At 65.4% G+C, this 43195-nt stretch carries 41 protein-coding genes and 5 tRNA genes; 13 read left to right on the plus strand and 33 right to left on the minus strand.

Going from position 1 to position 43195, the window contains the following annotated elements; genetic code table 11:
- Positions 1-36 precede the first annotated feature (36 nt).
- Positions 37-333 (plus strand): ferredoxin family protein, encoded by a 297-nt coding sequence (locus HRL41_RS04860; RefSeq protein ID WP_172135803.1) that lies wholly within the window; start codon positions 37-39, stop codon positions 331-333.
- A 319-nt stretch (positions 334-652) separates the two neighbouring features.
- Here the strand turns inward: HRL41_RS04860 and HRL41_RS04865 are convergent, their stop codons facing one another.
- The 6 genes from HRL41_RS04865 to rnd form a co-directional block, all read right to left on the minus strand.
- Positions 653-1876: an acetate/propionate family kinase gene (locus HRL41_RS04865; RefSeq protein WP_172135804.1), complete on the minus strand. Its 1224-nt coding sequence runs from the start codon at positions 1874-1876 to the stop codon at positions 653-655.
- A 274-nt stretch (positions 1877-2150) separates the two neighbouring features.
- On the minus strand, positions 2151-2504 hold the full coding sequence (locus HRL41_RS04870) for a histidine triad nucleotide-binding protein (protein WP_172135805.1): 354 nt from the start codon (positions 2502-2504) through the stop codon (positions 2151-2153).
- Between the two features lie 135 nt (positions 2505-2639).
- A complete protein-coding gene (gene xseB / locus HRL41_RS04875) occupies positions 2640-2897 on the minus strand; it encodes an exodeoxyribonuclease VII small subunit (RefSeq protein WP_172135806.1) in 258 nt (85 codons plus the stop codon).
- Positions 2890-4263, minus strand: a complete 1374-nt coding sequence (xseA, locus tag HRL41_RS04880; protein ID WP_172135807.1) for an exodeoxyribonuclease VII large subunit — start codon at positions 4261-4263, stop codon at positions 2890-2892. Before xseA ends, xseB begins: the two co-directional genes overlap by 8 nt.
- Complete coding sequence (locus HRL41_RS04885; RefSeq protein WP_172135808.1) at positions 4253-4918, minus strand: zinc metallopeptidase; 666 nt, start codon at positions 4916-4918, stop codon at positions 4253-4255. Before HRL41_RS04885 ends, xseA begins: the two co-directional genes overlap by 11 nt.
- Before the next feature lie 205 nt (positions 4919-5123).
- A complete protein-coding gene (rnd, locus tag HRL41_RS04890) occupies positions 5124-6272 on the minus strand; it encodes a ribonuclease D (protein WP_172135809.1) in 1149 nt (382 codons plus the stop codon).
- 65 nt (positions 6273-6337) lie between these two features.
- Between rnd and HRL41_RS04895 the strand changes: the two genes are divergently transcribed.
- Positions 6338-7252 carry a diacylglycerol kinase family protein gene (locus HRL41_RS04895; RefSeq protein ID WP_172135810.1) on the plus strand — a complete coding sequence of 305 codons (915 nt, stop codon included), beginning with the start codon at positions 6338-6340 and terminating at the stop codon, positions 7250-7252.
- 232 nt (positions 7253-7484) lie between these two features.
- On the opposite strand, the gene HRL41_RS04900 is transcribed toward HRL41_RS04895, so the two are convergent.
- Positions 7485-8306, minus strand: a complete 822-nt coding sequence (locus HRL41_RS04900; RefSeq protein ID WP_172135811.1) for a TerC family protein — start codon at positions 8304-8306, stop codon at positions 7485-7487.
- Positions 8307-8574: 268 nt separating this feature from the next.
- On the opposite strand from HRL41_RS04900, the gene HRL41_RS04905 reads away from it, so the two are divergent.
- Positions 8575-9405, plus strand: coding sequence for a teichoic acid transporter (locus HRL41_RS04905; RefSeq protein WP_172135812.1), 831 nt, complete (start codon positions 8575-8577; stop codon positions 9403-9405).
- A gap of 794 nt (positions 9406-10199) precedes the next feature.
- On the opposite strand, the gene HRL41_RS04910 is transcribed toward HRL41_RS04905, so the two are convergent.
- The 4 genes from HRL41_RS04910 to HRL41_RS04925 form a co-directional block, all read right to left on the minus strand.
- Positions 10200-10275: transfer RNA gene (locus HRL41_RS04910), tRNA-Gly, on the minus strand.
- Positions 10276-10297: 22 nt separating this feature from the next.
- Positions 10298-10371: transfer RNA gene (locus HRL41_RS04915), tRNA-Cys, on the minus strand.
- A gap of 67 nt (positions 10372-10438) precedes the next feature.
- Positions 10439-10514: transfer RNA gene (locus HRL41_RS04920), tRNA-Gly, on the minus strand.
- 324 nt (positions 10515-10838) lie between these two features.
- Positions 10839-10913, minus strand: a tRNA-Val gene (locus HRL41_RS04925).
- 367 nt (positions 10914-11280) lie between these two features.
- Here HRL41_RS04925 and HRL41_RS04930 point away from each other — a divergent pair.
- From HRL41_RS04930 to HRL41_RS04965, 8 genes are all read left to right on the plus strand, one after another.
- Positions 11281-12447 (plus strand): sensor histidine kinase, encoded by a 1167-nt coding sequence (locus HRL41_RS04930; RefSeq protein WP_172135813.1) that lies wholly within the window; start codon positions 11281-11283, stop codon positions 12445-12447.
- Positions 12448-12493: 46 nt separating this feature from the next.
- A complete protein-coding gene (locus HRL41_RS04935) occupies positions 12494-13129 on the plus strand; it encodes a response regulator transcription factor (protein ID WP_172135814.1) in 636 nt (211 codons plus the stop codon).
- A gap of 166 nt (positions 13130-13295) precedes the next feature.
- On the plus strand, positions 13296-13511 hold the full coding sequence (locus tag HRL41_RS04940) for a hypothetical protein (protein WP_172135815.1): 216 nt from the start codon (positions 13296-13298) through the stop codon (positions 13509-13511).
- An 81-nt stretch (positions 13512-13592) separates the two neighbouring features.
- Complete coding sequence (locus tag HRL41_RS04945) at positions 13593-16199, plus strand: molybdopterin-dependent oxidoreductase (protein ID WP_172135816.1); 2607 nt, start codon at positions 13593-13595, stop codon at positions 16197-16199.
- 10 nt (positions 16200-16209) lie between these two features.
- The gene (locus HRL41_RS04950) at positions 16210-17010 is read left to right on the plus strand and encodes a 4Fe-4S dicluster domain-containing protein (protein WP_172135817.1); all 801 of its coding nucleotides are present in this window, start codon (positions 16210-16212) and stop codon (positions 17008-17010) included.
- 101 nt (positions 17011-17111) lie between these two features.
- The gene (locus HRL41_RS04955; RefSeq protein WP_172135818.1) at positions 17112-17624 is read left to right on the plus strand and encodes a VOC family protein; all 513 of its coding nucleotides are present in this window, start codon (positions 17112-17114) and stop codon (positions 17622-17624) included.
- 18 nt (positions 17625-17642) lie between these two features.
- Positions 17643-18254: a VOC family protein gene (locus HRL41_RS04960; RefSeq protein WP_172135819.1), complete on the plus strand. Its 612-nt coding sequence runs from the start codon at positions 17643-17645 to the stop codon at positions 18252-18254.
- A 92-nt stretch (positions 18255-18346) separates the two neighbouring features.
- Positions 18347-19129 (plus strand): SDR family NAD(P)-dependent oxidoreductase, encoded by a 783-nt coding sequence (locus HRL41_RS04965; protein ID WP_172135820.1) that lies wholly within the window; start codon positions 18347-18349, stop codon positions 19127-19129.
- A gap of 284 nt (positions 19130-19413) precedes the next feature.
- On the opposite strand, the gene HRL41_RS04970 is transcribed toward HRL41_RS04965, so the two are convergent.
- The 20 genes from HRL41_RS04970 to HRL41_RS05070 form a co-directional block, all read right to left on the minus strand.
- On the minus strand, positions 19414-20319 hold the full coding sequence (locus HRL41_RS04970; protein WP_165170288.1) for a cation diffusion facilitator family transporter: 906 nt from the start codon (positions 20317-20319) through the stop codon (positions 19414-19416).
- 83 nt (positions 20320-20402) lie between these two features.
- Positions 20403-20491: transfer RNA gene (locus HRL41_RS04975), tRNA-Leu, on the minus strand.
- 93 nt (positions 20492-20584) lie between these two features.
- Entirely contained in the window at positions 20585-20839 is a 255-nt protein-coding gene (gene secG, locus HRL41_RS04980) for a preprotein translocase subunit SecG (protein ID WP_165170290.1), read from the minus strand.
- Between the two features lie 66 nt (positions 20840-20905).
- Positions 20906-22507 (minus strand): 2,3-bisphosphoglycerate-independent phosphoglycerate mutase, encoded by a 1602-nt coding sequence (gene gpmI / locus HRL41_RS04985; protein ID WP_172135821.1) that lies wholly within the window; start codon positions 22505-22507, stop codon positions 20906-20908.
- Entirely contained in the window at positions 22508-23278 is a 771-nt protein-coding gene (gene tpiA, locus HRL41_RS04990) for a triose-phosphate isomerase (RefSeq protein ID WP_172135822.1), read from the minus strand.
- Positions 23279-23289: 11 nt separating this feature from the next.
- On the minus strand, positions 23290-24480 hold the full coding sequence (pgk, locus tag HRL41_RS04995) for a phosphoglycerate kinase (RefSeq protein ID WP_172135823.1): 1191 nt from the start codon (positions 24478-24480) through the stop codon (positions 23290-23292).
- Entirely contained in the window at positions 24467-24706 is a 240-nt protein-coding gene (locus HRL41_RS05000) for a hypothetical protein (RefSeq protein ID WP_172135824.1), read from the minus strand. Before HRL41_RS05000 ends, pgk begins: the two co-directional genes overlap by 14 nt.
- A gap of 293 nt (positions 24707-24999) precedes the next feature.
- Positions 25000-26001 (minus strand): type I glyceraldehyde-3-phosphate dehydrogenase, encoded by a 1002-nt coding sequence (gap, locus tag HRL41_RS05005; protein ID WP_172135825.1) that lies wholly within the window; start codon positions 25999-26001, stop codon positions 25000-25002.
- A gap of 108 nt (positions 26002-26109) precedes the next feature.
- The gene (whiA, locus tag HRL41_RS05010) at positions 26110-27057 is read right to left on the minus strand and encodes a DNA-binding protein WhiA (protein ID WP_165170303.1); all 948 of its coding nucleotides are present in this window, start codon (positions 27055-27057) and stop codon (positions 26110-26112) included.
- A 9-nt stretch (positions 27058-27066) separates the two neighbouring features.
- Entirely contained in the window at positions 27067-28215 is a 1149-nt protein-coding gene (gene yvcK, locus HRL41_RS05015) for a gluconeogenesis factor YvcK family protein (RefSeq protein WP_172135826.1), read from the minus strand.
- 11 nt (positions 28216-28226) lie between these two features.
- Positions 28227-29300, minus strand: a complete 1074-nt coding sequence (gene rapZ / locus HRL41_RS05020; protein ID WP_216662519.1) for an RNase adapter RapZ — start codon at positions 29298-29300, stop codon at positions 28227-28229.
- Positions 29293-31389: an excinuclease ABC subunit UvrC gene (uvrC, locus tag HRL41_RS05025; protein ID WP_172135827.1), complete on the minus strand. Its 2097-nt coding sequence runs from the start codon at positions 31387-31389 to the stop codon at positions 29293-29295. Before uvrC ends, rapZ begins: the two co-directional genes overlap by 8 nt.
- 119 nt (positions 31390-31508) lie before the next feature.
- Positions 31509-34031 (minus strand): response regulator, encoded by a 2523-nt coding sequence (locus HRL41_RS12095; protein ID WP_172135828.1) that lies wholly within the window; start codon positions 34029-34031, stop codon positions 31509-31511.
- A 28-nt stretch (positions 34032-34059) separates the two neighbouring features.
- A complete protein-coding gene (locus tag HRL41_RS05035; RefSeq protein ID WP_172135829.1) occupies positions 34060-34209 on the minus strand; it encodes a hypothetical protein in 150 nt (49 codons plus the stop codon).
- 76 nt (positions 34210-34285) lie between these two features.
- Positions 34286-36700 (minus strand): EAL domain-containing protein, encoded by a 2415-nt coding sequence (locus tag HRL41_RS05040; protein WP_172135830.1) that lies wholly within the window; start codon positions 36698-36700, stop codon positions 34286-34288.
- A gap of 45 nt (positions 36701-36745) precedes the next feature.
- Positions 36746-37084, minus strand: coding sequence for a hypothetical protein (locus HRL41_RS05045; RefSeq protein ID WP_172135831.1), 339 nt, complete (start codon positions 37082-37084; stop codon positions 36746-36748).
- A 347-nt stretch (positions 37085-37431) separates the two neighbouring features.
- Positions 37432-37788, minus strand: coding sequence for a type II toxin-antitoxin system RelE/ParE family toxin (locus HRL41_RS05050; RefSeq protein ID WP_172135832.1), 357 nt, complete (start codon positions 37786-37788; stop codon positions 37432-37434).
- Positions 37785-38063 carry a type II toxin-antitoxin system Phd/YefM family antitoxin gene (locus tag HRL41_RS05055; RefSeq protein ID WP_172135833.1) on the minus strand — a complete coding sequence of 93 codons (279 nt, stop codon included), beginning with the start codon at positions 38061-38063 and terminating at the stop codon, positions 37785-37787. The genes HRL41_RS05050 and HRL41_RS05055 overlap by 4 nt, the downstream gene beginning before the upstream one ends.
- A 221-nt stretch (positions 38064-38284) precedes the next feature.
- Complete coding sequence (locus HRL41_RS11935) at positions 38285-39361, minus strand: DUF5662 family protein (protein WP_216662520.1); 1077 nt, start codon at positions 39359-39361, stop codon at positions 38285-38287.
- 277 nt (positions 39362-39638) lie between these two features.
- The gene (locus HRL41_RS05070) at positions 39639-40130 is read right to left on the minus strand and encodes an HD domain-containing protein (protein ID WP_172135834.1); all 492 of its coding nucleotides are present in this window, start codon (positions 40128-40130) and stop codon (positions 39639-39641) included.
- A gap of 241 nt (positions 40131-40371) precedes the next feature.
- Between HRL41_RS05070 and HRL41_RS05075 the strand changes: the two genes are divergently transcribed.
- Positions 40372-40641 (plus strand): BrnT family toxin, encoded by a 270-nt coding sequence (locus HRL41_RS05075; RefSeq protein WP_172135835.1) that lies wholly within the window; start codon positions 40372-40374, stop codon positions 40639-40641.
- A complete protein-coding gene (gene brnA, locus HRL41_RS05080; RefSeq protein WP_165170325.1) occupies positions 40622-40870 on the plus strand; it encodes a type II toxin-antitoxin system BrnA family antitoxin in 249 nt (82 codons plus the stop codon). Before HRL41_RS05075 ends, brnA begins: the two co-directional genes overlap by 20 nt.
- A gap of 199 nt (positions 40871-41069) precedes the next feature.
- On the opposite strand, the gene HRL41_RS05085 is transcribed toward brnA, so the two are convergent.
- Entirely contained in the window at positions 41070-42605 is a 1536-nt protein-coding gene (locus HRL41_RS05085; protein WP_172135836.1) for a DUF2779 domain-containing protein, read from the minus strand.
- The coding region (locus HRL41_RS05090) for a PD-(D/E)XK nuclease family protein (RefSeq protein ID WP_172135837.1) at positions 42602-43195 on the minus strand (594 nt) is incomplete at its 5' end. The genes HRL41_RS05085 and HRL41_RS05090, both read right to left, overlap by 4 nt.

Consider the following 43195-nt stretch of genomic DNA (forward strand, 5'->3'; position numbering starts at 1 on the left):
CGTCCTCAAGGACGCGAGAGGGGCGATGAGGGCGCTATGAGCAGGTTGGATTTCACCGTGAACGTCGACGGGTACCTGGCAAGCAACAAGTACGAGGTCGACGAGGAGAACGCGCACATCGAGCTGGTGGAGGACCCCGACCCGGCGGAGTTCGACAAGCTGGTCATGGTGTGCCCGGCGGCGCTCTACCAGCGCGACGAGGACGGCGCCCCGACGTTCGACTACGCGGGCTGCCTCGAGTGCGGCACCTGCCGTATCCTGTGCGGGGACACCATCATCGCGAAGTGGGCGAACCCGGGCCCCACCATGGGCGTGTCGTACCGCTTCGGCTGAGGGTATGTACGAGAACAAGACAGGTCAAAAGCAAGAAAACCCCTCCGAAGAGGGGTTTTCTGCACGCTTGGAACGGCTTACCAGTTGCAGGGGGCTTCGCCTTTCTCTTGGCGCTCGGACATGAAGATGGTGTCGAGCACATCTTCGTCGTAACCGAGCATCTGGCCCCAGATAAGGCCCGGGAACTCCTCATGCAGCGTGTCGTAGTCGAACCCCAGCTTCTTTAGAGCGGCGATGTTCTGGACTTATCGCCAGCACGATCTTCGTAAAGGCCCCCTCCCCAGCTTTTCCCCAGCCTCAGCTTCGGGCTGGAACAGCCTTAGAACAGGTGGAGCTCGTCGGCGAGCATCTTCTCGTGCAGGATCTCGAAGGTGTCGCGCGCGATCATGTACTCCTCGTTCGTGGGGATGATGAGGATCTGGACCTCGGAGTCGTCGGTGGAGATCTCGCGCTCGCCGCCGCGCAGCTTGTTCTTCTGCAGGTCGAGCTTGATGCCGAGCGGCTGCAAGCCCGCAAAGATCAGGCGGCGCATCTTGTCGCAGTTCTCGCCGACGCCCGCGGTGAGCACGACGGCGTCGACGCCGCCCATGACGGCGATGTACTGCCCGATGTACTTCTTCACCGAGTTCGAGTACATCTCGTAGGCGAGCTGGGCGCGCTCGTTGCCGTTCTCGGACGCCTCGCGCACGCTGCGCAGGTCGTTCGACACGCCCGAGATGCCCAGGAGCCCCGACTGCTTGTTCATCAGGTTGTTGACCCCTTCGGCGTCCAGGTTCTCGTGCTCCATGAGGAACGGGACGACGGCCGGGTCGACCGCGCCGCAGCGCGTGCCCATCATGAGGCCGTCGAGCGGCGTCAGGCCCATCGAGGTGTCGACCGCCACGCCGTGGTCGACGGCCGACATCGAGCAGCCGTTGCCGAGGTGGCACGTGATGAGCTTGAGGTCGTTGAGCGGCTCGTCGAGGAAGGCCGCCGCGCGCTCGGCGATGTAGCGGTGCGACGTGCCGTGCGCGCCGTACTTGCGGATGGAGTACTTCTCGTACATCTCGTACGGCAGCGGGTACATGTACGCCTTCGGGGGCATGGTCTGGAAGTAGGAGGTGTCGAACACCGCCACCATGGGCTTGCCCGGCATCTGCCGCTGGCAGGCGTTGATGCCCATGAGGGCCGCCTTGTTGTGCAGGGGCGCGAGCTCGGCGAGCTCGTCGATCTTGGCGATCACGTCATCGTCGATGAGCACCGAGCGGTCGAAGTACTTGCCGCCCTGCACGATGCGGTGCCCGATGGCGTCGATCTCGTCAAGCGACTCGATGGCCTTGGTGGGGCCGGAGATGAGCGCCTCGAGCACGAGCGCCATGGCGTCGTTGTGGTCGCTCATCTTGGCGTCGATGACCACCTCGTTGTCATCGAGGCCGTGCTTGTGGAACGCCTCGGCCGAGCCGACGCGCTCGCAGATGCCCTTGGCGAGGACCGAGTGGGTCTCGACGTTGATGAGCTGGTATTTCAAGGAAGATGATCCTGCATTGATTACGAGTACGTTCAACGATCCGCCTCCCTTAGAACGAGTTGTATCCCGTTATTCTACGCTGTCGCCAGAGGCGGCCCCGACCGTGGGGAGACACTTTCGGCGAGTGGCGACCGCCGAGCGCGCAACCCCTCCGCGCCAGGCGGGCGTCAGCTTTCGCGCCAGGCGGGCGCCAGGCATCCGGGCCGAGCCTCCGCCGGGTTCCCGCGCAAGCTTCCGTCAAGCCCTGCGGGCATTCTCCAATCCGAGCCGTGCCTCCTGTCGAGCGCCTGCCGGCTTTCGCGCGGGGCCGTTACTCAGCCGCGGGGCTGCCGTCGTTCATCTGCGCGCCGCCGAGCACGTGGACGTGGATGTGGTGCACGCTCTGACAGGCGTGGTCGCCCGTGTTCACGAGCGTGCGGAAGCCGCCCTCAGTCACGCCCTTGATCTCGGCCACCTTCGCCACGGCGCCGAAGAGGCGCCCCATCTCCTCCGTGGGGATGTCGTCGGCGATGTTGTCGTAGTGGTTCTTCGGCACGATGAGGGTGTGCACCGGCATCATGGGGCTCACGTCGTCGAAGGCCAGCACGTCATCGTCCTCGTACACCTTCGTGCAGGGGATCTCCCCCGCCACGATCTTGCAGAACAGGCAATCGTCCTTGCGCATGGTTCTCTCTCCTTTTCGTTGGTTGCCTTTGGGTTGCTGCGGGCACGTTGCCGCAGGTTAGCTGTCGTAGGTCAGCTGCCGCAGGTCAGCTGCCGCGGGAAAGCCGTCGCAAGCGGGCTGCCCGCAGGTGGTCGCCTACGCCTTCTGGAGCGTGGTGTCCTGCGTCGCGTCGTCGGGCGCGGGCGCAAGCTCGCCCATGAGCACGTCGACCTGCTGCTCGGCGGCGTCGAGGCGCTTCTGCAGCGACGCGAGCAGGGAGACCCCGCGCGCGTAGCTTTCCAGCGACTCCTCAAGCTCGAGCGTGTTGGACTCGAGCACGTTCACGACGCCTTCGAGCTCGGCCATGGCCTGGCGAAACGTCAGCTCCTCGACCGGCTTCAATTCCTCATTCATCGCTATCCTCCCATGGTTCCAGCGCCGTTGTGATGCGCTGCGTGCCTACTACCTTGCAGTTGACGACGCCGTCGGAGACGGTGAGCTCCACGGCGTCGGACGGGCGTACGTCGTCGACGGACTTCACCACGCCCCCACGCTCGTCGCGCGCGATGGCGTAGCCGCGCGCGAGCACCGCGAGCGGCGACAGGTCGCCCAGGCGCGCCGCCATCATCGACACGTCGCCCGCGAAGCGCTGCGGCAGCGCCCGGCCCTGGTAGCGCAGGCGCTCCTCGAGCGCGCGCGTGCGCTGCCCCTCGCGCTCGCCGAGGCGCGCAAGCGAGCCGGCGAGCAGGGCGCGCATGCCCTCGAGCGTGCGGCGGTCGGACGCGATGGCCTGCGGGAGCGCCGCGTGGAGACGCCCGGACAGCTCGTCGAGCGCACGCGCGTCGCCCTCGAACAGGCGCATCGGCTCGCGGAAGAGCGGCAGCGCCGCCATGAGCTCCACCCGGCGGCTCGACGCGACCACGCGCGCCCGCTCGCGCGCGGCGAGCGCAGACGCGAGCGCGTCGAGGCGGGCGCGCACCTCGGCGCCCTCGGGCGCCACGCCGGCGGCGGCGTACGTCGGCGTGGAGGCGCGCACGTCAGCCACCATGTCGGCGATGGAGGTGTCGGGCTCGTGCCCGATGCCCGTGACCACCGGGACCGGCATGTCGGCGATGGCGCGCGCGAGGCGCTCGTCGTTGAACGGCATGAGGTCCTCGAACGACCCGCCGCCGCGCACCACGAGCACCACCTCGGCGCCCGCCATCACCACGCGCTGCATGCCCTCCACGATGGCCGCCGGCGCACCGGCGCCCTCGACCGGCACGCCGGCCAAGAGCACGCGCGCGAGCGGCCAGCGGCGGCGCAGCGTGCGCAGGACGTCGTGGACCGCCGCGCCGCGCGGCGACGTGACCAGGCCGACTGCCTGCGAGTACGCCGGCAGGGGCCGCTTGCGCTCAGGCGAGGTGAGCCCCTCGGCCGCGAGCTTGCGCGCGAGCTCGGCCACCTGCAGGCGCAGGTTGCCCTCGCCCGCGAGCGCCACCGAGAACACGTCGAAGTTCATGCGCCCCTTCGCCGCGTAGAGCGTGAAGCGGCCGGTGAGCTCCACGAGCGCGCCGACGCGCAGCTGCACGCCCGCGGCCTGGTAGCGGTTGTTCCACATCATGCACGGCAGGGAGGCGCTTCTGTCCTTCACCGTGAAGTAGACGGCCTTGTAGCCCGGCTTGTTGGAGACCTCGGACACCTCGCCGACGAGGCGCACCACCACGCCCTCGAGCGCGCCCTTGGCCAGCGCCACCGCGCCCGAGACCGAGAGAGCCTCCTGCCGCTCGCTACTCCTCACGCTGGCCGAGCAGCCACAGGAGCTGCAGGATCGAGGTGAGGGCCGCCGCCACGTACGTGAGCGCGCACGCCTGCAGGACGCTCGCGGTGCCGCCCTGCTCGGCCACGGGCGCGCCGACGTTGGCCAGGTACGCCTTCGCGCGCCTCGACGCGTCGAACTCGACCGGCAGCGTGACGATCTGGAAGAGCACCACGACGGCGTACATGATGATGGCCAGCGTGGTGAGCCCCGCGATGTTCATGATGATGCCGAGCATCAGCAGGAAGATCCACGCGTTCGACGCGAGGTTCACCGCCGGGACGAGCGAGCCGCGGATGCGCATGGGAGCGTACCCCTCGGCGAACTGGCAGGCATGCCCCACCTCGTGGCAGGCCGTGGCGATCGACGTGATAGACGTGCCGCGGTAGGCGTCGGGGTCGAGCGTGATGGAGTTGTCACGCGGGTCGAAGTGATTCTGGTCGGGGCCGCCCATGCGGATCTCCACGCCCGACACGCCGTGGTAGGACAGCATGTGCTGGGCCATCTGCGCGCCGGTGTACCCGCTCGCCGAGCCCACGCTGCGGTACTTCTTCAGCTGGTGGTTCACCCACCACGTTGCCCCCATGCCGATGACGAGCGTCACCACGATGAGGGAAAGGTAGCTCATGGACATCATGCGTCTCACTCCTTCTTCGTTCAGTCAAATTGCTCAGAGGGCATTATATCCGACAGACGTACGAAAGATGTACCACAGGTGGAACACCGTCAAACATTCGCAACCCGCGCTGCCGCAGCCGCGCCATGCCTGCGCCGTCGCAGCCGCGCGGGCCACCCGGGGCGCGTCGCCGCAACCCGCACGCCCACGCCGCGTCGCCTTCCCCCTACGACTCCCCCACGCGCGTCACCTTCACGCCGCCGCCCTCGAGGCTCAGGGAGACCTTGCCGGCCAGAAGGTCGAGCAGCTCCTCGCCCACGATGGCGCGGCGCCACCCGCGCAGCACGTCGACGTCGGTGTGCCCGCGCGCCACCTGGCAGAGGTCCGCATGGCTCGCGAGCGTCTGCATGGCCACGCCGTTCTCCCGCGCGCGCAGGCGCACGACGGCGTTCATGAGGTCGAGCTCCGCGTCGACGTTCGGCTCGTTGCGCGACGAGCGGTCGAGCTCGGGCCACTCGTCCTCGGGCAGGGCGTACGCCTTCTTCATGAGGCCCGCCACCGTGCGCGCGTCGCGCGTGACGAGGCGCTCGCGCACGCCGCGCACCATGAACAAGTCGTCGATCGTCGCCGCCTCGCGCTTGCACACCTCCACGATCTGCTCGTCGGTGAGCACCCACTTGCGCGGCACGTTGCGCCTTCGCGCCTCCACCTCGCGCCACGCGGCCACCTCGCGCGCCGCCGCGAGCTGCTTGCGCGAGAGCTGGTTGCCGCGCTTGAGCCTGCGGAAGCGCTCGCGCGGGTCGCTCTCGTAGCGCGCCGGGTCCACCAGGTCGTCGAAGTCGCGCTCGAGCCAGCCGAGGCGCCCCTTCTTCTCGAGCGCCTCGGTGAGGACGCGGTGGACCTGCGGCAGGTACACCACGTCATCGGCCGCGTACGCGAGCTGGGAGCCGGACAGGGGCCGGCGCGACCAGTCGGTGAACGAGTCGATCTTCTTGAGCGACACGCCGCAGGTGGCGCTCACGAGCGCGCCGTAGCCGATCTGCTGGGTGTGCCCGATGAGCGCCGCGGCGATCTGCGTGTCGAACACCGGGTGGGGCAGCATGCCGATCTCGCGGTAGAGGATCTCGAGGTCCTGCCCGCCCGCGTGGAAGAGCTTCAGGATGGACTCGTCGGCGAGCAGCTGGGCGATCACGCGCAGGTCGCGCACCGCGAACGGGTCGATGACGGCCACCTCGCTGTCGGTCGCCATCTGGAGCAGGCACAGCTTCGCGTAGTAGGTCTTCTCGCGAAGGAACTCCGTATCGATGGCAAGAAGGGAAGAAGACCTCGCGCGCTCGACGAACGCCTCGAGGCTTTCCTGGTTCGCTATGTACACCGAGTTGTTCCTAACATGATCACAGTTTGTAGTACCATGCCATTGTAGCTTGGGAAAGGAAATCTGTGAAACTGCTCGTGATAAATAACCTGGCTTCCGGCTTCGGCGAGGGCGCGGTCTACGACTTCGTGCGCTCGTTCTCGGCCGACGGCGACGAGGTGACGATGCGCTCCACGGACGGCAGCTCGGATCTGCGCACCTTCCTCTACGACGCCGAGGACTACGACGCCGTGGTGGCCGCCGGCGGAGACGGCACCATCGCCACGGTGACCTACCTTCTGGCCGACACCGGCATCCCGGTGCTCCCCTTCCCCGCAGGCACCGCCAACCTGCTCGCCATGAACCTCGCCTCGCCCACCGAGCCGCACGCGCTCGCCAAGATGACGCGCGAGATGCGCTGCATGGACTTCGACATCGGCGAGATCGAGCTCCCGAGCGGCGAACACTGCGGGTTCTCCATCATGGCGGGCGCCGGCTACGACGCCACCATCATGAAGGGCGCCGCCGCGGGCAAGAAGCTCCTCGGCCCCATGGCCTACTTCACCTCGGCCGTGGCCAACGCCACGCCCCAGCACGCCACGTTCACGCTGAGCATCGACGGGCACGAGGTGAAGAGCTCGGGCGTGGGCGTGATCATCGCGAACTTCTCGAAGATCCAGTTCGACCTCTCGCTCGTGCACGAGAACCTCCCGCGCGACGGCGCGTTCGACGTGGTGGTGCTCAACACCAAGGACGCCTTCGGGCTCATCCCCGCCCTGATCGCGTGCGTGCTCGACCGCTCGGGCGAGTTCCCCGGGCGCACGGACGCGCTCGAGATCTACCGCGGGCGCGAGATCACCGTCGAGGCCGACCCGCCTCTGGTGGTGCAGTACGACGGCGAGGTCACGAGCCGCACCACGCCGTTCGCCGTGCGCATGCTGCCCAAGGCGGCGCGCTTCATCGTGTCGGAGGAGTGCTGCCGCGTGTTCGCCGAGGCGTGAGGGACGCGGGGGGCGCGTGGGCGCCGAGCGCCCTTACGTCCGAACGCGGGTCCCAAGCGCGGGTTCCGAGCACCTGAGCGCCTAAGCGCCTAAACGCGGGCCCCAAGCGCGAAACCCGAACGCGAAACCCGAACGCGAAACGCCTGATCACCCGAATGCGTAACGCCCGTTCACCAGAGCGCGGGGGCGCCCGAACGCCGTGCGTTCAGACGCCCCCGCGTCGCGCAAGCCGCTAGGCCCGGTCGTCGAGCGTGCGCTCCTTGACGGCCTGGCTGGCCTTCCAGCGCGCCAGGTTCGCGTTGTAGCGCATCTGGATGAGCTCGAGGATCACCGCGAACACCATGGCGAAGTAGACCATGAGCTTCTCGAGGTGCATGTCGAGCACCTCGATGCCCGTGGTGATGCCGGCCGCGTCAAGCACGAGCAAGACGCCGATGGCGGTGATGAACACAAGCGCCAGAAGCTTCATCTCGACGTTGCGGTTGATGAAGTCGGCGATGAAGTCGATGAACACCATCATGACCACGATGGCCACGATGACGGCGATGATCATGATGATGAGGTGCTCGGCGAGGCCCACCGCCGTGATCACCGAGTCGATGGAGAACACGAGGTCCATCACCATGATGGTGCCGACGGCCTGGGGAAGCGTGAGCATGTGCAAAAGCGCGTGCACCTCGGAGCTCTTCGCCTTGATCTCGGTGAGGCGCAGCGCGTCGAGGAGCTCGACGATGCCCTTGTAGATGAGGTAGGCGCCGCCGGCGAGCATGACGAGGTCGCGGACGGAGAAGCCGTGTGAGAAGTCACCCAGATCGAGGGTGAACAGCGGCGTGGTCATGTGCACGAGCCAACTGGCGAAGCAGAGGAACAGACAGCGCATGACGAGCGCGCCGGCCAAGCCGAGCTTGCGGCCGATGTGCTGCTTGTCCTCGGGCAGGCGGTTCGTGGTGATCGAGATGAACACGATGTTGTCCACGCCGAGCACGATCTCGAGGAATATCAGGGTGATGAGGCTGATCCAGGCCTCGGGTGTCGCGAAGATCGAGAAGTCCACACGCGCTCCTTTCGGTTTGCTTCCACAAAAAAGACTCATGGCGCAAAGCCGATGATCCGTTGCGTCATCGATTCTGCGCCATGAGTCTCGTTGATTAAGATGCGCCAGACCGCTTGTTGCCCAGGTGCAACCGTGCTGCCATGATGTTGAACGCATCGCGCTGTTTCGCGCCAACTACTCCCCCATGGAGTGCGTTCATGCTAACAGAGGGCAGAGTCGGCCGCAATGCTATAATCGGCGGAGTCACAAAATATTACAAGGAGTTTGCATGGCATTCCAGCTTCCCTTTGACTTCATGCGCGAGCCTGCGCGCGCGCAGCGCCCACGGGCCGCCGCGGCGCCGCTGCCCGGCTTCGAGAACGAGAGCATCCGCTACTTTGACGCGCCGGCGCTCTCGCGCCCCCTTGAGATGCCGCAGTCGGTGCGCGCCGGGGCGCTCGCCGGCATGCTCGTGGCCGCGGTCATCGGCGGGATCATCCTGTTCCAGTACTTCGACGCCATCGTGAACGCGCCTGCGCGCGAGCAGGCGGCGCTTGAGGAGAACCTCGCGCGCGCGGTGCCCGTCGAGGTGCCGGCGATCATGTCGTTCATGACGATGAGCGACGAGGAGGTGATGGGCGCGCTCAACGCGTCGGGCGCCACCCTGTACGAGCGCGTGGCGCCGGGCACCTCCGAGGACGGCAGCTTCGAGGTCATCAAGCTGCCCGAGGGCGTGACGGTGGCCGACGCGGGCGCGATGTACGTCGCCGGCATCGACAACCTGGGCGCGGCCGACGCCGTGCGCCTGCTCAACGGCGCGTGGGACCTCACCGTGAACCACACGAACGGCTCGCTGGTGCGCGTGCGCTACGCCGACTTCACCTCGCTGTCCGTCCAGGAGGCCGTGCAGAGCGCCATCAACGCCGCCGGGCTCGGCGAGTGCGCCATCGACGACTCGGGCGTCGACGAGTCGGGCAACACCTACGCGGCCGGCGTGATCGAGAGCGAGGGCAACGTCTACAACTGGCGCGTGTCCGCCCTGCCGCTCTCCGAGATGTACGACATCAGCGGCGTCCCCGAGACCGCCAGCTACGTCGGGATCAAGCTGACGAGCGCATAAGGGAGAAGGGCGCGCTCGCTGCCAAAGCGGCTGGTGGGCGCTTCGGGCTGGCGCTCCCCCCGCCGACGTTCATCGTCGAAGCGGCGGCGAGCGCTTCTGGTTGGCGCTCCCCGCCAAAGTTCATCGCCGAAGTGGCGGCGAGCGCTTTTAGCCGGGGCTCACTGCCGAAGCGGACAGCGAGCCCCCTGCCCGCCACCCGCTCGAACCACCAACAAGAGGTATATACGATTCCCTAGCTGGGAAACGGGAGTTGAGACTACGTGCTCTTTCGCCTATATCCCACCGATAACGCCTTCTTTTCGGTCGCCTCTCGTTGGGCGCGAAAAGGAGTTTCGGCAGAAGCTTCTGCCGAAGCGGACGATGCGGGTGCGAAGCCCTGAGCACCGACAACGCCCTATTTCCATCCACGATTCTGGGAAGCTGGATGGAAAACGCCCGTTATCGGCGATCCGAGCCCCGAAAACCACCGACAACGGCGCTTTAGCATCCACTTTTCTCGAAAAAGCACCGATAACGGCCTTGTTTCATCCAGAATCACCTGAGAGGTGGATGGAAAAATGCCGTTGTCGGTAACGTTCTCGGTAGCGCCGTTATCGGTAACGTTGTCGGTAGCGCCATCGTCGGTAACTGGATTGAGGACGCGCCTTTCGGTTTCTGTGCCACCCGCACTCCCCGCTAATGCTTCTTTTCCCTCATGCGAAAACGAGGCTCCCGCTCATGAATCGGGAGTCCTTCGAGTTTCGACGCAAAGCAAAACAGCCCCGAGGAATCCCTCGGGGCTGTAAGATAGACAATGGAGCGGACAACGGGGTTCGAACCCGCGACCCCCACCTTGGCAAGGTGGTGCTCTACCAGCTGAGCCATGTCCGCATGTTAAGTTGTCAAAGCCGAATGGAGGCGACGCCCGGATTCGAACCGGGGGTGAAGGCTTTGCAGGCCTCTGCCTTACCACTTGGCCACGTCGCCATTTTCAAGCTTGCCGTCATATAAGAGGCTGGCCAAAACGTAAGCCTGACCAGCCTCAATGTGACAATGGAGCGGACAACGGGGTTCGAACCCGCGACCCCCACCTTGGCAAGGTGGTGCTCTACCAGCTGAGCCATGTCCGCGTCGCGAAGAGATATATTAGAGGAACTTAAACTCTCATGCAAGCATTTTTTTCAACTTTTTTACGAACGCCCGCCGAGGGTTGGTTGCCAAGGGTTGGCCAAGGGTTTGCCGAAGGCTGGTTGTCGAGGGCTGTTTGGGTTGGTTGCCAAGTACTATGCAACACCGTGCTGAGCAATTCAACCTGCGAGCGCCTGCCGAGGCGCACGCAGCACGCACCAGCTCGCACGCGGCACGCACCGGCTCACACCGCGCCCCAGCTCGCATTGGCCGACATGCGCGCCAAGGGCAGCAAAATAGCGGCCGCAAAGCCGCTTTGAGTTCAATGGTGGGCGGTACAAGATTTGAACTTGTGACCCCTACCGTGTCAAGGTAGTGCTCTCCCCCTGAGCTAACCGCCCACGTATGTGGTGTGTGTCGCGTTTCCGCGTCAGCGATAGATTATTTTAGCAGAACCAAAATCCATGGCAAGACCTCATTTTGAAAAACTTTCTCCCTACGCCGAGATGCGCCAAGTCCCCTGATGCGCCGTCCCAACCCTGCCTCACGCCCATGAACCAAAGTGACGGCACGAATATACTTTCGTCCGTTCTTCCAACGCCCCAAGACGCATAAAATAGAATGGGAAACGACGGAGCGCCCGAGCAACGGACCCAAGCAACCGAGCGCCCGAGTAACGGACCCGAACAACGGGCCCAAATGGCGGGACACCCGAGCAACGGAGCACCCCTCCGAGAACGAGCAGACAGAAAGCGAGAGCATCCTGTGATGAACAACGCAGATGCAGCAGAGAGCCTATGGAAGAGGCGATACGACGACCTCATCGGGTTCACGCAGTCGCTCTCCTGGTTGGACGATCGGGCCGACTTCTACAAGGACCTGGCCTGCAACCTCAAGAGAATATCCGGGGCAGACGGCGTGAACATACGACTGCTGTCCCCCGCGCAAGACACCTTCGTCCTCTACGCCTTCTGCGGGGACGTGGAGGCAGGCGCCATGCAGGAGTACGAGTTCCTCTCGGCAGGCGCCGGAAGGATGCCTCGCCTGATCGAGACAGGGCAGCCCATCGTCTTCGACTTCGCAAACCCCGCAAGCGACGACATCGACTGGGACCGCGGCGTTGACGACGGCTTCTCATGCGCGGTGATCGTCGCGCTGCCCGGGGCGCACGGGATGCTGGGGGCTGCGGACTTCCTCTTCCACAGCCCGCGAAGCTGGACGCCCGACGACGTCGACTGGCTGAGCAGCCTCGGCAAGTTCGTCGGCGCGATCGTCGGCAACGCGCTGCTGTCGGACAACATGTTCAGCCTGCGCGTAGCCGAGGAGCGCCGCAGCCTCTCGAACGAGATCCACGACAACATCGCGCAGTCGATCAGCGTGATCTCGCTCGAGGTCGACAGCGCGCTCGATTCCCTCAAGCACCACGACGACGACACGCTCACGCGCAACCTCGACCTGCTCAAGAGAGCCAGCGTCGAGGTGGAGGCCGTGGTTCGGGGCGAGCTGGACAACCTCAGGATGAACGCAGGCTTTGGCGGAACGTCGACCATGGCTCAGCTGACCCAGATGATCGAGGCCTTCTGCACGCGATGGGGGCTTGAGCTCGAGCTGACGACAAGCGATGGCATCGAGGGCCAGGTCATCCCGCAGCGCACCATGTCGCAGCTGACGCGCGTCGTGAACGAGGCGCTCGTCAACGTGATGAAGCACGCCCAAGCGCACCGCGTGCTGATCGCGCTCAAGGCGAAGGACGGCGGCCTCGAGATATGCGTCGAGGACGACGGGGTGGGATTCGACGTGGAAGGCATCAGCCCGTCCCATTTGGGGTTGAGGATCATGAGGGAGCGCCTGGAGAACATCAACGCCTCCCTTGAGATCACGTCCTCCCCCGGAGGGGGAACGCGCTTGACCATGTCCATCCCCTACCTTATGTGAGCAGGGTCGCTTGGCGAAACCGCTTGACAGAACCAACGTCCTCGTAGTGGACAACCATAGCCTTTATCGCGAGGGCCTGGTCGCGCTCTTCGAGAAGTGGGATGACTTCGACGTGATAGGCGAGGCGACCGACGGTGCCGAGGCCATCGAGTTCTGCCGCCATTGGCCGCCTGACGTGGTCCTGATGGACCTCAAGATGCCCTGCGTTGACGGCATCGAGGCGACGCGCGTCATCTGCGCCGAGAACCCCGGCATCGCGGTCATAATCCTCTCCGTCCACGCCGAAGAGCAGAGCGTCATAGCGTCGATCCGCAACGGCGCGCGCGGGTACCTGCTGAAGAACACCCATGCCAAGCGCCTGCACAGCCATCTGAGAAACGTCGTCAAAGGCGCGAGCGCCTTGTCAGACGAGGTGTCCGCCATCTGCCTCGAGTACATCAGGCACATCCCGCGGGAGCATGCGCACGCCTTCCCTCGCCCTGAGCCGGACAACCTCACCGACCACGAGAAGCAGCTCATCCGCCTGCTCGCCATGGGGTATTCGAACCGCGACATCGGAGAGCGCCTGTTCATCGGCGAGGGAACCGTGAAGAAGCAGGTGAGCTCCATGCTCGCCAAGCTCGGCCTGGAGAACCGCGTGCAGGCGGCGGTGTATGCGCTGAGAAGCGGGATCGCCGAATAGGCCCTCAGGGGGAACTTTCGTTCCCGAATCATACCTGACAGTTCTCCTTGTCCGTGCCGAAAGACGGTTTCGGGCGGGCACTGCTTTTCCCTAACCTTTACCTCGTAACCGGCTGGACGCATTCGGCGCCCAGCCCCAAAGCACGAACAAGGAAGAGGTGAGGAGCGTGCCGCGTTTCACGAAGGACACCAAGCTGAAGGTAATCGTCGACGATCCCGAGGCAAGCGCCATCCTGCAGGAGTGGTTCCCGATGGACCTGCATGGCTCGATGGTGAAGATGGCCTACGGCATGTCGCTGGAGAAGTGCTTCAGCTTCCCCCAGGTGAAGATCACCGACGAGGAGAAAGAGCAGATCTACCAGCAGCTGGCCGATCTTGGCTAAGCGGTTTCGCTGATCGGGAAGATGCGAGCGGACGTCGGCAAGCGTCGACGGTCCGCTCGCATTACATGAGAGGAAATGAGCATGGGTAACAAGATCGACAAGCGGGTCATCAGGCCGGTCGCATGCAGCTCCACAGGCGGGGACCCTGTTGTCGTCGAGTCCTCGGACGGCAAGATCGTGCGCATCCGACCGTGCAATTGGACGGAGAGCTACACGGAGGAGGAGCTGAAGGGCACGCTCTGGGAGCTGAACGCAAGGGGGAAGAAGCTCAAGTGCCCCACCAAGGCGATGCCCCCCTACTATGCGCTGGCCTACAAGAAGAAGACCTACTCGAAAGACCGCGTCAAGTATCCGCTGAAGCGCGTTGACTGGGAGCCCGGCGGCGACCCCGACAAGATCAACGCCCAGAACCGAGGCAAGAGCGGATACGAGCGCATCTCCTGGGACGAGGCCATCGACATCCTCGAGTCCGAGATCCGCCGCATGTACGACACCTACGGCCCCTACGGGATCCTGGCCATCGGCTACGACGGGCACAAGGAGTCCAAGTGCGTGCACTACGGGTCGGGCTGCCAGATGCAGGTGCTCCGCATGATCGGCGGCTACATCCGCGAGGTCAGGACGCCTGACTCCGTCGAGGGCTTCTACTGGGGCGGCAAGCACGTGTGGGGCACGGGCGCCTGGGACGGCCTGGGCATCCCCGAAGAGTACTACAACACCATGAAGGACGTCTCCGAGAACACCGAGTTTCTGGTCATGCAGGCAGGCGACCTGGAGACCACGGCGAACTACTCCTCCCAGTTCCAGAGCTACATGATGAAGTACTGGCTGGACCTCGGCATTGAGATGGTCGCGGTCGACCCGTTCGGAACCTACACGGCGATGGCCCATGACGAGATCACGTGGATCCCCATCTTGCCCAACACCGACGCGGCCCTGGACTTCGCCTTGATCCACGTCTGGCTCAAGGAGGGCCTCTTCGACAAGGAGTACGTTGACACCCACACCATTCACTTCGACAAGATGGTCGACTACGTGATGGGCAAGGACGACGGGATCGAGAAGACCCCTGCGTGGGCGTCCGAGATCTGCGGGATCCCCGAGTGGACCATCAAGGCCCTCGCGCGCAAGTGGGGAACCTCGGTGACTACGATCGCCCACTTCTGCGGCGCGCACATCCGCGGGCCCTACAGCTTCGAGCCGGGGCGCACCGAGTACTACAAGCTGGCGATGCAGGGCATCGGCAAGCCCGGCGTCCAGATGGTTCACCTGTTCTCGTGGAATGTCGCGGAGCAGGTGGTTCCCAGCGTCGGCGGCATGCTCTCGTTCATGTACATGGGCCATGCGGACATGCAGGACATCCCGGGCCCGACCTCCCTTCCGCGAACCGCCGTCCACCACGCCATCATGGACGGCAAGTACGAGTGGTACGGAAGCCCCTCGATCATCATGTCCACGCCTGAGGACCAGTTCATCAAGCGCACCTATCCGTGCGAGGAGGCCGACGGCACCGAGTTCCACATGATCTGGTCCGAGAAGGCGTCGAACCAAGGCTCGTGGAACGGCGGCTTCTACCTCCAGGACGCCTATCGCAACCCGAAGATCGAGTGCTTCGTGTCCAACCACCAGTGGATGCAGCAGGACACCATCTTCGCCGACCTCATCCTCCCCGTCACCACGTGCCTGGAGGAGGTTGACTCGATCGGGTCGAGCCAGGGCGGCTCGCTGTGCTTCTACGGCGTCCAAGACCGGGCATGCGACGTCGTGGGCGAGTCGAAGTCCGACTACGAGATCGCCGCCGAGCTCGCCAAGCGCTTCGGCATCTACGAGGAGTACACCCGGGGCCTGAGCGTCGAGGAGGAGATCGCAGCCGCCTACGAGGAGTCGTTCATCAAGGACTTCATCAGCTTCGAGGACCTGAAGAAGAAGCAGTACTTCATCCCCCCGATGAACCCCGAATGGGAGGACATCCCCGCCGGGATGCGCGAGTTCTACGAGGACCCGGAAAAGCACCCGCTCCACACGCCCTCTGGCAAGATCGAGTTCTACTCGGAAGCGCTTGAGCAGCACTTCCCCGACGACAAAGAGCGCCAGCCGCTCGCGAGGTGGACGATCGGCGGCTCGAGGGAAGACGGGTACGCCCACGACGAGTCCCAGTGGGGCGAGAAGGCGAAGACCTATCCGCTGCTGCTGAACACGAGCCCCGGGCGCTGGCGCATCCACGTCCAGAACGACGACATCTGCTGGCTTCGCGAGATTCAGACGTGCAAGATCAAGGGCAAGGACGGGTACATGTACGAGCCTGTCTGGATGTGCCCCGAGCTTGCCCGGGAGCGCGGCATCGAAAGCGGAGACATCGTCAAGGTGTTCAACGACCAGGGCATCGTCTTGGGGGCTGCGAGGATCTCGGAGCGCGTTCTCCCTCGTTCGATCAAGATGGACAAGGGCGCGCACCCCGACCCGATCGCCCCGCACATCGACCGCGGTGGCTGCACCAATCTCATCAGCCCGCCCGATCCCATCTCGAAGCACTGCGAGGGCTTCGTCGTGACCGGGTACCTGGTCGACGTCGCGAAGCTGGAGGACGCCGAGATGGAGCAGTGGAAGAAGGACTATCCGGAGAGCTTTGCCCGCGCCTACGACCCCGCTTCGGGTTCGAGCCGCGCCGGCTGGGTAGTGAAGGAGTAGGTGCAGACAGATGAAGACGTTGCTTATCGACTTGAACAAATGCACGGGATGCTACGCCTGCCAGGTAGGATGCAAGGACGAGCATTGCGAGCAGTCGTGGATGCCCTACGCGGAGGCGCAGCCCGAGACCGGACAGTTCTGGATGAGGGTGGACGAGCAGGAGCGCGGCAAGCGCCCCCACGTCAAGGTGACCTACGTCCCCACGCCGTGCCAGCATTGCGCTGACGCGCCGTGCATGAAGGCAGCCAAGGACGGCGCCGTGTACCGGCGCGAGGACGGCCTGGTGATCGTGGACCCGAAGAAGGCGAAGGGGCAGAAGGCCATCAAGGAGGCGTGCCCGTACGGGGCCGTCTACTGGAACGACCTTCTGGACATCCCGCAGAAGTGCACCGGCTGCGCTCACCTCATCGACGAGGGCGACACCATCACGGTCCCTCGCTGCTATGACAACTGCGTTCACGGCGCGATCTCATGGGGAGAGGAGTCTGACCTCGACCTCGAGGGGGCCGAGAGGCTGCACCCCGAGTACGGGACGACTCCGAGGATCTGGTACAAGGGGCTGCCCAAGAGGTTCATCGCAGGCCGCGTGTACGATCCGATCGAGAAGGAGGTCGTCGTAGGCGCCACGGTGACCGCCACGGGAGAGGCCGGGACGTTCACGGCGCAGACGAACTGGATCGGGGACTTCTGGCTGCGTGACATGCCGGAAGGCGACTGGGAGGTGACCATAGAGTCGGCTGGCAAGAAGAAGTCGATCAAGGTCTCCACCACCGAAGAGGACGTCGGGCTCGGCGACGTTCCCTTGAGCTAGCTTCCTTCTTTCAGGGGGAAGGGGAGCGCCCGGACCGAGACCCGGCGCTCCCCTTCCCCCCACCGCTTGACCGCAAACCATCGCGTCGAAAGAGACATGCAATGTACGAGACTCTTCTCAACAAATACGGGGTACGTCAGCTCGGGTACTACGTCGAGGACATCGACGCAACCGCCCGCGAGATGGCACGGCTCTTAGGCGCCGGCCCCTTCATCGATGCAGGGGAAAGCACCCCCGAAGCCTGCACCTACCGGGGGAAGGACTCGACGCTCACGACACGCGTGGCGTTGGGCCAGTTCGCCAACATCCAGGTCGAGCTCATCCAGGTCACGAGCGAAGGCGAGAACGTCTACTCGGAGATGGGCCGCTACGGGCTCCACCATGTCTGCATCTGGACCGACGACCTCGAGCAGACCGTCAAGGAGTTCGAGGAGGCCGGCTTTGAGCTCGCCATGCGCTTGACGAGCTCCGGCTTCGAGGTCGCCTACTTCGACTGCCGCGACGCCTTCGGGCATTACATCGAGGTATCCGCCCCCCAGGAGGACTTCTACGAGGGGCTGGCGGCCCTGGCCGAAGAATGGGACGGCGAGAACGCCCTGATGGGCATCTGCTAGGCTAAAGGAGCTTTACGCATGAAGAACTACAAGGACTACTTCAAAGGGCGCGACTTCGTCCATCAGATCGGCTTCTACTCGCCGGATGGCGAGGCGTTCGTCCGCACGCACAACGAGCTGTTCGGGTCGGGCCCGTTCTACACCACCACCAACAAGTTCAGCAAGGTGATCTACCGGGGAAAGGAGCTTGAGAAGCCCTTCGAGCTCCAAGCCTACTACGGAGCCTGGGGTTCCCACTCCGTCGAGGTCGTCCAGCAGCTCACCCCCGGCGACTCCATGTACACCGACTACAACGACATGGACAAGCCCGGCATCAACCATATCCACATGTTCGTCGAGAGCCTCGAGGAGGCCGAGGAGGCATGCGAGGCGCTGGGCATTCCCATCGTGGTGATCGGGTACAACGACCTTTCCGGCGCTCTCGAGAAATGCGCGCAGATGGGCATCGACCCCGCGACCTTGGGCCTCGACGAGAGCAAGATAGGGTTCATGGTCGTCGACCTGACGGAGGACCTCGGCATGATGGTCCAGCTCGTAGACGACAACGCCCGGCTGATCCACGACATGGTGAAGGCCGGAGGCGAGGCATGGGACGGCGAGACCGACCTCATCCGCCCGATGGGCGCGTAAGCAGCCCCCACCGCCAAGATGCGCCATGGGGCCGCGCGTGCCTTGCCCATGGCGCATCAGTTCATTCGACACGCAAGACCGAGGAGTTCAAAATGGCAGCAGACAGGTACACGGTTCAAGATCGAGTAGCGATCATCACGGGGGCGAGCTCAAGGGGCATCGGCAACGCGGCCGCGAAGGAGCTTGCAGCCCACGGCGCGAAGGTCTGCCTCGTCGCCCGCCGCGAGGACAAGCTCAAGGACGCGGTGGGCGAGATAGCCGAGGCGGGAGGCACGGCGATGTACGTCGTCGCCGACGTATCCCGGGAGGATGACTGCAAGCGCGCCGTCGAGGAATGCGTCGCTCGCTTCGGAAAGCTCGACATCATGGTGCTTGCCTCCGGCATTGCGGGAACGCCTCCCCAGTCCCTCGACGACATGTTCGACACGGAGGAGTACCGGCGCGTGCTCTCCGTCAACCTCGACGGGGTTTTCTTCATGGTGAAGCACGGGTACGCCGAATGCGCCAAGGGCGGCCATGGCTCGATCGTCTTCATCAACTCCCTGGCGGGCTTCAAGGCAGCGGGGTTCTTGCCCTACTCGGCCTCGAAGGGCGCGATTCGCTCCTGGACGAAGCTGCTCGCCAAGAAGCTCGCCCCCCTGGGAGTCCGCGTCAACGCCATCATTCCGGGCATGATCGACACGGACATGACCCATCCCGCAGGCTACGACGAGCTGTTCGAGGGGATAGCGGCCAACGCAGTCAAGGGAATTCCCCTGGGCCGCCTGGGAACCCCCGCAGACTGCGCGAAGGGGATCCTCTTCCTGGCGTCAGACGCCTCTGAGTGGACCACTGGATACAGCCTCGCCATAGACGGCGGCGAGCTCTGCTCGTAGGCGAGCCTTCCGCTACGGCGGCGAGGGCGGCCCTTCCCCAGCGGGAGGAGTCGTCCTCGCCGCTTTTTTGCGCCCTCTGCGCCGCGCGTCTCCCTTGCCGCGGCGCGCGGCCTGCGTCGCTCCCCCTTTCGGCGTCTCTAGGGCGCCCTGAGTCATCTCCCTGCTTGCTGCTTGCTGCTTGCTGCTTGCTGCTTGCTCCCCTCCTCGGCGCCTCTGGGGCCTCCCCTGAACCATCCCCCAGCGTGTTTCCCCTCCTCGGCGCCTCTGGGGCGCCCTGGCGGGCGCTAGCGGGATGACTCGTCCTCGCCGTAGGGCTCGATGTGGACGAGGACCTCCTTCACGTTGGGGTGGCGCTTGATGACCTCGCGCTCGAAGGCGTCGCCGAGCTCGTGGGCCGCGCGCACCGTCATCTCGGGGTCGACGAGCGCATGCAGGTCGCAGTACACCTCCGCCTCGGTGCCGCGCGTGCGCACGCAGTGCACCTCGACGAGGCCCGGCATCTCCCGCGCGATGGACTCGATGTCCTCGGGCGGGATGCACGCGTGGTCGGACAGCGTGCGCAGCGCCGTGCGGAACACGCCCACCGCCGACAGGAGGATGAACACCGTCACGATGAGCGCCATGATGGGGTCAGCCGCCGGGAAGCCCGCCGCCACGAAGCCGAGGCCCGCGATGACGCCGATGGACACGAACGCGTCGGAGAGCGTGTGGGCCGCGTCGGCCGCGAGGATCTCGCTGCGCAGCTCCTTGCCGCGCCGCCGCTCGTAGAGCGTGACGCCCAGGTTCACCGCGAGCGTGGCCACCATGACCACGAACGACATGGGCGTGACCTCGGCGGTGTAGCTCTGGCTCATGAGCTTGCCCACCGCTCCCGAGCCCACCTCGAAGGCCGCGAGCACGAGCAGCACGCCGATGGCCATGGAGCCGTACGTCTCGAACTTCGCATGCCCGTAGGGATGCCCCGCGTCAGCCGGGCGGCCCGCCACGGCGATGCCCACGAGCCCGATGATGTTGCCGAGCGAGTCGAACACCGAGTGGATGCCGTCAGCCTGCATCGAGGCGGAGCTCGAGGCCAAGCCGTAGAAGAACTTCGCCGCCGCCACCGCCAGGTTGAGCACGAACACGATCCAGAGCACCCGCTCCACGCTGCGCGCGTGGTCGGTCTTAACCGAGGAGCTGAAACGAGCCATGCGCCCTCCTCTCCGCAAGACGGGATCAAAAAGACGGGATCTGATGCAAAAAAGCCCCGCTCAGCGGGGCTTTCGATTGCAAATGGTGTCGGAGGCGGGATTTGAACCCGCACACCCGGTATGTGGGCACTAGCACCTCAAGCTAGCGTGTCTGCCGTTCCACCACTCCGACATGCTTTTTTGCAGCGACAAATAGTTTAGCATAATGTCGCTGCGATGCAAGAAATATTCTCAACTTTTCTTGCCGCGTCGCGCTGCGCTGGCGCTAGGCGCCGATCGTCCCATGCGGGTAGATGACCATGAGCACCAGAAGCGACAGCATGAACACGATCGCGCACGCGATGGTGATGCGGTCGAGGTTCTTCTCGATGACGCTCGTGCCCGTCTGGGTGGAGTACATGGAGCTCGCGATCATGTCGGAGATGCCCGTGCCCTTGCCCGAGTGCATGAGGATGAACACGATCATGCCCACGCCCGACAGCACGAGCAGGATGAGAAACACAATAACCAGAGGATTCAAAGCTTCACTCTTCTCTCGGAGGAATAACTACCTTTACACAAATTCGTTATTATAGCGCAACCTCCGCTACGAGGCAAGCAGGCATGAGCCCGTCATCTCGCCGGGCGCCGCGAGCCCCACGGCGGCGAGCAGCGTGGGCGCGATGTCGGCCAGGCACCCGTCCTCCCCGCTCAGGCCAAGGCCCGCCTCCGTCTCGTCCACCAGGACGAACGGCACGGGCGCCGTGGTGTGGGCCGTATGCGGCGTGCCGTCCGGCGCGATCATCTTGTCGGCGTTGCCGTGGTCGGCCGTGACGAACGCCACGCCGCCCTTGCGCGCCACCGCGTCGAGCACGCGCCCCACGCCCGCGTCGACCGCCTCGACGGCAGCCACCGCGGCGGGGATCACGCCGGTGTGCCCCACCATGTCGCAGTTCGCGAAGTTCACGATGTACACGTCGGCCTCGTCGGCGTCGATGGCCGCAGCGAGCGCCTCGGCCACCTCGGGCTCGCTCATCTCCGGCTTGAGGTCGTAGGTCGCCACCTTCGGGCTCGCGATGAGCTTGCGCTCCTCGCCCGCCTTCTCCTCCTCGCGCCCGCCGTTCAGGAAGAACGTCACGTGGGCGTACTTCTCGGTCTCCGCGATGTGGTACTGGCCAAGCCCCGCGTCAGCCAGCACGTCGGCCAGCACGTTGTCGGGGAACTCCTTCGGGAAGGCCACCGCCGCCGCGATCTCGGGGTCGTACTCGGTGAGGCACACGAACTTGACCTGCGGCCAGAAGGCGCGCTCGAAGCCCGCGAAGCCCTCGTCCGTGAGGGCGCGCGTGATCTCGCGCGCGCGGTCGGGGCGGAAGTTGAAGAAGATCACCGCGTCGCCGTCGCGCATGCCGCGGTCGGCGAGGGCCACGGGCACCACGAACTCGTCGGTCACGCCGTCGGCGTACGACGCCTCCATGGCCTCGACGGGGCCGAGCTGCGTGAGGTTCGCGGCGCTTACGAGCGTGTCGTAGGCGCGCTCGACGCGATCCCAGCGGTTGTCGCGGTCCATGGCGTAGTAGCGCCCCTCGATGGAGGCGACCTCCATCACGCAGCCGCTCTCGGGCGCCTCTGCCCCAAGCCGCCCGATGACCTCGGCGAGCTCGCGTACGTACCCCGCGCCGCTCGAGGGCGGCACGTCGCGGCCGTCCATGAAGCAGTGCACCATGACGTGCGGCACGCCCGCGTCGCGCGCCGCCTCGAGCAGCGCGTAGAGGTGGGCGTTGGAGGAGTGCACGCCGCCGTCGCTCAGGAGCCCCATGAGGTGCAGCGCCGCGCCCGGCGCCTTCGCCGCCTCGAACGCCGCCGTGATCTCGGGGTTCGTGACGATGGAGCCGTCTGCGCACGCGCGGTTGATGCGCGTGAGCTCCTGGAACACCACGCGCCCCGCGCCGATGTTGAGGTGCCCCACCTCGGAGTTGCCCATCTGGCCCGCCGGGAGGCCCACGGCCTCGCCCGACGCCTCGAGGCGCACCCAGGGGCGCGTGGCGAACAGCTCGTCGAGCACGGGGGTCTTCGCGAGCGAGATGGCGTTCCCCTCCCCCGGCTCCTCGAGGCCGAAGCCGTCCATGATGATGAGGCACGCCGGGAGGCGCAGGGACGCGCGGTCCGCGCCCTGCGCCCCCCTTCCTTCGTTAAGCTGCTCAGACGCCATCTACATCGCTGCCTTCACGATCTCGATGAACGACTTCGCCTTGAGCGACGCGCCGCCGATGAGGCCGCCGTCGATGTCGGGCTCGGCGAGCAGGAGCGCGGCGTTGCCCTCGTTCATGGAGCCGCCGTAGAGCACGCGCATGGCGTCGGCCGTCTTGTCGGTGTAGATCTCGGCGAGCGTGGCGCGCACCGCCGCGCACACCTCCTCGGCCTGCTCGGGGGTGGCGGTGCGGCCGGTGCCGATGGCCCAGATGGGCTCGTAGGCCACGACCGCGCTCTTCGCCGCCGCCTCGTCCACGCCGGCGAACGCCGCGCGCACCTGGGCGCACACGTACTCGAGGTACGAGCCCTCGTCGCGCACGGCGAGCGACTCGCCCACGCACACGATGGGCTTGATGCCGCCGTCGACGAGCGCCTTGACCTTCTTGTTCACGTCCTCGTTCGTCTCGCCGAACAGCCCGCGGCGCTCCGAGTGGCCCACGATGCACCACTCGCAGCCGATCTCGCGCAGCATCTCGATCGAGATCTCGCCCGTGTAGGCGCCCTTCGGCTCCCAGTAGACGTTCTGCGCGCCCACGCCCACCTTCAGATGGTCGAACTCGAACACGTTCACCACCGGCTTGAGGTCGACGTACGGCGGGCACACCGCCACGTCGACGAGCTCGAGCCAGTCGCGGTAGAAGTCGTACGAGATCTCCTGCGCGAGCACCACGGCCTCGCCGATGGTGTTGTTCATCTTCCAGTTGCCCGCGATGAGGTTCTTTCTGGTCATGTGAGGTCCTTTCACTCTGCTCGCAGCGCCTCGACGCCGGGCAGCTTCTCGCCCTGCACGAGCTCCATGGAGGCTCCGCCGCCGGTGGAGATGAACGTCATCTTCTCGGCGAGGTCGAACTTGTTGACCGCCGCCACCGAGTCGCCGCCGCCGATGATGGTGTCGGCCGCCTCGTTGGCCGCCACGGCCTCGGCCACGGCCTTCGTGCCCGCCTCGAACGCCTTCATCTCGAACACGCCCATGGGGCCGTTCCAGAACACGCTCGCGGCGCCCGCGATGGCCTCCGCGTAGAGCGCGGCCGTCTTCGGCCCGATGTCAAGGCCCATCATATCCGCGGGGATCTCGTCCGCCGAAACCGTTTTCGTGTTGGCATCTTCGGCGAAGGCGTCGGCGCACACCACGTCCACGGGCAGCAGCAGCTTCACGCCGCGCTCCTCGGCCTTCGCGATCATGGCGCCGGCGCGCTCGACCCAGTCGTCTTCCTTGAGCGAGGTGCCCACGGCGAGCCCCTGCGCGAGCAGGAAGGTGAAGCACATGCCGCCGCCGATGATGAGGGTGTCGGCCTTGTCCATGAGCGCGTCGATGACCTTGATCTTGTCGGACACCTTGCTGCCGCCGAGGATGGCCACGAACGGGCGCTTGGGCTCGTCGAGCATGCCGGTGAGCGTCGCCACCTCGCGCTGCATGAGGTAGCCCGCGTACGCCGGGAGCAGCGCCGCGACGCCGGCCGTGGAGGCGTGCGCGCGGTGCGCGGTGCCGAAGGCGTCGTTCACGTAGGCGTCGGCCAGCGCGGCGAGCTCGGCGCAGAGGGCCGGGTCGTTCTTCTTCTCGCGCTTGTCGAAGCGCAGGTTCTCGAGCACCACCACGTCGCCGTCGGCGAGGGCGGCGACCTTGGCCTGCGCGTCGGCGCCCACGGTGTCGGACGCGAAGGCGACGGGGCGGCCCAGGAGCTCGCCCAGGCGCGCGGCCGCGGGGGCCAGCGTGTAGGCCTCCTCGAAGCCCTCGCCCTTCGGGCGGCCCAGGTGGCTCATGAGGATGACGCGCGCGCCCTCGCCCACGAGGCGCTCGATGGTAGGCAGCGCCGCGCGGATGCGCGTGTCATCGGTCACCACGCCGTCTTTCACCGGCACGTTGAAGTCGACGCGCACGAGCACGCGCCTTCCGCGCGCCTCGAGCTCGTCAACCGAGTTAATCTTGCTCATGTTCACTTCCTAGCAAATCGGGATCGTTCATGCCGCCGAGCGCGTGCATCAGCTCGCGCAGCATCTCAGTTTGCTCGCGCTGCGCGGCGGCGACCTGCCTTTGGGCCTCGGCGGCCTCCTTCAAAGCCTGCACCATCTCGAAGAACTTCCTCAAGACGAGCAGCACGACGGCGAAGGGGACCAGGTAGACCAGGGCGACCATGATGCTCGGGATCATGTTCTCCATAGGACGAGCACCTCCTTTGCAGAAAAGCCCCGGGGGCCGATCAGGAACCCGGGGCTTAGCAGATCGTGAATCGCACGTTGAAGGATCGCAGGTCGTTCGCAACGTCGCAGGTCAGTGTGACGTTACAGGTCGTTCGTAACGTCAGCGAGCGACGCTGAAGTGCCCGAGATAGCCCCGCCGCAGCACCAAGCGTACTTCGTACGCGCCGAGTGCTGCACAAGGGGCAAGGACGGGTGCTTCGGCGCCGCGCAGCGTCGAGCATTCCGCCGTTGCGCCAGCAACGGCGGAACAACCTACAGCATGATCTTGACGAGGTCCTTCACGCGGTTGGAGTAGCCCCACTCGTTGTCGTACCAGCTGATGCACTTCACCATGTCGGACTTCTCGCCCATCACCATGGTGAGAAGGCTGTCGAAGATGGAGGAGTGGTTGTCGCCCACGATGTCGATGGACACGATGGGGTCGTCCTGGTACTCGAGGATGCCCTTCAGCGGGCCCTCGGCGGCGGCCTTCATGGCCTCGTTGATCTCCTCGCGGGTCACCTCGCGCTCAAGCTCCACCGTGAGGTCGACCATGGAGCCGTCCGGCGTGGGAACGCGGGTGGCGAAGCCGTCGAGCTTGCCCTTGAGCTCGGGCAGGACGAGCGCCACGGCGCGGGCGGCGCCGGTGGTGGTGGGGATCATCGACATGGCGGCCGCGCGGGCGCGACGCAGGTCCTTGTGCGGGAGGTCGAGGATCTTCTGGTCGTTGGTGTACGCGTGGATGGTGTTCATGTAGCCGCGCTTGATGCCGAAGCTCTCCATGAGGACCTTCGCCATGGGGGCCAGGCAGTTGGTGGTGCAGGAGGCGTTCGACACGATGTTGTGCTTCGCCGGGTCGTACTGGTCGTCGTTCACGCCCATGACGATGGTGATGTCCTCGCCCTTCGCGGGGCAGGTGATGACGACCTTCTTGGCGCCGGCCTTGATGTGCTTGCCGGCCAGCTCGCCGGTCTTGAAGATGCCCGTGGACTCGACCACGATGTCGACGCCGAGCTCGCCCCAGGGCAGGTTCTCCGGGTCGCGCTCGGAGAGCACCTTGACGGCGTGGCCGTCGGCCACGAAGCCGTCCTCGGTGACCTCGACGGTGTCGAACGCGCGGCCGTGGACGGAGTCGTACTTCAGGAGATGCGCCATCGTGGGGATGTCACCCAGGTCGTTCACGGCCACGACCTCAATCGCGGGGTCGTTCACCATCGCGCGGTAGACGAGGCGGCCGATGCGGCCGAATCCGTTGATGCCTACTTTGGTTGCCATACGTATCTCCTTTCACAAGATACTCCTTGAAAACCCTTGCTCAGGGCTGATTACCTGACCCATACAGCATAGCACGCCGCGCGCCGAATCGGCGGGCGCGTGTTAGCTTCAGTATACGCGCTCCTCCCCCGCTATCTCGCGGGCCATCTGCTCGAGGCGGCGGACGCGGTGGTAGACGGCCGACTTCGACAGCGGCGGCGACGAGTGGCTCCCGAGCTCCTTGAGCGACGCGTCGGGGAAGGTGACGCGCAGGCGGATGAACTCCTGGAGCGCGGGCGGGAGGTTCTCCATGCCGTAGCGCTCGAGCACGGTGCGGATGGTGAAGAGCTGCTCCACCGCGGCGTTCGACGCCTTCTGCTGGTTGGCGAGCTCGGCGTTGATGGCGCGGTTCACGTCGTTGCGCACCGACTTCACCACGCGCTGCTCCTCCATGAACAGGGCCGACGCGTGCGCGCCCACGAACGCCAGGAACTCCAGGATGGCGTTTCCGCTCTTCAGGTAGACCATGTACGAGCTGCGGCGCTGCATGACGCGCGCGGTGATGTCCTTCTCGGCCATGAGGGCCACGAGCCCCTCCGCGAGCTCCTCGCTCTCCACGGTGATCTCGAAGTGGAAGTCGCTCTTAGGGTTCGAGATGAAGCCCGACCCCAAAAACGCCCCGCGCAGGTACGCCGCCGCGCAGCACTGCTTCGCCACGAGCTCGGGCTTGACGCCGAGCTCGAGGCCGTCCTCGGGCGAGAGCACGCCCATGTCGCGCAGCGCGGGGGCCAGCGCGGGCTGCGCGGGGACCTCGATGAGGTAGTTCGGCGTCTTGTGCAGCACGCTGCGGCGCACGGTGAGGTCGGTCTTGAGCTGGTAGAGCGTGTGCAGGAGGCGGATGATGAGGCGCGCCACGGAGGGCACGTCGGTGGCCACCTCCATGCGGTAGCGCCCCGGGCCGCTCACGAACAGCGTGCCCTCGATGCGCACGAGCGCGGCGAGCGTGGCCTTCTCGCAGTGCGAGCACTCGGGCGCGACGTGGGCGATCTCGTCCTTCACATCTGAGGTAAACGACATGCCGAAGCCCTACCCCCGCCTCGCCTGCATGAGCTTGACGACCTGCAGAAGCGCGTTGCGCAGCGCCTCGGGGGAATGCCAGGTGGGGCGCTCGGCGTCGGCGAGGTCGCGCGCGAGGACCACCGGGCCCATCGACTGGATGGCCTGGAGGTCGTGGTAGTTGATGGACACGGGCCGCACCTTGCCCGCAAGGCGCGCGTCGTCGAGGCCGGCGGTGGAGGCGTGGTCGGAGTCGCGCCCCGTCATGGCGTTGAAGCGGTCGTTCGCCGGGCTGTCGGCGCGCAGCGGCACGCGCGTGTGCACGAGCACGTAGTCCACGAGCCCCGCCATGCCGTGGTCCATGAGCGCCTCCACGTGCTCGCGCGCGGTGAGGCCCCACGTCTCGCCCTGCACGTCGGCGAGCGAGCACACGAAGAGGACGCGCCCGCGCGAGGCGCGGATGGCGTCGACGATGCCGGGCACGAGCAGGTTGGGGATGATGGAGGTGAACAGCGACCCGGGGCCGAGCACGATGAGGTCGGCCTCGCGCAGCGCGACGAGCGCCGGCTCGTAGGCGGTGATGCCGCCGCCCACCGCGGGCGCGCACAGGCGCACGCGCTCGAGCGCCGTGTGCGAGTGGCACGCCACCGCCTGCCCGTCGAGCTCGCGCCCGTCGCGCGTGGTGGCCGCGAGCGTCACGTGGTCGAGCGTGGAGGGGTACACGTGCCCCTGCGCGTCGACGAGGCGCTCGCAGATGCGGATGGCCTCGGGGAACGAGCCGCACGCGTCCTCGAGCGCAGCGAGCATGAGGTTGCCGAGCGCGTGGTCGCGCGCCACGGCGAAGCGGTACTTGAACGCGCGCACGAGGGGATCCTGCGGGTCGCGCGCGAACGCGGCGATGCACTTGCGGATGTCGCCGGGGGGCGTGACGTCGGCCTCCTCGCGCAGGATGCCCGTCGAGCCGCCGTCGTCGGCCATGGCCACCACCGCGCTCGTCTCGACGCCGAGCGAGAGCAGCGTGCGGATGGACATGGGCGCGCCCGTGCCGCCGCCGACCACCACGGCGCGCAGGCGCTGCCCGCCGTGCGCGAGCGCGTCGAGGCGCGGCAGCTTGCCGCGGAGCGCCGAGAACGACCCGGTGGCTGACGGGTCGACGCGGAACGGATGCTTGGCAGCCATGGCGCTTCCGCCTAGCGCGCGCCCGCGGGGGCGGGGGTGGCGGCGGGGGCGGCCTCGGAGGCCGTCGCGGAGCCGGTAGCGGCCTCGGCGGCCGCGGGGGCGGGAGCGGGGACTCCGCCAACGGCCGCGTCCGCCTCCGCGCGCACGTCGGGCGACTCGGCGAGCACCGCCGCGCCCACGTGGCGGTCGGCCAGCTTGAGGTCGCGGTGCGCCACCGACACGCGGTAGCCCTTGGTCTTGAGGTAGTCGCCCGTCGACTCGGCGAGCGCCACGCTGCGGTGCTGCCCGCCCGTGCACCCCACGGCGATGGCGAGCTGCTGCTTGCCCTCGGCCACGTAGCCCGGCATCACCACGTCGAGCAGGTCGTGCCAGCGGTGCCGGAACTCGATCGTCTCCTCGCGCAGCATCACGAAGTCGCGCACCGGCGCGTCGAGGCCCGTCAGGGGGCGCAGCTCGGGGTCGTAGTAGGGGTTCGGCAGGAAGCGCACGTCCATCACGAGGTCGGCGTCGAGCGGCGCGCCGTGCTTGAACCCGAACGAGTACACCGTGACGGCGAGGCCGCGGCGCTCGCTGCCGGTGCCGAAGAGCGAGCGGATGGTGGTGCGCAGCTTCTGCGGCAGCATCTCGGTGGTGTTGATCACGTGGTCGGAGGCGTCATGCAGGTCCATGAGCAGCTGCCGCTCGCGCTGGATGCCCTGGGCGATGGTGGTGCCGTCGGTGCACAGCGGGTGCCGGCGGCGGCTCGACTTGTAGCGCGCGACGAGCTTCTCGTCGTCGGCGTCGAGGAAGAGCATGCGGTAGTCGACGCCCTCCTCGCGCAGGCGCCCCAGCTGCGCGTCGAGCGAGCCGAAGTAGCCGCCGTTGCGCGCGTCGCACACCACGGCGAGGCGCTTGCGCTCGCCTTCCCCGCCCGGGCGCTCGTTCAGCTCGATCAGGTTGCCGATGAGGCTCGCCGGCAGGTTGTCCACGCAGAAGTACCCCAGGTCCTCGAACACGTGCATGGCCTCGGTTCGCCCCGCGCCGCTCATGCCGGTGACGATCACCAGGTCGGGCATGTTCTCCAGGTCCACGTGCTCCTCAGTCATGGGCGCCTCCTTCGGTCGCGGCGCGCGCAAGCGCGTCCTCAGCGGTTCTCTTGTCCTCATTATACTGCTCGATCACGCGCACGAGCTCCTCGGCCACCTCGTCGGGCACCACGTGCGCCGCCTTGACCTCCTCGAGCGTGGCGGCCTTGAGGCTCTTGAACGACTTGAAGTGCTTCATCAGGGCCTTCTTGCGCACGGGGCCGAGGCCCGCCACGTCGTCGAGGATGGAGGCCGTCATGCCCTTGCCGCGCAGCTCGCGGTGGAACGTGATGGCGAAGCGGTGGGCCTCGTCGCGCACCTGCTTCACCAGGTACAGGCTCGCGCTGCCGCCGGGCAGGACCACGGGCCCGGTGTCCTGCCAGGGCACGAAGAGCTCCTCGTCGCGCTTGGCCAGGCCGCACAGCGCAATCCCTGTGACCCCCATCTCCTCGAACATCTTGAGCGCGGCGGTGAGCTGGGGCTTTCCGCCGTCGAGGATGATGAGGTCGGGCTTCTTGCCGAAGCGCTCGTCGGCCATGCGCGCGGGCGCGTAGCGGCGGCTCATGACCTCCTGCATGGAGAGGAAGTCGTTCGCCTCGTCGAGCGGCGTCTTGATCTTGAAGCGCCGGTACTGGTTCTTGTCGGGCTTGCCGCCCGTGAACACCACCATGGAGGCCACCGTGTAGGAGCCGTGGATGGTGGAGATGTCGAAGCACTCGATGCGCATCGGCGGGCCGTCGAGCGCGAGCGCGCTCTCGAGCTGCAGGAGCGCGTCGTTGATGCGCTTGTCGTCGTAGTTCGTGCGCACCTTGTAGCGCATGAGCGTGTGCTTGGCGTTCGTCTCCGCCATGCCCACGAGCTCGGACTTCTCCCCCTTCTTCGGGGCGGTGAAGCGCACCTTCGCCCCGTGCGCCGAGCCGAGCTTGCCCGTGAGCCACTCCTCCATGGCGCCGGCGTCCTCGGGCAGCTCCCGCACGATCACCTCGTGCGGGATCGAGGTGGTGGCGTCGTAGTAGCGCAGCAGGAAGTTGTGCTGCAGGTCCTGGTCGGGCACGTCGCGCCCGCGGTTCAAGGTGAACTCGTTCGAGTTGATGATGCGCCCCTCGCGCACCATGAGCACGTGCGCGCCGGCCACCGTCTCCTCGCGGAAGAAGCCGATGACGTCGGCGTTGAGGTTGCGCGCGGACACGGCATGCTGCTTGTCGGTGAGCGAGCCGATGGTGTCGATGCGGCTCTTGATGCGCGCCGCGCGCTCGAAGTCCAGATCGGCGGCGGCGGCGCGCATGTCGGCGGAGAGCTCGTCGACGAACTCGCGGTGGTGCCCCGCGAGGAACCGCTCGACGCGGCGCACGTTCTCCGCGTACTCCTCGGGCGTGATCTGCCCGCAGCACGCGCCCGGCCCGAGCCCCACGTGGCAGTCGAAGCACGGGCGGATGGAGCCGTCGGGCGTGAGGAAGGTGCCGGGCGTGGCGGCCTCGCCCCTGCTTGCCAGCTTCTCCAGCTTGCGCGTGAGGTTGCGCCAGTCCGCGCAGCTCGCGGCGCAGATCGGCACCACGCGTCGCGCGATGTCGACCATCTCGCGCGCGGCGCGCGAGTCGGTGTAGGGCCCGAAGTAGCGCGTGGCGCTCTTGTGCCGCTCGCGCGTGTACTTGATGGCGGGGAACGCATCCCCCTTGGTGAGCGCGATGAAGGGATAGGACTTGTCGTCCTTGAAGTCCGCGTTGAAGAACGGGCTGTGCTGGTTGATGAGGTTCTTCTCGAGCACGAGCGACTCGTGCTCGTTATGCACCACGATGTACTCGAACGAGTCGATCTGGTCGACGAGCAGCGGGATCTTGGCGCGGTCGTCCTGGAAGTTCACGTACTGGCGCATGCGCGCGCGCAGCTGCTTGGCCTTGCCCACGTAGATGACCTGGCCCGACGCGTCCTTCCAGAGGTACACGCCCGGGAGCGTCGGCACCGCGTCGAGCTCCCGCTTGACGCGCGCGATCTTGGCGGCCTGGGTCTCGGGCGCGGCGGGCGCGGGCGCGGGAGCTGCGCCGGCGGGCGCGGGCGCGGGAGCGCCAGAGCCGACAGGCGCGGAGGCGGCGTTGTTCTCGAATTCTTCCATGCGGAAGAGTATAGCGGTTCTCCCGCCGCCGCCGTCCGCCTGCGCGGCATTCTACAGATCGAGCGCCTTGCGCGCAGCGGTGGCGAGCTTGGCGACGACGATAGGCTATGAGAGACGATTTACCCAAGCCACTTGTTCAAAACCTTGAACAGCTGGTCAAAGTCAAGCGGCTTTGCGATGTGCTCGTCCATTCCGGCATCCCTGCAGGCCTGCACATCCCCGACAAAGGCATTCGCGGTCAAGGCGATGATCGGCACCTGCCGGGGATAGTCGCCGGGCAGGCTGCGGATGGCCCGAGTCGCCTCGCAGCCGTCCATGATCGGCATCTGGACATCCATGAACACGATGTCGTAATAGCCTGCCTCAGCCACGGTCATCCTGTCGAGAGCCTCTTTTCCGTCCTTTGCGTATTCGACCTCGAGACCTGCCGTGCCAAGGACTTCGCGCGCTATTTCCGCGCTCAGCTCATTGTCCTCCACTAGCAGCGCCCGCTTGCCGCTGAAGTCCTCTTTTTGGATCGCATTGAGCGCAGGCAGGCCTTGCAGCTGCTTCCCGTTTCCAAGAAGCTCTTTGAACAGGTAAACCATCTTCGACTTGAACAAAGGCTTGCTGAGGAACGCGTTGGCTCCGGCCGCCCTTGCCGAGACTTCGATTTCGGACCAGTCGTAAGCCGAGATGATGATAATCGGCACGTCCTCCCCGACCTGCCTGCGAATCTCCCTGGTTACCTCCACGCCGTCCATTCCCGGCATCTTCCAGTCGAGGATGACCGCGAAGTAATCATCCTCTGCCTCGTGGCGGGTCACAACGCACTTCACCGCGTCCTCGCCGCAGAGCACGTATTCGCCCAGCATGCCGAGGTCGCTCAGCATATCGCAGGTGGACTCGCAGGTCGCCAAGTCGTCGTCCACTACCAGAATCGGCAGGTCGATCAGCTCGTCAGAGGAAGCAGCCTCCCCGCCTTCCTGGAGCTTCAGGAAAATCGTTATGGTGAATCTCGTCCCCTTGTCCGGCTCGCTCTTTACGTCGATCCTCCCGTTCATGAGCTGGACGATGTTCTGGGTAATCGCCATTCCCAGTCCCGTCCCCTGAACGCCCGCCATGCGGCTGTCTTCCGCCCTGGTGAAAGGCTCGAACAAGTGCTTCAGGAACTCCTCGCTCATGCCGATGCCGTTGTCCTCGATGACGATCTCGTAGCAGCCCAGAGCCTTCCTGCGGATCGGCTTCTCAGACAGGAGCAGCTGCACCTTTCCACCCTCGGGCGTGTACTTGATGGCGTTGCTCAGCAGGTTCAGGAATACCTGCCGGATCCGCTGGCTGTCGCCAACGACCTTCTCATGCGCAACGCCTCTGACCGAGACGCAGAACTCATGGCGCTTTGCCTCGATCTGAGGCTTCACCATCGGGATCAGATCGTCCAGCAAGTCAGGCAGGCTGAACTCTTCATCCTGCAACTCGATCTTGCCGGATTCGATCTTGCTCATGTCCAGCACTTCGTTGAGCAGTCCCAGCAGGTGCTTGCTGGCGACCATGATCTTGGAAAGGCAGTCTGAGACCCGCTCCTTGTCGTCCAAATAGGTCCCGGCAATAGCGGTCATGCCGATGATGCCGTTCATGGGGGTTCGGATGTCATGGCTCATGTTGGCCAGGAAAGTGGACTTTGCGGCGCTGGCGTGATTGGCTGCCTCATAGGCGGCCAGAAGCGCCTGCTGCTGATTCTGCTGCTTCAGCTTCGCCTCGGTAATGTCTGTCGCTATGAACAGCCCGTGAATATGGTCAGTCTCCTTGTCCTGGTGCATGAAGACAGAGACCCGCATGTAGGTGTCCTCGACGGGGTTGTAGTATTCCGCCTCCGGATTTGAGACTCCCTTCTCAAACAGCTCCGCAAGCCCGGCGCAGGAGAAGCAGCCGGCCTCGTCTTCCTCTAGCAGGCGGATCTTGTTCTTCTCCAAGAACATGCCCTGAAACGTGTCGTAATCCACCGGAAGGGAAAGCCCCAGCGACGCGAGCAGGTTCTTGTTATGGGCCGTCACGATCTTCTCCCGGATCAGCCCCCCGGAAACCTCGAAGGAAAAGCTGTACTCCGAGCCCTGCACCAGCGCATCCCGGTACTGCCTCCGCTCCTGTTCCAGCGTCGCGTAGAGATGCTCGTTCACCCCCTCCGCAAGAGGCACGCTGAAGATCATCTTGAACAGCTTTCCCAGCTTCAGCAGCGCCGCCTTCTCCTCTTCCGTCCAGTCATGGGGCGTAAAGCACTGGAAGCCGACGGAGCCGTCATAGCTGCGGGTTTTCTTTCGGACGAACCCGTAGTGCATGATGCAGTCTGATATCTCATAGTCTGACAGCGAGCCCACGTTATAGGCGCAGAGAGGAGAGTCGTCGTACATATGGAGGGCCCTCTCGTAGTCCTCATCTGTCAGCTCCAGGTACACGCCCCGGTTGTCATACTTGGGATGGCTCACGCTGGCGTATTTGTAGGTGAACGCGTAGTTCCAGTTGACCCTCTCCAAAACATAGACCACGTCAAACCCGTACTGCTCCCGCACACGGTCCAGCAGCTCCTGCACATGCTCGCTGATGTCGTCCGTCTCTAACGCAACTGCCGCAAACCGGGCGATCGCATCGTCTACTCTCGTCCTCACAGGGTCTCTCCTAAACCTATGCCAACAATCAGATTTTATTCATGTTTTTTACATAATACATGCTTTCATCGGCCAGCGTGATCAGTTTTTCCAGATCAGCCCGCTCCTCGCAAAAGGCGATGCCAGAAGCCGCGGCACGGTGAGGCGCATTTCGCGGCACGGTGAGGCGCATTCTCATGATGGGAATTCACGGTGCTTCTGACTTGCCCGGCGATCGCCTCCGTCACGGAAGCCGCGCAAGCGCTATTGCCGCGCTATTGCCGCGCCCTCCCTTTTTCTTTATCCGCCAGCAGGTAGGCCTTCAGGTCCCTGGGTGGCAGAGACTTCGAGAAATAGTATCCCTGGCAGCAGGTTGCGCCGAGAGAGCGGAGATACTCGTAGGTCTTCTGGTCTTCGACCCCCTCCAGGCAGCTGTGGAGGCCCAGCCTCCGGGCGGCATCCACGATCGCGCCCACGTACACCTGATTAGCCTCCCGGCTGCGTATATCCGTGATGAAGGATTTGTCCAGCTTGACCTCGTCTATCGGGAGGTTGAGCAAGACGCCCAGGGAGGAGAAGCCGGTGCCTACATCGTCCAGGGCGACCTGAATGCCAAACCGGTGGAAGAACTCGATCTGCGACTTCAGGTACTCCTCGTCAAGTTCGCGGCAGCGCTCCGTCAGCTCCAGGCAAAGCTGCTGGGGCGGGAAGCCGGTCTCCCGCAGCGCCTCGAGCACCATGGCGTTGAACCGCTCGTCCTCCAGCTGCAGGACGGTGATGTTGACCTTGATCACGAAACCGGGCACCACCGGCAGCATTTCCCGGGCGTCTGAGAGGGCTTTCCGAAGGATCCACCAGCCCACCTGGAAGAAGCAGGGGTCGTTTTCCAGCCAAGGCACGAACTGCCCCGGGTGCACCTTGCCGAACTCATCGCCCCGCCACCGCAGCAGAGCCTCCGCCCCCATGGCCTCTCCGGTATCCATTTGGTGAATGGGCTGATACTCCAGGCGAAAGCCCCTCCGCTCCGTCACCGCGTCCTGGTAGACGGCGGCCAGCAGCTTGAAGTCTACCTGGCTCTCGCCTCGAGCCGGATCGCCGTAGAACGTGAGACGGCCATGGCCTTCCTGCTCGGAACGCTCCAACGCGCTGGTCAGGTTGTTCCGGACGGCGACGACGCTGCCGGCATAGTGCTCGTCCACGACAAAGGCCCCGCCCGCCAGCCTCAGGGGAATGGTGATGGAGTCCATGGTGATCTCGAAGCGGGCGACGTTCGTCAGGTCTGCGTAGAGCTTGGAAACATCCTCCGCTTCCATTCCCGGCAGGCAGAGCGTGAACCTGGTGTCCCCGATCCGGAAAACCCGTCCCTTCTGGCCAACGACCCTCCTCAGAACTCCGGAAAACTGCGACAGTATCTGATTGCCGGTCAGGTGGCCATACAGCAGGTTGATCCTGCTGAAGGAGCAGATCTTCACCGTCAGGAACGATGCCCTCGTCTTCTCCCGCAGCAGCTTCTCCATGTGGGGAACCAGGATGCGCTCGTTGTGAAGCCCGGTGATGGGGTCGATGGTCTCTCCGATGCCGTGATTGACCAGGGTGGCGACGAACAGGTCCGGCTCACCGCTCTTGCCTTTCAGGATTCTGCCCCGGCAGGTGCATACCACGTATTCGCCCCGCTTGTTGCGAACGCGGTACTCTATGTCGTGCTCCTTTTTTGCTCCGCTGAAGACCGCGCTGATGTCCGTCCAATAGGTGGCGCGGTCGTCCGGGTGGATATACTCCATCCAAACGGTGGCGCTGTCATAGATGAACTCGCCGGGCAGGCCGAAGTAATCCACCGCCGCCTGAGACCAGCGGGAGACGTTGGTGGACAGGTTGCCCATGGTAAGGTAGTTCCTTCCGCCCGTTGCGGCGAAGGCATCGAAGATGCGGTCGGTCAAGCCGGTGACGTTCAGCTGCTGCCCGTCCTGCGACAGGCGGGCTTTCTCCCGCCTCATGTCCGTCTTGTTCTGGTACATGAGGTAGTCGGCCATCTGCAGCACGTTGCGCAACGAGGCGTATTCCTCGCCGGATACGGCGTAGCCGATGGCAACGCTCATCCGGTAGGGCACCTTTTCGGACATGGCCTTGCAGTCCGCGTTGACCTGATCGATCTCCTGCTGGATCTTCGCCTCATCCGCATTGCGGTATACGGCCAGAAACTCGTCGCCGCCCATGCGGTAGATGCTCTTCGCCCCCCGCAGGTCCCGCGTCAGGATCTGGGCGACGTCACCGATGTAATCGTCCCCCTTCAGGTGACCGAACTCATCGTTGACCTCCTTCAGGTCGTTGATGTCGCAGAACACCATCCCGAATCGGATGTCCCGGCTCTGGACGAACGTCTCCTCCATCTGCTGGATCTCGAGCTCATAGCTGCTGCGGCTCTTCACGCCGGTGAGGGCGTCAATCAGCAGCTTCTGCCTGAACACATCCGCCGGGTTCTCCAGGGAGAAGAAGAACGCCACCGTGACAACGGTCACCGCGCCGCCCGTGATCAGCAGCTCGGGCACCGCGATCTGGATGCACTCCGCCGCCACCATCAGAGTAAGCATGGGGATCAGGGCCATCCGAACATGGGGCGCCAGCTTCTTGAAGTTCACGGTCAGGATCACGGCGCTGCCCGCTAAGAAGACCATGCCGAGGCCATAGCCCACGACGGCTGCCGGCCCCAGGCTGTAATTGGTCCCGTTGCCATGAAGCTACTCGATGGGCATCACCGGCAGGAGGAGCAGATAGAGCCCCACCAGGGAAAAGCCGATGATCCTCACGGCCTTCTGAATCCGCTTCTCACGGTAGGACAGGGCGATCACATAGCAGAAGAACTCATGGGCAAACAAGATGGCGAACAGGTAGAACACCACATGGGCTATGTAGTTTACCCAGATGGGAACCTGGTCCAGATTGTTCACCGTCAGCACGGTGATGATGTCGAACACAACATGGCCAATGGCGAAGAACAGCATTCTTATGAAGCTGCCATTGTCCTTTCCCATTTTGTAATAGCGGGCGTTGATGCCGAGGAATACCAGGAGTATCAAGCAGACGATCTCCACTCGGACGATCAGCAACGGATACAAGTGCTCACCACCAGACGTACAACCACCAGACGTACATATAGCTTTGCCTCAAACTCTCTTCCCGGATCAGAAGCGTTTCAAGGATACAAGAAGAACTCCTCCGTGGCAGCATTTCTCCCTGTTTTCTTGCTGCAATTCTCTTCAACGGCGCGGAGTCGCAAGCGGACGTGGACGGCATCGCGGAGGTACGTCGGCTCACGCGCACATCGCGGAGGTGTAAGCGGACGTGGACGGCATCGCGGAGGTGCGGCGGCTCACGCGCGCTTCGCGGAGGTGTGAGCGGGCGTGGACGGCATCGCGGAGGTGCGTCACCCGTAGAACCCCTCGACATCGCCAAAGCGATGGCTCGGGTCACGACGCTGATCCTCGATGAAGTCGATGCTCACGGTTCTCGTGGCATCGGATATCTCGTAGTAGATGCCGTAGCGCCCCACGTACGTCACGTAGACGTCGAAGGGCAGGCGCGCCGCCTCGTAAAGGGGATCGTAGAGGCGCCCGAGATGGGGAAACGCGCCGAGCAGCTCGAGGGTCTTGTCAACGGCGTGCAGCTCTGTCGACGAGGAGATGCTCAAGTAGACGAACAGGGCGTTGCTCGACAAGACGACCTCATAGCCGCGCCCGAGAGCGTCGTCTTGCGCATGCTCGCCGTCAACGCGAGACGTCATGAGGATGCCCTCATGCGGCGCGCCTCGGCGAGGGGCGTGAACTCACCGCGCTCGACCTGCTCATGCGCCTCCATCACGCGCTTCGCGATGCGCATCTCGCGCTCGTACGAGAGCTCGCGCAGGCTCTTCTCCTCTTCGTAAGCCTGCGCATCCATGACGACCAGCGCCGGGTAGCCGTTTCGCGTCAGGTACACCGGCTCGCGCGTCTGCGCGCATGCCTGCGCAACCGCCTTGAAGTTTCGCTGCATGTCGCTTATGGGCATAACGGTTGGCATGTGGGGCGCCTTTCCCTTGATGCTGCTTCGCTTCGCCAAGCATAACATAAAGTTTTATGTATTGAAGAGATGGGCGCCGGGCCTTTTCGCCGTCGCGCCACCGGGCACGCTGGGCCTCTTCGTCATCATGCCGCCCGGACGCGCTGGGACGCGCTACTCCTCACGCGCGCCTCGCGGCCTTCGTCGTCGGACATGCCGGGCCTCTTCGCCGATTTCGCCGTCTAGAAGCGGCCTTGGGCGCCGCTCGTGTAGCGGGCGCGCACGATGTTGTCGCGGATGATGCGAAACGCCTCGTCCTCGCCGCGGTCGGCGAGCAGGTGCAGCATGTACTCGAGCAGCTGCGCCGTCTCGGGGTGCATGATGTAGCGCGCGCTGCCGGCCTCGTAGTACTCGAGCGCGCTCGCGTCGGTGTAGGCGTCGCCCTGGTACACCTTGCAGGCGGCCACGCGGTCGCAGAACATCTCCACCACGTAGCGCGTGGGCATGGGCGCGCCCACGATGCGCCCGTCGCCCTTGCCGCGCACGTCGGTCCAGTACTCGTAGTGGTGGCGGTTGCGCCCCTTGTGGTGCAGCCACGCCTCGCAGAAGCCGCGCTCCTCGCGCTCGGCGGTGTTGGGGCTGCGCGTGCCCTGGTAGTAGCGCATGCCCGTGCAGAACTCGGTGGGCGTGTACTTCGAGAGGTCGTGCAGAAGGCCCTGCTTGTAGAGCCCCACGCGGAAGCAGTGGCGCATGACCTGGATCTTGTGCGCGTTGATGGTGCGCAGGTGCTGGCGCGCCATGGAGAGGGTGCCGCGCGGCGGCTCATAGCGCCTCCCCAGGTGAAGGGGAAGCTCCGTCTCGTCGATGACGAAGATGTTGCAGTCGCGCAGAAGCTTCGCGGTGACGCCGTAGCCGGGGCGCAGCGTGCCGGTGAACGTGCCGTCGTACACCTGGCGGCTGCCGCACGAGGGGCTCTTCGCCTTGAGGACGGCCATGCGGCACCCTTCGCGCCGCATGAGCGCAAGCGTGGCCTCGGCGCCGCGCACGAACGCGTCGGTGACGTCGGCGCCGTCGCGCGCCGTCACCTGCCAGCGCGCGCCCGCGTGCGTGATCTCGCTCGGCTCGCGCGGCGTGGGCAGGCCGCCCGCCACCTCGGGGCAGACGGGGACCACCTCGACGTCATCGCGGTCGAGGAGGGCCAGGGCGGCCTCGCAGGGCTTGGAGGCGCCGTCGTAGCGACAGGCCTGCCCCAGCAGGCACGCGCTCACCGCCACCTTCATGCGCGGCTTCCCGCGTGATGCCGCCTTTCGCGATGCCATGTGATGCAAGCCTCCGCTCTCCGCTCGTCCGAAGCCCCTGCCGTACCGTGCCGATGGTAGCACAAAGCAGGGGCGTGCGCGCCAAGCACACGCCCCCGCCCTCGTCGGCGAAGTCACCGGAGGATGCTTGCGAGCTGGAGGTTGAGCGCGAGCGTGGGGACGGCGCGCGAGCGGGAAGCGTGCGAACGAGTGCAGCCGCAGGCGCAAGCGGGAAGCGCGCGAGCGAACGCGGCCGCAGGCGCAAGCGGGAAGCGCGCGAGCGGACAGACCGGAAGCGCTAGCGAGTCGGCGGCTTGGGCGCGGGGACCGCAGGTGCTGCGGGGGCTGCGGAGGCGTCCTTGCCGTCGAGGACGGCGAGCGCCTCGAGGTAGCGCGCGCGGCGCTTCATGTCTACTGCGGTGAGGCGGCGCTTGAGGCGCTTGGGGTCGAGGTTGTGCTCGAGGTCGGCGCGCTTCACCTTGGCGGCCAAGGGGTTTTTCCGCACGCCGCGCACGTAGTCCAGGTAGTCCACGCGCTCGTCGTGCGTGAGCAGCTCGACCGCCGCGACCACGCTCTCGGGCATGCCCGCCTCGCGCAGGCCGTCGGCCGTGAAGTCGGAATCCTCGAGCACGTCGTGCAGAAGCGCCACGCACGTCTCCTCTTCGGTGTCCATGGCTTCCGCCACGTGCAGCGGATGGTTGATGTAGGGCTCCCCCGCCTTGTCGAGCTGCCCCTCGTGCGCGCGACGGGCAATCCCCGCCGCAGCCGCCGTCAATGCCGTGCTTATCATAGACTGAGCTCCTTCCCTCTTTTTCCCCTCGATGGTAGCATGACAAAGTTTTCTTGGTCCATCCTCTTGTAATAAGAACATATGTTTTATATAATTGCCACAACGTCAGTTCTGGTTGGAATAATCCTAACCTCACGGGACAGCCACCTCTTCGAAAAGCGGTGATGTCCTATGTTGCTCCTTCGTTAATAGCATTTTCATACCTCAATTATATTGAATCAGTATATTGGAGGGGCATATAATGCTATTCGTGTTCGATCCGAAAAAGAACGCCGTCAACATCGAGAAACACGGCATGAGCTTTCCTGAGGCGCAAGCGCTGTGGGAAGACGAGAACGCGATCCGCTTGCCGGCCAAGGATCGAGGCGAGCCGCGCTATCTGGTCGTCGGCATGGTCAACGGCAAGCATTGGACCGCCATCGCGACCGATCGGGGAGACGCCGTGAGGATCATATCCGTTCGTCGGTCGCACGACAAGGAGGTCAAGCTTTATGAGTACCGCAAGCGTTAACGCCGCAAACCTCGAAGGGCTCTTCGACGAGGGCGCCGACGTGCTCGACTACTTCGACACCGCAGCAATCGAGCACTTGAACTGCGAGGTGAAGCGCGTCAACGTTGACTTTCCCCAATGGGTCGTCAATGAGCTCGACAAGGAGGCCGCGCGCATCGGCGTAGGCCGGCAAGCCATCATCAAGACGTGGATCGTGGAGCGCCTCGACTCCATGGGTAAGCCTGCCTAGCAAGCCTGCCTAGCAAGCCTGCCTAGCAAGCCTGCCTAGCAAGCCTGCCTAGCAAGCCCGCCTAGCAAGTCGACCTAGCGAGCCAGCCCAACGAGCACGGCAGCACGAAACGCTCAGCAGTGCAGCGCCTTGAGGTTTGTCGTCATGCGACAACCCCTTGAAGCTGTTTCGTTCTGCGAGAGCCTCTTGGACTTCGTCGCTATGCGACGACCTCTTGGAGCTTCTGCCAGATGCGCACCATGGCGAGCGTGTCGAGCTCGCAGTAGCGCAGGAGCGCCTCCCGCGTGCGGGCGGCCTCCTCGGGCACCATGTGCGCCAGGTCGGTGAACGCCGCCGACGCCTGCGCCCCATTGTGCACGCCGTCGAGGGCGTGGTAGTCGAGCTCCGGGTCGTCTGGGAAGAGCGCCGGGAGCACGGACTTGATCGAGAACGAGCCGCCCTGCGCCGCCGCGTAGTACGCGCCGTTGCGGAAGGGCACCATGAGGTCGCGCATGTTCTCGCGGATGGCGAGCAGATGCGCGGCGAGGTCAGGGAACTGGACGGCGAGGTCCTTGAGTACCATGCGCTCGAAGCTCATGTTGTAGGCCACGGTGCGCGCGTCGCGCGGGATGGCACGCACGAGCGCCTCGGCCACCGCGCGGCGCGGGTCGGTCCCCTCGCGCGCGAGGAACTCGCGGTGCTCGAAGGCGCCCTCCGCGTCGCTCACGACGTGCAGCGAGAACTGCGTGGGGATCTGCTGGTAGGGGCGCACGCCGTCGAAGGGCGGCACGGCGGGCTGGTACGTCTCAAAGTCGAGGAAGTACAGCGGCGGCGTGAGCTCGGCGAGGAACCTGCGCACGAACGCCACGTCGACAAGCGGACTCTCCCCCGTGCGATGCGCCTCGATCTGGCGCTGCGGGATCGCCTTGAGGCGCAAGCCCGAATCCGCCACGTCGTCGAACGTGAGGAGCCCCTGGTCGACGAGCTTGAACGCCTTGACGAGCCCGTAGCCGCCCAAGTCGAACACGCTCGGATGCGGCACGTAGCGCCAGCACCACCGCTGGTAGCCGCACGGGTAGGGGCTTCGGCAGTGCGGGCCGATGGAGCAGCGGCCGCGCGCGCCGGGCTCCATGCCGAGCGCCTGGGAGAGCGCGCCCGACTCCCCGGGCTCGGCGGGATCGTCCGCCACCGCCTTGAGGTAGGCCACGCGCTCCCCCACCTGCCCCATCATGCCTCTCACCACCTCGGTGCAGTCCTCCACCGTGAAGAGCCCGTGCAGGTCGAGCTCCCCCTCGCGCACGTAGGAGCTGTTCACGTGCATGAGGCTCGCGCTCTTCACCGCATATCCGCACCGGTCCAGCAGCCAGCACTGGTAGGCCATGTCGTGCAGGTAGATGTCATGGAGGTGCGTGGAGGACTTCACCTCCACGAGGCGCACGCCGTCAGGCTCGTTGAGCAGGATGTCCACCATGCACAGGTTGCCGTCGCGCTCGAAGGTGGCTTCGCAGATCACGGGCTCGCCCGCCTCCATGAGCTCGCGCGTGAGGCGCGCCATGCCCGCGAAGTCGTGCGCGTCGAAGGGGATCTCCGTGAAGCTACCGTAGTAGCCCATGGCGAGGTCGCCCACCTCGTTCCCCGTGGCGAGCACAGCTTGGTTCAGCACCGTGTCGTCGAACTGCTCGGGCAGGTGCGCTTCCATCCAGAGCATCTTCGGGCACTGGACGCCGCGCGTGTAGCGGGACTTCGAGAGGTTCATGCGTGCTTCCTTATGACGTCTTCGAGCGCCTCGACGTCCGACGCGTCGAAGCGGTAGGCTGCCACCTGAGGCTGCGCGGGGTTGCCTCCGCTGCGGTGCTCCACGCGCACGAAGCGCGCCTCGACCTCGGAGGCCCCCTCCTTGAGCAGGGCGTACGCGTAGCACTGGGCCTGCAGCTCGTGCTTCGCGCGCACGAACGCGTCCGTCTCGGCGGGCGAGCCGCCCGTCTTGTAGTCGACGACGAGCGCGCGCGCCGCGTCGTCGAGGGCGAGCGCGTCGAGGGCGCCCTCGAGGTAGAGCGGCGGCGCGCCTGCGGGCCCGACTTCCACCATGAACGGGACCTCAGCGGCGATCTGCGCAAAGCTGCCGAGCCCGCGCGCCACGTCGCTCGCCGTCCAGAGGTCGAGTGCCTCGTCGAGGCGCCATGCCTGGTCAGGGGTGAGGCCCACGCGCTGCGCCTGTGCGCGCACGGCCTCGCGCGCGGGCTTCTCGAGCGCGCGCGGCGCCGGGCGCGCCGCCGCCTCGAGCACCATGCGCTGCGCGAGGCGGTGGAACGCCGTGCCGAGGGCCGTGGCGTCGTCGTCCTCCAC

Source organism: Adlercreutzia sp. ZJ473 (assembly GCF_013185065.1).
In the GTDB taxonomy this organism is placed as follows: Bacteria; Actinomycetota; Coriobacteriia; order Coriobacteriales; family Eggerthellaceae; genus CAAEEV01.

Coding starts and splice junctions, on each gene's coding strand:
- HRL41_RS11935 (WP_216662520.1), bottom strand. CDS start 39,361: ATGGCATCGCGAAAGGCGGCATCACGCGGGAAGCCGCGCATGAAGGTG.
- HRL41_RS05000 (WP_172135824.1), bottom strand. CDS start 24,706: ATGGAGAACATGATCCCGAGCATCATGGTCGCCCTGGTCTACCTGGTC.
- brnA (WP_165170325.1), top strand. CDS start 40,622: ATGAGTACCGCAAGCGTTAACGCCGCAAACCTCGAAGGGCTCTTCGAC.
- HRL41_RS04950 (WP_172135817.1), top strand. CDS start 16,210: ATGAAGACGTTGCTTATCGACTTGAACAAATGCACGGGATGCTACGCC.
- yvcK (WP_172135826.1), bottom strand. CDS start 28,215: ATGGCTGCCAAGCATCCGTTCCGCGTCGACCCGTCAGCCACCGGGTCG.
- HRL41_RS04930 (WP_172135813.1), top strand. CDS start 11,281: ATGAACAACGCAGATGCAGCAGAGAGCCTATGGAAGAGGCGATACGAC.
- HRL41_RS04955 (WP_172135818.1), top strand. CDS start 17,112: ATGTACGAGACTCTTCTCAACAAATACGGGGTACGTCAGCTCGGGTAC.
- HRL41_RS04870 (WP_172135805.1), bottom strand. CDS start 2,504: ATGCGCAAGGACGATTGCCTGTTCTGCAAGATCGTGGCGGGGGAGATC.
- uvrC (WP_172135827.1), bottom strand. CDS start 31,389: ATGGAAGAATTCGAGAACAACGCCGCCTCCGCGCCTGTCGGCTCTGGC.
- whiA (WP_165170303.1), bottom strand. CDS start 27,057: ATGTCGTTTACCTCAGATGTGAAGGACGAGATCGCCCACGTCGCGCCC.
- tpiA (WP_172135822.1), bottom strand. CDS start 23,278: ATGACCAGAAAGAACCTCATCGCGGGCAACTGGAAGATGAACAACACC.
- HRL41_RS04905 (WP_172135812.1), top strand. CDS start 8,575: ATGGCATTCCAGCTTCCCTTTGACTTCATGCGCGAGCCTGCGCGCGCG.
- gap (WP_172135825.1), bottom strand. CDS start 26,001: ATGGCAACCAAAGTAGGCATCAACGGATTCGGCCGCATCGGCCGCCTC.
- HRL41_RS05050 (WP_172135832.1), bottom strand. CDS start 37,788: ATGACGTCTCGCGTTGACGGCGAGCATGCGCAAGACGACGCTCTCGGG.
- HRL41_RS05085 (WP_172135836.1), bottom strand. CDS start 42,605: ATGAACCTCTCGAAGTCCCGCTACACGCGCGGCGTCCAGTGCCCGAAG.
- xseB (WP_172135806.1), bottom strand. CDS start 2,897: ATGAATGAGGAATTGAAGCCGGTCGAGGAGCTGACGTTTCGCCAGGCC.
- HRL41_RS04945 (WP_172135816.1), top strand. CDS start 13,593: ATGGGTAACAAGATCGACAAGCGGGTCATCAGGCCGGTCGCATGCAGC.
- HRL41_RS04885 (WP_172135808.1), bottom strand. CDS start 4,918: ATGATGTCCATGAGCTACCTTTCCCTCATCGTGGTGACGCTCGTCATC.
- HRL41_RS05070 (WP_172135834.1), bottom strand. CDS start 40,130: ATGATAAGCACGGCATTGACGGCGGCTGCGGCGGGGATTGCCCGTCGC.
- HRL41_RS05075 (WP_172135835.1), top strand. CDS start 40,372: ATGCTATTCGTGTTCGATCCGAAAAAGAACGCCGTCAACATCGAGAAA.
- HRL41_RS04960 (WP_172135819.1), top strand. CDS start 17,643: ATGAAGAACTACAAGGACTACTTCAAAGGGCGCGACTTCGTCCATCAG.
- HRL41_RS04970 (WP_165170288.1), bottom strand. CDS start 20,319: ATGGCTCGTTTCAGCTCCTCGGTTAAGACCGACCACGCGCGCAGCGTG.
- rapZ (WP_216662519.1), bottom strand. CDS start 29,300: ATGACTGAGGAGCACGTGGACCTGGAGAACATGCCCGACCTGGTGATC.
- gpmI (WP_172135821.1), bottom strand. CDS start 22,507: ATGGCGTCTGAGCAGCTTAACGAAGGAAGGGGGGCGCAGGGCGCGGAC.
- HRL41_RS04860 (WP_172135803.1), top strand. CDS start 37: ATGAGCAGGTTGGATTTCACCGTGAACGTCGACGGGTACCTGGCAAGC.
- pgk (WP_172135823.1), bottom strand. CDS start 24,480: ATGAGCAAGATTAACTCGGTTGACGAGCTCGAGGCGCGCGGAAGGCGC.
- HRL41_RS04965 (WP_172135820.1), top strand. CDS start 18,347: ATGGCAGCAGACAGGTACACGGTTCAAGATCGAGTAGCGATCATCACG.
- HRL41_RS05035 (WP_172135829.1), bottom strand. CDS start 34,209: ATGAGAATGCGCCTCACCGTGCCGCGAAATGCGCCTCACCGTGCCGCG.
- HRL41_RS05055 (WP_172135833.1), bottom strand. CDS start 38,063: ATGCCAACCGTTATGCCCATAAGCGACATGCAGCGAAACTTCAAGGCG.